This is a genomic window from Cellulomonas sp. ES6 (genome assembly GCF_030053835.1).
Lineage (GTDB): Bacteria > Actinomycetota > Actinomycetes > Actinomycetales > Cellulomonadaceae > Cellulomonas.
The window spans coordinates 3,885,517-3,943,187 of the sequence record NZ_CP125655.1 but is presented as its reverse complement, the minus strand read 5'-3'; the positions used below and the strand labels follow the sequence as shown (position 1 = coordinate 3,943,187).

Here is a 57,671-nt window from a genome sequence, read left to right as displayed (position 1 = left end):
CGGGGTGCCGTGCGGGGACACGGTGCACGAGGTGTCGTTCGCGGACTCCTCGCTGCAGTACTGCCCGACGTGCCAGACCGGCGGCACGCCGCTGGCCGACCGGCGGATGTCCCGGCTGCTGCGCTGAGCGGTCCGGCGGCGCGGACGGGGCGCGAGGACCGGCGGCGAGCGGCTGCGCGCACCGGCCGCACCGGCCTTCACGGCTCGCGCACAGGATCCTGCCGCAGGCTGCACCTCGCGACCCACCGGTCCGCGCGCGACCTCCCTAGCCTCGGAGGATGACCGCTGCCAGCCGCCGGACCGCCCGGCACACCCGTGCCGTCGCCCGGTCCGTCCGCCACGCCCGGCCGCCCCGCGCCCGCGGGAGGGTCGCCCGGGTCGCCGGGGTGACCGCGGCGGCGGTCGCGCTCTCGGGCGCCTCGGGCGCCGCCGCGCTGTACGCCTCGGTGGACGCGGGGATCGAGCACGCGGACGTCGACCAGTTCCTCGCGGACGACCGGCCCGTCGAGGAGCCGCCGCCCGTCGACGGGTACGCCGGCCGGCCGCTGAACATCCTCGTCATGGGCACCGACAGCCGCGACGGCGAGAACGCGGCGCTGGCCGGCGAGGTCGAGGGCATGCGGTCGGACACGACGATCCTCGTGCACCTGTCCGCCGACCGGACGCGGGTCGACATGGTGTCGGTGCCCCGGGACTCGCTCGTCCGCATCCCGGCCTGCACGCTCGAGGACGGCAGCACGAGCAGCCCGCGCGAGTCCGCGATGTTCAACGACGCGTTCATGATCGGCGCGGGCAGCACCGGCAACCTCGCGGCGGCCGCGGCCTGCACCCGGCGCACGTTCGAGGAGAACTCGGGCGTCCGCACCGACGAGAGCATCGTCGTGAAGATGGACGGCGTCCGCGACGTCGTCGACGCCCTCGGCGGCGTCCCGATGGACCTGCCGGAGGCGATGGACTCCCCCAAGGCCGGCCTGCACGTGCCCGCGGGGCCGCAGACGTTCGACGGCACCACGACCCTCGCCTTCCTCCGGGCCCGCACGGGCTCCGGCAACGGGCTGGAGCTGGGCTCCGACCTGGCGCGCATCGAGCGGCAGCAGCAGCTCATCGACGCCCTCGCCGCCCAGGTCCAGTCCACCGACCTGCTCACCGACCCGGGCACGCTCATGCCGGTGCTGACCGCGGTGAGCCGGTCGCTGTCCGTGAGCGACGGGCTCGGCCTGCGGTCGCTCGCCGGCATCGCGCTGACGCTCCGCGACGTCGACCCGGCGACGCTGACGCCGGTGACCGTGCCCGTCGCGGAGGCGCCGACGGACCGCGACCGCGTGGTGTGGACGTCGCAGGCCGACGACATCTGGCAGCGGCTGAACGCGGACCAGCCGCTGCCGGGCGCGCCGGACGGCACCGACCCGGCGGGCGCGGCGGTCACCGCGACGCCCTGAGCCCGGCCCGTCGACGCCCCGGTCCCTCAGAACAGGACCGTCGCGTACGTGCCGACCTGCCGGAAGCCGACGGCCCGGTACGCCGCCAGGGCCCGCTCGTTGTAGTGGTTCGCGTAGAGGGACACGGTCGGCGCCACCGCCCGGCGGGTCAGCGAGACCACGGCGGCCATGCCGCCCTCGGAGAGCCGCTCGCCGCGCCGCGCCGGGTCGACCCACACGCCCTGCACCTGCGCGACCCCGCCCGCGACGGCGCCGAGCTCGGCCTTGAAGACGACCTGGGGCCCGGTCGCCCCGGGCTCGATCCTCACGAACGACCGGCCCTCGCGGACCAGCGACCGCACGCGCGCCTCGTAGGCGCCGCCGGTGCCGGCGACCGGTGAGTAGCCGACTTCCTCGGTGAACATCCGCACGCACGCCGGCAGCACGAGGTCGTACTCGGAGGGCGTGGAGCGCCGCACCGCCGGGTCGGGGTCGACGTTCGGGGCGTGGTCGATGACCATCGACGGCTGGTCCGACCGGACCTCCCGCACGGCGCCCCACGACGGGGCCAGCCGGTCCCAGAGGCCGAGCACGGCCGCCGCGTCCCCGACGACCGAGGAGCAGCGCCGGCCCTGCGCGCGCCCGAACGCCGCGAAGCCGTCGAGCGCGTCCTCCCGCACGGCCGCGTCCGGGACGACGGGCACGAGGTTCGCGCCCGCCCAGCAGACGGCCGCGAGCCGCCCGCCGAGGTCGTAGCCCCACAGCTGCCCGCCGACGCGCCGCAACCCGTGCAGGGCGGCCTGCTCCAGCCGCGTCGTCGCGAGCACCGCGGCGACCGGGTCCTGCGCGCAGACCGCGAGCGCCGCGGGCACGTCGGCGTCGTCGAGCAGCCGGGGCTCCCCGGCGTGCGCGGGCCCGCCGCCGGCGGCCACGTCCTCCTCGACGCCGCGCACCACGCGTCAGCCCACCGTGACGACGGGCCCGCCGCTGCCGTCCTGCGCCGCGTCCATGCTCTCGGCGATCCGCATGGCCTCGTCGATGAGCGTCTCGACGATCGCGGACTCCGGCACGGTGCGCACGACCTCGCCGCGCACGAAGATCTGCCCCTTGCCGTTGCCGGACGCCACGCCGAGGTCGGCCTCGCGGGCCTCGCCGGGGCCGTTCACCACGCAGCCCATGACGGCGACGCGCAGCGGGACCTCCAGCCCCTCGAGCCCGGCCGTCACCCGCTCGGCGAGCGTGTACACGTCCACCTGCGCCCGCCCGCACGACGGGCAGGACACGATCTCCAGCTTGCGGGGCCGCAGGTTGAGCGACTGCAGGATCTGGATCCCGACCTTGACCTCCTCGACCGGCGGCGCGGACAGCGACACGCGGATGGTGTCGCCGATGCCCTTGCTCAGCAGCGCCCCGAACGCCGTCGCCGACTTGATCGTGCCCTGGAACGCGGGGCCGGCCTCGGTCACCCCGAGGTGCAGCGGCCAGTCGCCGCGCTCGGACAGCAGCTCGTAGGCGCGCACCATCACGACGGGGTCGTTGTGCTTCACCGAGATCTTGAAGTCGTGGAAGTCGTGCTCCTCGAACAGCGACGCCTCCCACACGGCCGACTCCACCAGGGCCTCCGGCGTCGCCCTCCCGTACTTCGCGAGCAGCCGCGGGTCCAGCGAACCGGCGTTCACGCCGATGCGCAGGGACACCCCGGCGTCCTGCGCCGCGCGGGCGATCTCCTTGACCTGGTCGTCGAACTTGCGGATGTTGCCCGGGTTGACGCGGACGGCGGCGCAGCCCGCGTCGATGGCCGCGAACACGTAGCGCGGCTGGAAGTGGATGTCGGCGACCACGGGGATCTGCGACTTGCGGGCGATCGCCGGCAGCGCGTCGGCGTCGTCCTGGCTCGGCACCGCGACCCGCACGATGTCGCAGCCCGCCGCGGTCAGCTCGGCGATCTGCTGCAGGGTGGCGTTGACGTCCGCGGTGAGCGTCGTCGTCATCGACTGGACGCTGACGGGCGCGTCGCCGCCGACCTCGACCTTGCCGACGCGGATCTTGCGGGTGGGCCGCCGCGGGGCCAGCACGGGAGCGGGTGCCTCCGGCATGCCCAGGCTGATGGGGGTGCTCACCGGCTCATCATCGCACCGCGGGCCGTGCGCGCACCCGTACCCGCGCCGGGCTCCGGCGGCCCGCGTCAGCCGAGCGACGCGGGGCTGACGACGTCGGCGTACGCCAGCAGCAGGCCCATGCCCCCGAGCAGGACGAACACCGCGAGCGCGACGGGCTGCAGCCGGGCGGCGTCCGCCGGGCGCGGGCGGGGCAGGTCGCGGACCCGGGCGACGGTCCGCTTGGCGCCCTCCCACAGGGCGGCGGCCACGTGCCCGCCGTCGAGCGGGACGAGCGGGATGAGGTTGAAGACGAACAGCGCGATGTTGAGGGACGCCAGCAGGCTGAGCATGGCGGACACCCGCTCGGCGACCCCGACGCCCGGGGCGTCGCTGGACGCCACCTCCCCGGCGAGCCGCGCGATGCCGACCGGCCCCAGCACGCCGCCGGAGTCCCGCTCCGCCCCGCCGAACGCGCTCTGCGCGATGCCCGCGAGGCTCACGGGCAGCGTGACGACGGCCTTGCCGGTCTGCCACACGGCGTCGGCGGTCAGCGTCACGACCTCGGACACCGGCTGGCGCTGCAGCTCCGTCGCCGGGCTGACGCCGAGGAACCCGACGCTGCGCGTCACCGGCTCGCCGTCGTCGCCCGTGACCACCCGGCCGTCGTCGCCGACCACGGGACGCTCGGCCACCACCGGGGTCACCGAGAGCGTCACCCGCTCGCCGTCGCGCTCGACGACGACCGGCACCGCCTCGTCGCCCGTGCCGCGGATGAGGCCGGACAGCTGGTCCCAGCTCGTCACGTCCACGCCGTCGTACGCGACCACGGTGTCACCGGGACGCAGGCCGGCCGCGGCGCCCGGCGCCGCCGGGTCGGACGGCGAGCACTCCGTGGCCGTCGAGTCCGCCGGCAGCACGCACTGGCTGACGGACGCCAGCGTGGTGCTCGCCCCGGACGTGCCGATGCCGATGAGCACGACGGCCAGCAGCACCACCGCGATGACGAGGTTCATCACCGGCCCGCCGAGCATCACGACGAGCTTCTTCGGCGTCGAGAGCCGGTAGAACGCGCGGTGGTCCTCCCCCGGCCGGATCTCCTCCGCGCTGGCCTCGCGGGCGTCGGCCGCCATCCGGCTGAAGAACCCGCGCACCGGCGGGTTCCCCACCGCCTCGGGCGTCGGGTACATGCCGATCAGCCGGACGTAGCCGCCCAGCGGGATCGCCTTGACGCCGTACTCCGTCTCGCCCCGGGTGCGGGACCACAGCGTGGGGCCGAAGCCGACCATGTACTGGCTGACCCGCACGCCGAACCGCTTGGCGGGCACCATGTGACCGACCTCGTGCAGGGCGATGGACACGAGGATGCCCACGACGAGCACGAGCACGCCGATCACGTAGGCCATGCGGCACGCTCCCGTTCAGCGGTGGTCGGTCGCCGGGTGGCGACGGTCGGACGACCCCATATCCTGCCCCCTGGACCTGGGCGCCGGCTGGACGTCGGCGGTGTCGGGCGCTGCGCCGACCGCCGTGCCGACCGCAGTGTCGTCCGACGCGACCCGGTCCCGCCCCGCGCGCTTGGCGCGGTACATGAGCTCGTCCACGCGCGCGATGGCCGCCGACGGCTCCTCGCCCGGGCGCAGGGCCGTGACGCCGAGGCTCGCCGTGACGTGGACGTCGGCCGCGCGCTGCACGGCCCCGGGGAGCAGACCGCGCAGCCGCTCGGCCATCTCGCGGGCGTCGCCGGGTCCCATGCCGGGGGCGACGACGACGAACTCCTCGCCGCCCAGCCGCGCGACGAGGTCGCCCGACCGGACCTGCTGCTCGAGGGTGTGGGCCACGGCGACGAGCACCCGGTCGCCCACCGCGTGCCCCAGGGTGTCGTTGACGAGCTTGAACCGGTCGAGGTCCAGGTAGACGAGCGCGACGTCCAGCCCGGACCCGACGACCCGCGCCTGGTACGCCAGCTCCTCCTCGAGCCGGCGGCGGTTCGCCGCTCCGGTCAGCGCGTCCCGGTAGGCCATCTCGCGCATGCTCGCCGCCTCCGCGCTGGCGTGCTCGGCGACGAGGAACGCGCGGGTCGCGTGCTCCTTGGTGCGGGACAGCACCCAGACCATCGCCGCGAGCACCGCCAGGTACATCGCGTACCGCAGCAGGTCGACGCCGTGCGCGCCGCGGCGTCCGTCGTCCGGTCCGACCGCGAGCGCCGCGAGACCCACCGCCGGCGTCGCGACCACCAGGACGCCGGCGTGCAGCACCGCGAACCGCGTCGGGTAGACGAGGAACCCGATGACCACGAACAGCGCGAGGCCCATGAACGTCGTGGGGAACAGCGCGTCCCACCCGCCGCTGCCCGCGCCGAGCCGGGACGCCAGGACGCCGAGCCACAGCACGTCGAAGGCCGACAGCACCAGGCGGGCGACGGGGATCGTCGTGCGCGGCCGCCGGAGCAGCACCCACCCGAAGGCGATCACCACGGCGAGCAGGACCGGGGACACCACCCGCAGCAGCGGGTCGTCCCACCGGGCCACGGCGACCGAGGCGATCGCGACCGCACCCGCGCCGAGGCACACCAGCAGCACGCGGCGGATCAGCCCGAGCGTCGGGTCGCCGGACCGGCGTGCCACGGGCAGGTCCCGCGGGGCGGGCGACGGTGCGGACATGGCGCTCTCCGGGGTCGTCAGGGTCGAGGCACGGTACCTCGCCCGCCCGCGCCACGCCGGTGCCACGGGACGGGTTCACCCGCGGATCACCCGGCGGCGGCCACCGCCGGCGTGCGCTCGTCCAGCCCCCAGGGCGATCCGTACCCCTGCGGCCCGGGTGCCGCCAGCAGCTCCAGGAACGGCACCGCGTCGAACGCCTCCGGCCCGAGCACCCCGGTCCCCGACCACGTGCCCTGCGCGAGCAGCTCCAGGGCGACGACGGGGTTGACCGCGGTCTGCCACACCACGCACTGCGCGCCGTACTCCGCCATCGACCAGGCGTTGTCCACGAGGTGGTGCAGGTAGACCTCGCGGGGCGCGCCGTCCTTGCCGGTCCCCGTGACGAGCAGCCCGGCGCACGTGGAGCCGGACATGCGGTCGCCCAGGGTCGCCGGGTCGGGCAGGACCGCCGCCACGACGTCGCGGGGGCTGACCTCGACGCCGCCGACCCGCACGGGCACGGTGGAGTCGAGGCCCAGGGTGTGCAGGGTCCGCAGCACGCCGATGAACTCCTCGCCGAGGCCGTACTTGAACGTGACGCGCTCGGCGTCCACCCACCGCGGCATGAGCAGCACCTCCTCGTGCTCCACGTGCACGCACTCCACCGGGCCGACCGGCGCCGGGAAGTCGAACACCTCCGGCTCGTGGAACGGCGGGACGGTGTGCCACCCCGCGTCGCGGTCCCCCGCGGCCCGGGCGCGCGCCGCGTCGTAGACCACCGGCGGGTTGAGGCACTCCTCGATGGTCGTCCAGATGGAGAACGACGGGGCGAACACCGGCTCGCCGTCCTCGCCTCGCACCACGAGGTTCGCGCCGTCGCGCACCCCGAGCTCCTCGATCCGGTCGAACAGGTGGTCGGCGGCGTACCGCGCGAAGACGTCGGACAGCCCCGGCTCGACGCCGATGCCCAGCAGCGCGAGGCGGCCCGCGGCCTCCCAGTCGGCGGCCCGGGCGAGCTGCCGGTCCCCCAGCTTCACGCCCACCTGCTCGTACGGGGCGTCGGGGTGCGGCGTCGACAGGGACATCGCCATGTCGAGGTAGTCCACCCCGGCCGCGAGCGCCGCGTCGAACACCGGCATCACGAAGCGCGGGTCGACGGCGTTGAGGACGTGCGTGGCGCGGTGCTCCCGCAGCAGGGCCGCGACGGCCGCGGGGTCCGAGGCGTCGACCTGCGCGGCGACGAACCGCCCGCCGACGACGTCCCGCCCGGCCGCGGCGGCGACCGTGCGGGCCGCCCGCCCGGGGTCACGGTCCGCGACCACCAGGAGCTCGAAGAACTGGCGCCGGGCGGCGATCCGGGCGACCGCGTCGCCCACCCCGCCGCTGCCGACCACGACGACCCGCATGGGGAACCTCTCCGTCAGGGCGCCGTGGACAGGCGCCGTCGCTGCCGCCCGGCCCTGCCGGCCCGGACGACCTGGGACCCGATCACCACGAGGAGCGACAGGGCGAACATGGACGACCCGATGACGTTGGCCTGCGGCGGGATGCCGCGCGTCGCCGAGACGTAGACGAACTTCGGGAACGTGGTGAAGCTGCCGGAGTTGAAGTTCGTGATGATGAAGTCGTCGAAGCTGAGGCTGAACGCGAGCAGCGCCGCGGCGGCGATGCCCGGCAGCAGCAGCGGGAACGTCACGCGCCAGAACGCCTGCCAGGGCGTCGCGAACAGGTCCGCCGCGGCCTCCTCGAGGCGCGGGTCCAGCGAGGCCACCCGCGCCTTGACCGCCACGACGACGAACGAGATGCAGAACATCACGTGCGCGGCGACCACCGTCCAGAACCCGAGCTGCACCCGCAGCGACAGGAACTGCGCGAGCAGCGCGGCCCCGAGCACGACCTCGGGCGTCGACATCGGCAGGAAGATGAGCAGGTTCGCCAGCGCGCGGCCCCGGAACCGGTAGCGCACGAGCGCGATCGCGACGAGCGTGCCGAGCGCCGTGGCGACGAGCGTCGAGAGCAGCCCGACCTGGATCGAGTTCGCGAACGCCTCGCAGACCTGCGGGGCGCCGCACGGGTTGCGCCAGTTGTCCAGCGTGAAGCCGCGCCACACGAGGTTGGTCTTGCCGGCGTCGTTGAAGGAGAACGCCACGGTGTAGGCCACCGGCACGAGCAGGTAGAGGAACGCCAGCCCCGCGAACACCGGGACGAGCGCGCCGCCGACCCGCCACCGGCGCGGGCGCGGCCCCGGGCGCGCGCTCACACCAGCTCCTCGGTGCCGGCGCGGCGGACGTACAGCCCGACGAGCACGAGGATCGCGGCCATGAGGACCACCGACAGCGCGGCGGCCGTCGGGTAGTCGAGCACCTTGAAGAACCGGGCGTCGATGACCTGCCCGATCATGGCGGTGTCGGTGCTGTTGCCGAGCAGGGACGAGTTCACGTAGTCCCCCGCGGCCGGGATGAACGTCAGCAGGGTCCCCGACACCACGCCCGGCAGCGACAGGGGCAGCGTCACGGTGCGGAACGTGGTCACCGGCCGGGCGTACAGGTCGTCCCCCGCCTCCAGCAGCCGGGGGTCCAGCCGCTCCAGGCTGGCGTAGATCGGCAGCGCCATGAACGGCAGGAAGTTGTAGGTGAGGCCCGCGACCACCGCGAACGCCGTCGCGGTCAGCCGGCCGTCCGGCGGCAGCAGGTGCAGCCACCGCAGCGCCTGCACCACGAACGAGTCGTCGGCGAGGATCTGCTTCCACGCGATGGTGCGCAGGATGAAGCTCGTGAAGAACGGGGCGACCACCAGCACGAGCAGGACGCCCTGCAGCAGCGTCCGGCCGCGGGCGCGCACCGCGATCGCGTACGCCAGCGGGTAGCCGATGACGAGCGCGGCCAGGGTCGCGACCAGCGCGAACGCGAACGACCGCACGAGCTGCGGCCAGAACTGCGCGAGCGCGTCGGTGTAGTTCTGCCAGTGCAGCGCCGGCTGGAACTGGCCGACGTCGCCGCCGGGCACCGGCACGTAGAGCGACGTGGCGAGCAGCGCGCCGACGGGGACGACGAAGAACAGCACGAGGTACGCGGTGCCCGGCAGCATGAGGCCGAGCGCGCCGGACCGGGAGCGCCGGCGACCCGCCCCGGACGCGGACGGTCCGGCGGTCCCCGCGGGCGCGGTCCCGGAGTCGGCGAGGGCGGCGGCGATGCTCATGCGACCGCCTCGGCGACGGGCGCCGCGCCGGTGGTGGCGTCGCCCCCGGAGGCCGCCCCGGCCCCGTCCAGGCCGAAGGTGTGGTCCACCGCCCACGCGAGCCGCACCGGGTCGCCGACGGCGAGCGTCGCACCGGCGGCCAGGTTCTGGGCGAAGACCCCGAACAACCCCGCGCCCGGGACGTCCACGAGGTACTGGGTGCTCACCCCCGCGAACGCCACGTCCGTCACGGTCCCCGGGCCGAGCACGTTGGACCCCGGCGCGGGCTCATGCCCGGGCGCCAGCAGCCGGACCTTCTCCGGCCGCACCCCGACGAGCACCTGCCCGGACGTGCGCACCGCGCGCGCCGCCGGCACCCGCAGCCGCGCCCCGGCGACGTCGACGCCCAGCGAGCCGTCCGCCCCCGGTCCCTCCCGCACCTCGCCCGCGACGAGGTTCGACTGCCCGAGGAAGTTCGCCACGAACGCCGTCCGCGGCAGCTCGTACAGGTCCGCCGGGCTGCCGAGCTGCTCGATGCGCCCGTGGTTCATCACCGCGACCGTGTCGGCCATCGTCATGGCCTCCTCCTGGTCGTGCGTGACGTGCACGAACGTGAGGCCCACCTCGGTCTGGATCCGCTTGAGCTCGGTCTGCATCTGCCGGCGGAGCTTGAGGTCGAGGGCGCCGAGGGGCTCGTCGAGCAGCAGCAGCGCCGGGTTGTTGACCAGGGCGCGGGCGAGCGCGACCCGCTGCTGCTGCCCCCCGGACAGCTGCGCCGGGCGCCGGTCGCCGAGGTGCCCGAGCTGCACCAGGTCCAGGCCCTCGCGCGCCCGGGCGACCGCGTCGCGCACCCGGCGGCGGCGCAGGCCGAACGCGACGTTCTCCAGCACGGACAGGTGCGGGAACAGGGCGTACGACTGGAACACGGTGTTGACGGGCCGCTGGTGCGCCGCCGTCCCGGTGACCTCGCGGCCCCCGATCGAGATCGCCCCGGTCGTGGGCTGCTCCAGGCCCGCCACCATCCGCAGGGTCGTCGTCTTGCCGCAGCCGGACGGACCGAGCAGCGCGAAGAACGACCCCGAGGGCACCGTCAGCGTGAGGTCGTCCACCGCGGTGAACGACCCGAACGACTTCGTGACGTCCCAGATCTCCAGGGCGGCGCCCGCGCGGGTCGCGGGGCCGGCGGCGTGCGCGCTCACGCGCCGATCACGTCCAGGAACGCGCCGTTGTAGGTCGTCTCCTCCTCGGGCGTGAGCGTCCGGAACACGTGCGCGGTGGCGAGCGTGGCCTCGTCCGGGAAGATCATCGGGTTCTCGGCGAGCTCCGGGTCGATCGCCTCCATGGCCTCGCGGGCGCCCTGCACGGGGGTGATGTAGTTGACCCACGCGGCGACCTGGGCGGCGACCTCCGGGTCGTAGTAGTAGTTCATGAGCTCCTCGGCGTTCGCCTTGTGCGTCGCACCGACGGGGACCATGAGGTTGTCGCTCCAGAGCGTGCCGCCGGCCTCCGGGATCGCGAACGCGAAGCGGTCGTCGTTCTCGTAGTTCAGCGCGGTGATGTCGCCGGACCACCCGATGACCGCGACCGCGTCGCCGCTGACCAGGTCCTGCGCGTAGGAGTTGCCCCGGACCTGCCGGATGTGGCCGGAGTCGATCTTGTCCCGCAGCACCGCGAGCGCCGCGTCGAACTCCTCCTCGCCCCAGTCGCCCGACGGGTCCACGCCCTGGTCGAGCATGATGAGCCCGATGGTGTCGCGCATCTCCGAGAGCACCTCGACCTTGCCGGCGAGCTCCGGCGCCCACAGGTCCGAGACCGACGTCATGCCGCCGGGCACCTGGTCCTTCGCCCACGCCAGCCCGCCGAACCCGGACTGCCACGTGAGGGAGTGGCGCCGGCCGGGATCGAAGTCCACCTCGGCGAGGTCCGGCAGGATGTTGTCCGCGTTCGGCATCGCCGAGCGGTCGAGCTCCTGGGTGTAGCCCATCCGGATCAGGCGCGCGGCCATCCAGTCCGTGAGCGTCACGATGTCGTAGCCGATGTCCTGGCCGTTGGCGAGCTGCCCGGAGACCTTGCCGTAGAACGAGTCGTTGTCGTCGACGTCCTCGGCGTACGTGACGTCGATGCCGGTCTGCGCGGTGAACGCGTCAAGGGTCGGGTAGCCGGTGCCCGCGTCGTCCTGGTCGAGGTACAGCGTCCAGTTGGCCCAGCGCACCAGCTTCTCGGTCTGCGACAGGTCGGTGGCGGCCGTCGCGGAGGTGCCGCCCGAGGGGGTGCCGCCGGTGCCGCAGGCCGCGAGCAGCAGGCCCGCACCGACGCCGCCGAGCGTGCCGGCGAGGAACTGGCGGCGGCTGGCGCCCGCCGGCGGGACGGCGGGGAGCGCGGCGGCGCCGGCTCCCGGGGCGCGGCGCCGGCCGCCGACCGCGGCGAGGACGGCACGCACGCGGGGGTCGGCGGGGAGGGCTCGTCGAGGGGACATCGGACTCCTCTGGGTCGGGGGGGCGGGGGCTCGGGCCGGTGGTCCGGCGGGGCCGCGCTACTCGATGGCGCTCATGACGTGCTTGATGCGGGTGTAGTCCTCGAAGCCGTACATCGAGAGGTCCTTGCCGTAGCCGGACTGCTTGAAGCCGCCGTGCGGCATCTCGGCCACGAACGGGATGTGGGTGTTGATCCACACGACGCCGGCGTCGAGGTCGCGGGACATCCGCATCGCGCGGGCGTGGTCCGTCGTCCACACCGAGCCGGACAGGCCGTAGCGGACGCCGTTGGCGAGGGCCAGCGCCTCCGCCTCGTCGGTGAACGTCTGCACCGTGATGACCGGCCCGAAGATCTCGTCCCGCGCGGCCTCGTCGTCCGGCCGCAGGCCCGCGACCACGGTGGCCTCGTGGAAGTAGCCGCGGTCGCCCTGCCGGTGGCCGCCGGCGACGACCTGCGCGTGGTCCGGCAGCCGGTCGAGGAACCCCGTCACGCGGTCGAGCTGCGCGGCGCTGTTCACGGGCCCGAACGCCACGCCCGGGTCGTCCGGCATGCCGGTGCGCTGCGCCCGCGCCTGCTCGGCCAGCGCGGCGAGGAAGTCGTCGTGCACGGTCGCCTGCACCAGCACCCGCGTGGCGGCGGTGCAGTCCTGCCCGGCGTTGAAGTAGCCGGCGGCCGCGATGCCCTCCGCCGCCGCGGCCAGGTCCGCGTCGGCGAAGACCACGACCGGCGCCTTGCCGCCGAGCTCCAGGTGCACCCGCTTGACGTCCCGGGCCGCCGCGCCGGCGACCTCGGTGCCCGCCCGCACGGAGCCCGTGATCGCCACCATGTCCGGGCGCGGGTGCGCGACCAGCGCGCGGCCGGTGTCGCGGTCGCCGCACACCACGTTGAGCACGCCGGGCGGCAGGAACTCCGCGGCCACCTCGGCCAGCAGCAGCGTGGACGCGGGCGTCGTGTCGGACGGCTTGAGCACCACCGTGTTCCCGGCGGCCAGGGCGGGGGCGATCTTCCAGACCGCCATCATCAGCGGGTAGTTCCAGGGCGTGACCTGGCCGACCACCCCGACGGGCTCGCGCCGCACGAACGACGTGTGGCCCGCGAGGTACTCGCCCGCGGACGCCCCCTCGAGGATGCGCGCCGCCCCGGCGAAGAACCGGAGCTGGTCCGCGCACGGCGGCACCTCCTCCGTCGCGGTCAGGTGCAGCGGCTTGCCGGTGTCCCGTGACTCCACGGCGACGAACTCGTCCGCCCGCGCCTCGAGCGCGTCCGCGATCCGCAGCAGCGCGCGCTGCCGCTCGGCCGGCGTGGTGCGGCGCCACGTGGTGAACGCCGACGCGGCGGCCGTCACGGCGGCGTCCACGTCGGCGGGGCCGGACACCGGGGCCTGCGCGTAGACCTCGCCGGTGCTCGGGTCGAGCACGTCGGCCACCCGGCCGTCGGCCGCGGGCACCGGGGCGCCGTCCACGAAGTTCTGCAGCACGAGCGGCGTGGCGTTCGGCACGGTCACAGGCCCTCCCCCTCCGGTCCGACCCGTCGGCGCACCGGGCGCCGCGGTCGGGGGAACGCTAGGCGCGGGAGCACCCGCGCCGCAGGACACGTTTGCGAAAATCTGCGTTAAGGATGTGTTTCGGCGACCGGATCCGTGGTGGCGACGCGCCCGGACGACGGAATCCCTTGCGCGAGGCGGCAGTGCCGGGCGACCATCGAGGGCGTGACACCCCGCGCCGAGACCACCCCCGCCCTGGACGACACGTCCAAGGCGATCATCGAGCAGCTCCAGGAGGACGGCCGTCGCTCCTACGCGACGATCGCCAAGGCCGTGGGGCTGTCCGAGGCCGCGGTGCGCCAGCGCGTGCAGCGCCTCACGGACTCGGGGGTCGTCCAGATCGTCGCCGTCACCGACCCCGTGCAGGTCGGCTTCGCCCGCCAGGCCATGATCGGCATCCGCGCCGAGGGCGACCTCGAGGCGCTCGCCGACGCGCTCGCCGCCCTCCCCGAGGTCGACTACGTGGTCATCACCGCGGGCGGCTTCGACGTGCTCGTCGAGGTCGTCTGCACCGGGGACGACCACCTGCTCGCCGTGCTCAACGACCGCATCCGCACGCTGCCCGGCGTGCGGGCCACCGAGACGTTCGTCTACCTCAAGCTGCGCAAGCAGCAATACGACTGGGGAACCCGATGACCGAGACCCTCACCACCGTCACCCCGCGCGGCACCGACCGGCACGCCGCCGCCCGCGACCACCTGTGGGGCCACTTCACGCGGCAGAGCGCGTGGGAGCAGCACGTCCCCACGATCGTGCGCGGCGAGGGGCACCACATCTGGGACGACCGCGGGCGCCGGTACCTCGACGGGCTCGCGGGCCTGTTCGTGGTGCAGGTCGGGCACGGCCGCGCCGAGCTCGCCGAGCGGGCCCGGCAGCAGGCCGAGCAGCTCGCGTTCTTCCCGCTGTGGTCGTACGCGCACCCGCAGGCGATCGACCTGGCCGAGCGCCTCGCGGACGCCGCGCCGGGCGACCTGAACCGGGTGTTCTTCACCACCGGCGGCGGCGAGGCCGTCGAGACCGCGTGGAAGCTGGCCAAGCAGTACTGGAAGCTCGTGGGCCGGCCCGGCAAGCACAAGGTGATCTCCCGGGCCGTCGCCTACCACGGGACCACGCAGGGCGCCCTGTCCATCACCGGCATCCCCGGGCTGAAGGCGCCCTTCGAGCCCCTCGTGCCGTCCACGACGCGCGTCCCGAACACCAACCAGTACCGCGCGCCGGAGCACCTGCGGGACGACCCGGAGGCGTTCGGGCGCTGGGCGGCGGACCGCATCGCGGAGGCCATCGAGTTCGAGGGCCCCGAGACCGTCGCCGCGGTGTTCCTCGAGCCCGTGCAGAACGCCGGCGGCTGCTTCCCGCCCCCGCCCGGGTACTTCCAGCGGGTCCGGGAGATCTGCGACCGCTACGACGTGCTGCTCGTCTCCGACGAGGTCATCTGCGCGTTCGGCCGCATCGGCGAGCTGTTCGCGTGCCGGGACCTCGGGTACGTGCCGGACATGATCACCTGCGCCAAGGGCCTGACGTCCGGCTACTCCCCGATCGGCGCGACGCTCGTCTCCGACCGGGTCTACGAGCCGTTCCGCACCGGCGACGCGACGTTCTACCACGGCTACACGTTCGGCGGGCACCCGGTCTCCGCGGCCGTCGCGATGGCGAACCTCGACATCTTCGAGCGCGAGGGCCTCACGCAGCGGGTGCACGAGAACGCGCCGCTGTTCCGGGCCGAGCTCGAGGGGCTGCTGGACCTGCCGATCGTGGGCGACGTGCGCGGCGCCGGGTACTTCTACGGCATCGAGCTCGTCAAGGACAAGGGCACCCGGGAGACGTTCGACGACGCCGAGTCCGAGCACCTGCTGCGCGACTTCCTGTCCCCCGCCCTGTTCGAGGCCGGCCTGTACTGCCGGGCCGACGACCGCGGGGACCCGGTGATCCAGCTCGCGCCCCCACTGACCTGCGGGCCCGCGGAGTTCGCCGAGATCGGCCAGATCCTGCGCGGGGTGCTCGGCGAGGCGTGGGCGCGGCTGTGACGCGGGCCGGGGGCGGGCCGGTGCTCGCCTGGACGGCGGGCCGGGACCTGGCCGGGCTGTCGCTGTGGTTCGACCAGGTGGCGGCCGACGGGCCGCTGGAGCCGCGGGACCCGCTCGACGGGGACACCACGGCCGACGTCGTCGTGGTCGGCGCCGGCCTGACCGGCCTGTGGACCGCGTACTACCTGCTGGAGGCCGACCCCGCGCTGGACGTGCTGGTGGTCGAGCAGGCGGTGGCCGGCTACGGCGCGAGCGGCCGCAACGGCGGCTGGTGCTCGGCGCTGTTCCCGGTGTCCGCCGAGGCGCTCGCCCGCCGGCACGGGGAGGAGGCCGCGCGGTCGATGCGCGCGGCCATGCGGGACACGGTCGTCGAGGTGGGGGGCGTGGCGGCCGCCGAGGAGATCGCCTGCGACTTCGCGTACGGCGGCACGGTCACGCTGGCCCGCACGCCGGCGCAGCTCGCGCGTCTGACGGCCGAGGCCGCCGACGCCGGCCGCTGGGGCGACGAGCTGGACCTGCTCGGCCCCGCCGAGGTCGCCGAGCACGTCCGCGCCGACGACGTGCTCGGCGGCACGTGGACGCCGGACTGCGCGCGGGTGCAGCCCGCGCGGCTCGTGCGCGGGCTCGCGGACGTCGTCACCGCCGGGGGCGCGCGCCTCGCCGAGGGGACGCGCGCGCTGCGGATCTCGCCCCGGGCGGTCGTCACCGACCAGGGCACCGTCCGGGCCCGCCACGTCGTGCGCGCCGTCGAGGCGTGGACCGCGACGCTGCCCGGCACCCGCCGAGCGCTCGCGCCGCTGTACTCGCTGATGGTCGCCACCGAGCCCCTGCCGGCCAGCGCGTGGGACCTCATCGGCCTGGAGCGCGGGCAGACGTTCACCGACGGGCGCCACCTGCTCGTCTACGGGCAGCGCACCGCCGACGACCGGCTGGCGTTCGGCGGCCGCGGGGCGCCGTACCACTGGGGCTCGGCCGTCGACCCGGCGTTCGACCAGGACCCGCGCGTCGCCCGACGGCTGCGCGACGCCCTGGTGGACCTGTTCCCCGCCGTGCGGGGAGCCCGGATCACGCACGCCTGGGGCGGGCCTCTCGGGGTGCCGCGTGACTGGCACGCGTCCGTGGGGCTCGGGGACGACGGCATCGCCTGGGCCGGCGGCTACGTCGGCGACGGCGTCGCCACCGCGAACCTCGCGGGCCGCACCCTGGCGGACCTGCTCACCGGCACGGACTCGGCCCTGACGCGGCTGCCGTGGGTGGGCCACCGCTCCCCGGAGTGGGAGCCGGAGCCGGCGCGCTGGGCGGGGATCACCGCCGGGCTGCGCGGGGCGGCGCTGGCGGACGCGGAGGAGCGCCTCACCGGCCGGCCGAGCCGCCTGGCGCGGGCGCTCGCCCCGCTGCTGGGGGGCTGAGCGCCGTCCGTCAGGCGGTCGCCGCGATGCGCTCCCGCGCCCGGGCGCGCGCCCACTCCTCCGCCGCGTGCACGTCGGCCACGGAGCCGGCCGGCGAGCCCTCGTAGGCGGCGAGCACCTCCTCGACCGTCCCCACCACCCCGAGGAACGGCAGCCGGCCGTCGAGGAACGCCGCGACGGCCTCCTCGTTCGCCGCGTTGTACACCGCCGGGTGCGTGCCCGACGCCCCGACCGCGGCCCGGGCGAGCGCCACCGCGCCGAACACGTCCTCGTCGAGCGGCTCGAAGGTCCACGACCCCGCCCGGGTCCAGTCGCACGGGACGGCGGCGTCCGGCACGCGGTCCGGCCACGACAGGCCGAGGGCGATCGGCAGCCGCATGTCGGGCGGCGACGCCTGCGCGATCGTCGACCCGTCGGCGAACTCCACCATCGAGTGCACGACGGACTGCGGGTGCACCACCACCTGGATGTCCGCCACCGGGACGTCGAACAGCAGGTGCGCCTCGATCAGCTCCAGCCCCTTGTTGACCATCGTCGCGGAGTTGACCGTCACCACCGGGCCCATCGACCAGGTGGGGTGCGCCAGGGCCTCCGCCGGCGTCACGTCCGCGAGCCGGTCGCGGGACCGGCCGCGGAACGGTCCCCCGGAGGCCGTCAGCACCAGGCGCCGCACCTCGGACCGGGCGCCGCCCCGCAGGCACTGCGCGATCGCCGAGTGCTCCGAGTCGACCGGCACGACCTGCCCGGGGCGCCGCACCGCGGCGCGCACCAGCGGCCCACCGGCCACCAGGGACTCCTTGTTCGCCAGCGCCAGCGTGCTGCCCGCCTCGAGGGCGGCGAGCGTCGGGCCGAGGCCCACGGAGCCCGTGATGCCGTTGAGCACGACGTCCGCGCCGCGGGCCGCGAGCTGCGTCGCCGCGTCCGGGCCGGTCAGCACCTCGACGCCCATCTGGCGCAGCCCGGCGTCGGCGGACGCGCGGACGAGCTCGGCGAACACCGTGCCCGCGGCGTCGGGGTCCGCCACCGCGACGGTCTGGGCGCCGAGCGCCACCGCCTGCCGGGCCAGCGCCGCGGGGTCCGCCCCGCCCGCGCTGAGACCCGTCACCCGGAACCGGTCGGGGTTCCGGGTGATGACGTCGACGGCCTGGGTGCCGATCGAACCGGTGGAGCCGAGCAGGACGACGGTGCGCGCGTTCATCCGCACCATCCTGCCCGAGGCGGGGCTACTCCGCGGCGAGCAGCACGTCCACGGCGCGCTCGAAGAACGCGTCCACGGGTCCCTCGGCGTACGCCTTGGCGCCCTTGGCCCGCCGGAACACCGCCGAGCGGACCTCCTGCGCCGCCAACGGCGTGTTGGTGTCGAAGTACGCGACCAGCCGGTGGCACAGCGCGTCGACGTCCTCGGCGAGGTACCCGGCCTGCCGGCCCTTCGGCGGGGAGAACCGCTCGCCGTCGGGCCGGGTCAGCCGGCCGTACAGCGTGCGCGCCTGCTCGGCGAGCTGCTCCAGCCACGCCTGCCGGCCGCGCTCCGCGATGAAGTCCGCGCGGGCGCGGGCGACGAACGCCGCCTCCAGCCGGTCGAGCGCGGCGTCGACGGCCGTGGTGGAGTAGCCGTGGCGCACCAGGTCGAAGGCGACGGTGCGCACGTCCTTGCTCGACAGCGCCCCGGACGGCCCCTGCTCGTAGACGCTGCGTGCGTGCGTGAAGAAGTCGTCGACCTCCTCCGGGTGGTACCCGGTGCGCACGCCCGTCACCCGCCGGAACATGGTGCCGCCGCTCATCAGTCCTCCTCAGCCGCCAGCTGGCCGCACGCACCGTCGATGTCGGACCCGCGGGTGTCGCGGACGGTGGTGGGGATGCCGTGTGCGCGCAAGCGTGCCACGAACTCCTGCTCGACGGCAGGATCGCTCGCCGTCCACTTGGAGCCGGGCGTCGGGTTCAGCGGGATCGGGTTGCAGTGCACCCAGCCCCGCCCCCGCCGGTTCAGCTCCGTGCCGAGCAGGTCCGCGCGCCACGCCTGGTCGTTGATGTCGCGCATGAGCGCGTACTCGATCGACACCCGCCGGCCCGTCGCGTGGAAGTACTCGTAGGCGGCGTCGATCGTCTCCTTGACGCTCCACCGGGTGTTGATCGGCACGAGCTCGTTGCGCAGCTCGTCGTCCGGCGCGTGCAGGGACAGGGCCAGCGTCACCGGGATGCCCTCGCCCGCGAGCTTGCGCATGGCCGGGACGAGGCCGACCGTCGAGACCGTGATGTTGCGGGCCGACATGCCCAGGCCCTGCGGGACCGGCGCGGTCAGCCGGCGCACCGTCTCCATCACCGTCTTGTAGTTCGCGAGCGGCTCGCCCATGCCCATGAACACGACGTTCGACAGGCGCGTCGGGCCGCCCGGCACCTCGCCGGCCTGGAGCGAGGCCGCCGCGGAACGCACCTGCTCGACGACCTCGGCCGTCGACAGGTTGCGGGTCAGGCCGAGCTGACCGGTCGCGCAGAACGGGCACGCCATGCCGCAGCCGGCCTGGCTCGACACGCACAGCGTGGAGCGGTGCGCGTACCGCATGAGCACCGACTCGACCTTCGCCCCGTCGAACAGGTGCCACAGCGTCTTGACGGTCGTGCCGCCGTCGGCCTGCATCGTGCGCGCCGCCGTCAGCAGGGGCGGGAACAGGGCCTCCACCAGCTTGTCGCGGCTCGCGGCGGGCAGGTCGGTCATGGCGGCCGGGTCGGCCGTGAGGTGGCTGAAGTAGTGCGTCGCGAGCTGCTTGGCGCGCAGCGGCTTCTCGCCGAGCTCCGTGACGGCGGCGACCCGCTCCTCGGGCGTGAGGTCCACGAAGTGCTTCGGCGGTTTGCCGCGGGCGCCGCGCGTCGGCGCGGACAGGTTGAGTGCGACGGGTGTGGCGTTCATGGGTCCCCCCGGATCAGGCCGCGACGGGCTGGAGCGCCTCGAGCAGCAGGTACACGACGGGCGCGGCGAGCAGCATGGAGTCGATGCGGTCGAGCACGCCGCCGTGGCCCGGCAGCAGCGTCCCCATGTCCTTGAGCTCGAGGTCCCGCTTGATCATCGACTCGCCCAGGTCCCCGAGCGTGGCCACGGCGACGGTGGCCAGGCCCAGCAGCGCGCCCACGGCCGGGTCCCCGTCGAACATGAGGTGCACGCCCAGCACGCCGACGACGCACGCCAGCACCACCGAGCCGAGCAGGCCCTCCCAGGTCTTCTTCGGGCTCACCGACGGCGCCAGCGGGTGCCGCCCGATCAGCACGCCGACCACGTACCCGCCGGTGTCGTTCGCGACGCACAGCAGGATGAACAGCGCGACCCGCATCGGCCCGTCGTCCGCCGCGAGCATGAGCACCACGAACCCCGCCATCAGCGGCAGGTACGCCGCGGCGAACACGCCCGCCGTCGCGTCCCGCACCGCCGGCGCGCCGCTGCCGTCCAGCACCCGCCAGACCACCAGCCCGCCGACCGTCAGCACGAACGCGACGAACAGCGCCTCCATGCCCGCGACGTACGCGGAGACGAGGATGCCGACGTCCCCCACCAGCAGCGGGAGCACCGGGATGTGGACGCCCCGGCGCGCGAACGCCTGCGCCAGCTCCCACAGCCCCGCCCCGACGGCGAGCACCGCGACGACGCCGAACACCTCCTTGCGGAGGAACAGCGACGCCGCGACGGCGACCAGCAGGCCGAGTCCGACGGCGGTGGCGACGGGCAGGTCCCGCCCGGCACGCGAGGTGCCGGGAGCGGGGGCGACGGCGGGTGGAGCGGACATCAGACCTCGAGCAGCTCCGACTCCTTGGAGGACAGGAGCTGGTCGACCAGGTCGACGTGGCGCCGCGTCACGGCCTCCAGCTCCTTCTCGGCGCGGACGACCTCGTCCTCGCCGGCCTCGCCGTCCTTGACCAGGCGGTCCAGCTCGTCCTTCGCCCGGCGGCGGATGTTGCGCACCGACACGCGGGAGTCCTCGGCCTTCGACTTCGCCAGCTTCACGAACTCCTTGCGGCGCTCCTGCGTGAGGGCGGGCAGGGTCACGCGGATGACGTTGCCGTCGTTCGTCGGGTTGACGCCGAGGTCCGAGTCGCGCAGCGCCTTCTCGATCCCCTGCATCGACGACTTGTCGAACGGGGAGATGAGGATGGTGCGGGCCTCGGTCACGTTGAACGACGCGAGCTGCTGCAGCGGCGTCGGGCTCCCGTAGTAGTCGACGGTGATCTTGTTGAACATCGCCGCGTTCGCGCGCCCCGTGCGGATCGCGGCGAAGTCCTCCTTCGCGACCTCGACGGCCTTGTCCATCTTCTCCTCGGCCTCGAGGAGGATCTCGTCGATCACGGTTGCTCCTTCGGTTCAGGTCCTGCTGGCGGTGCGGGCGTGCGGGAGGCGTGCGGCCGGGCGGGCGCGCCGGCGGGGTCAGTCCTCGGTGACCAGCGTCCCGATCTTCTCACCCCGGAGCACGCGGGTGACGTTGCCCGGCGCCTCCAGCCCGAAGACGCGCATGCGCACGCCGTTGTCGCGGCACATCGACAGGGCGGTGGAGTCCATGACCCCGAGCTCCTGGACGATCGCCTCGGTGTAGGTCAGGTGGTCGAGCCGCACGGCGTCGGGGTCCGTGCGCGGGTCGGCGCTGTACACGCCGTCGACGCCGTTCTTGCCCATGAGGACCTCGTCGCAGTGCGTCTCGAGCGCACGCTGCACCGACACCGTGTCCGTCGAGAAGTACGGCATGCCGGCACCGGCGCCGAAGATGACCACGCGGCCCTTCTCCAGGTGCCGGATGGCGCGCAGCGGGATGTACGGCTCGGCGACCTGACCCATCGTGATGGCGGTCTGCACGCGCGTGTCCACGCCGGCCTGCTCGAGGAAGTCCTGCAGGGCCAGGCAGTTCATCACCGTGCCCAGCATGCCCATGTAGTCCGCGCGCGCCCGGTCCAGGCCGTTCTGGGCCAGCTCCGCGCCGCGGAAGAAGTTGCCGCCGCCGACGACGATCGCTACCTGCACGCCCTCGCGGACGGCCTCGGCGATCTCGGCCGCGATGCGCCGGACCACGCCGGCGTCCAGGCCGACGAGCCCGCCGCCGAAGGCCTCCCCCGACAGCTTGAGCAGCACCCGCCGGGCGTCGGTCTCGTTGGTCACGGGGAACCTCCAGTGTCTTCGACCGCGGTCGACGGGTGCGTCGGGTGGTGCTCGCGCCGGTGGCCCCGGCCCTGCCGGGCCGGGGCCACCGGGTGGTGCGTCGTCAGGCGCCGACGCGGAACCGCACGAAGCCGGTCACCGTGCCGCCGACCTCGGCGAGCACCTGGGCGACGGACTTCTTCGCGTCCTTCGCGAACGCCTGGTCCAGCAGGACGACGTCCTTGAAGTAGCCGTTGAGGCGGCCCTCGACGATCTTCGGCAGCGCGGCCTCGGGCTTGCCCTCGTTGCGGGCGGTCTCCTCGGCGATGCGACGCTCGTTCTCGACCGTCTCGGCCGGGACCTCGTCGCGGGTCAGGTACGACGGCGAGAACGCGGCGATGTGCGTCGCGATGTCGCGCGCCACCTCGGCGCCCTTGGCGTCGGTCGCGACGAGCACGCCGACCTGCGGGGGGAGGTCCTTGTTCACCTTGTGCAGGTAGACGGTGACCTTCTCGCCGGCGACGCGGGCGACGCGGCGGACCACGACCTTCTCGCCGAGCACGGCCGCCGTCTCGTCGACGACGTCCTGCAGGGCCTTGCCCTCGGCGTCCGCCGCGAGCAGGGCGTCCGCGTCGCGGGCGCCCGAGGCGACGGCGGTCGCGAGGACCTTCTCCGCCAGGGTGATGAAGGTGGCGTTCTTCGCGACGAAGTCCGTCTCGGAGTTCACCTCGACGATGACGCCGACCTCGTCCTCGCCGTCACCGGCGGTGACGACCTCGGCGGCCACCAGGCCGTCGGAGGCCGAGCGGCCCTCGCGCTTGCTGACGCCCTTCAGGCCCTTGACGCGGATGATCTCGAGCGCCTTGTCGGCGTCGCCCTCCGCCTCCTCCAGGGCCTTCTTGACGTCCATCATGCCCGCGCCGGTCTTCTCGCGGAGCGCCTTGATGTCGGCCATCGAGTAGTTGGCCATGTGTTTCCCGTCCTTCTCGTCAGTACGTGTCGTCGGGCAGCCGGGTCACTCGGACTCGGCGTCGCCCTCGGACTCGGCGGCGGCGGTCTCGGTCGCGGCGGCCTCGGCGGCGGCCTCGACGGCCGGAGCGGCGTCCTGGCCCGGCGTGGCGGCACCCTCGGCGGCACCGGCCTCGCCCGCGGGGGCCTCGTCGGCGGTCGCCTGCGTGGCGGCCAGCGACTCCTCGGCGCCCGCGAGGAGCTCGCGCTCCCACTCGGCCAGCGGCTCGGCGTCGGCCGGGGCGGCCTCGGCGCCGCCACCCTGACGGGCGGAGTGGCGCTGCAGGGTGCCCTCGGCGGCGGCGTCCGCGATCACGCGGGTGAGCAGCTGCACGGCGCGGATGGCGTCGTCGTTGCCCGGGATCGGGTAGTCGACGACGTCCGGGTCGCAGTTGGTGTCGAGGATCGCGACGATCGGGATGCCCAGCTTGCGGGCCTCGTCGACGGCCAGGTGCTCCTTGTTGGTGTCGACGATCCACACGGCGGACGGGGTCCGGGCCATGTCGCGGATGCCGCCCAGCGTCTTCGCGAGCTTGTCCTTCTCGCGACGCATGATGAGCAGCTCCTTCTTCGTGTACGCGCTGCCCGCGACGTCGTCGAAGTCGATGAGCTCGAGCTCCTTGAGGCGCTGCAGGCGCTTGTTCACCGTCTGGAAGTTGGTGAGCATGCCACCCAGCCAGCGCTGGTTCACGTACGGCATGCCGACGCGGGCGGCCTGCTCCGCGACCGGCTCCTGCGCCTGCTTCTTCGTGCCGACGAACAGGATGGTGCCGCCGTGCGCGACGGTCTCCTTGACGAAGTCGTACGCGCGGTCGATGTAGGACAGCGACTGCTGCAGGTCGACGATGTAGATGCCGTTGCGCTCGGTGAAGATGAAGCGCTTCATCTTGGGGTTCCAGCGGCGGGTCTGGTGCCCGAAGTGGACACCGCTCTCGAGCAGCTGGCGCATGGTCACGACGGCCATGACAGGTCCTTCCGACGCGCCCACGTCGGGGGCGCGCACACTGATCGCGGGCCAGCCGCGTGGCCGACCCGCTCGTCCGGTTGTCGACGCCTCCCGGGCGGGCGGCGTCCCTGGCGCCACGCCCACGCCGACGCCGGGACGAACCCGGACCGCTGCCGGCGTCGGCCCGCCGCACCCACCCGGGACCGTCGGACGGTCCGGGTGCGAGCGCCGGTGATGACGCGCGATGTCGACCGGCACGCACCGGTCGCAGGAGGCAGTCTACCGGACGGTGCGAGCCGCCGGGACCGGTCCCGGGACGCTCACCGACGGTACCCGCCCGGCAGCGGGGCCCCGCTCCTCCCCAGCGCCGCGGCGCGCGGCGCGTCCCCAGACGGGAGCCCGCGGCCGCGCCCGCCCGGCGGCCCGCGCGGCACCGTGCCGTCATGCCGATGCGCCTCCCGCCCCCCGGACCACCCGCCGCCCTGCTGGCGCTGCTCGTCGCCGTCGCCACGCTCGCGGCGACGGCGGTCGCCTCCCTCGCAGCGGCGCCCGGCGCGACGCCGCACACCCCGGCCGGGTGGTCGCCCCCGGTGGACCCGTTCGTCGTGCTCGAGGCGTTCGACGCGCCGCCGCAGCCGTGGGCCGCCGGGCACCGGGGCGTCGACCTGCGCGCCCCCGCCGGGACGCCGGTGCGCGCCCCGCGGGCGGGGACCGTCACGCACGCCGGCGTCGTCGTGGACCGGCCGGTCGTGACGGTCCGCCACGACGACGGCCTGCGGAGCTCGGTCGAGCCCGTCGCGCCCCTCGTCGGGGCCGGGACGCGGGTCTCCGCCGGGGACGTGCTCGGGACCGTCGCCGACGGCGCCCGGTCGCACTGCGCTCCCGCGACCTGCCTGCACTGGGGGGTCCGGGACGGCGAGACCTACCTGGACCCCGAGGCCCTGCTCACCGGCGGCCCGGTCGTCCTGCTCGCCGGCGCGCCCCGGCGGCCCGGCTCAGCCGCGGTCGGCCTCCGTGAGGCGGGCCCGCAGGCGCAGCATCGCCGCGGTGTGCATCTGGGAGATGCGCGACTCGGTCACGCCGAGCACCCGCCCGATCTCCGCGAGCGTCATGCCCTCGTAGTAGTACAGGACCAGCACGAGCTTCTCCCGCTCGCCGAGCTGGTCGATGGCGCGGGCCAGCAGGAACCTCGTCTCCTGCGCCTCGAACGAGTTCTCGGGGTCGGGCGTGCTGTCGTCACCGAGCGTGTCCAGCAGCGACAGCCGGTCGCCCCGCTCCTCGCCCGCGCCCAGCAGCTCGTCGAGCGCCGCGACGTTGACCGTCGAGAGCTGGGTGAACAGCGCCCGCAGGTCCCGGATGTCCATGCCGAGGCGGGCCGCCACCTCGCTCTCGGTGGGGACGCGGTGCAGCTCGCTCTCCAGCTCCGCGTACGCGCGGTCGACCGCGCGTGCCTTCGTCCGGACCGAGCGCGGGATCCAGTCCATCGCGCGCAGCTCGTCGATGATCGCTCCGCGGATCCGGGCGCCGGCGTACGTCTCGAACTTCACCGACCGGCCCGGCTCGTACTTCTCGATCGCGTCGATGAGGCCGAACATGCCGTAGGAGACCAGGTCCGCGTGCTCCACCATGGCCGGCAGCCGCATCCCGACGCGACCCGCCACCGCGGTCACGAGCGGCGCGTAGTGCAGGATGAGCCGCTCCCGCACGAGCCGGTCACCGCCCGCCTTGAACAGCAGCCAGTCCTCCGCCACGGGGTCGACCGCCGGGGCGCCGAGCTCCTCGGACGTCTCCAGGTCCTCCACGGCTGCGAGGTGCAGCACGGCGGTGCCGGCACCGGCGTCCAGGACCTCGCTCCCGAGCACGTCGACGGCGTCCACGTCGGCGCGAGCGAGCAGGAGCTCGCTCTCCGCGTCGAGGTCCTGCTCCAGCGCGTGCTGACGGGGGATGACACCCAGCGGCGCCCAGGCAGGGCGGTCGGGCACCGCCACGGGGGCGGTGACCTCAGCAGGGACTGACATGCCTGTCTCCATCTCGGATGTCATGCGCGGGGGTGAGCCTGCTCGTAGGACGCGCGGAGGCGGTCCGCGGTCACGTGGGTGTAGCGCTGCGTGGTCGCGAGGCTGGCGTGCCCCAGCACCTCCTGGACGCTCCGGAGGTCCGAACCGCCCTCCAGGAGGTGGGTCGCGACGGAGTGCCGGAGCGCGTGCGGCGCCACGTCGTCGACCTCCGCGAGGCGCGACACGGCGTGCACGGCCTGCCGGAGCTGACGCTGGTCGGCCCGGCCGCCGCGGCGTCCGAGCAGCAGCGCCGCGCCGGAGCCGTCCGTGGCGAGCGCCGGGCGGCCCCGGGTGAGCCACGCCTCGGTGGCCTCCACCGCGAGCTCGCCGACGGGGACGACCCGCTGGCGGTCCCCCTTGCCGGTCACCCGCAGCGTCCGTCCGCCCAGGTCCAGGTCGTCGACGTCCGCGCCGCACAGCTCGCCCACCCGGGCACCGGTCGCGTACATCAGCTCCAGCGCCGCCCAGTCCCGCAGGTGCACGGGGTCGCCGTCGTCGGCACGCCGGCGCGCCGTGTCGAGCAGCGTCGCCGCGGCGCCCTGGTCCAGGACCGTCGGCAGGTGCGCGGCGGGGCGGGCGCTCGCCAGCCGCAGCGCCGGGTCGGCGTCCACGCGCCCCGTCCGGGCGGCCCAGGCGAAGAACGTGCGTGCGGCCGACCCGCGCCGGGCCAGGGTCGCCCGGCTGCGACGGCTCGCGGCCATCGAGGCGAGCCACCCGCGGAGCACCGCGATGTCGACGCCCGTCAGGCCGCCGGCACCGTGCCGCCGGGCGTAGCCGTCGAGGTCGGCCAGATCGCCCAGGTAGGCCCGCACCGTGTTCTCGGACAGGCCGCGCTGCGCCCGCAGGTGCACGGCGAAGGCGTCGGTCGCGGAGTCGTCGCTCCGCGCCTCCACCACCCCGGCCCCCGTCTGCACGGGACTACGGTCGCCTGTCACACCTCCGGGCGACAAGCGGTCTGTGGCGCGATTCACCCACCCTTGTACGAATCACGGTCAAATGTCCGATTCTGCTGTCCGATTCCGCTCTGTCGCCGGGGTGCGCGCGGTCCGCGACTTCACCCGACGCTCCCCCTGACGGACGCAGGACACCCGAGACGTCACCCGCTGGTGTGAAGCGCTTTCCGACATCTCTTGCGGACCGCGGCTCCGGATGCCGGGGCGGTTCGCGGTCTCGCGACGTCGTTCCCGCCTCGTCCTCTCCGGGACACCTTCGTATCTCGTCCCTCATGGCGCAGCCGAGGTGCCCCCAGCGACCTCCGCCGGGCCGGCGACGTCGAACGACCAGCACATCTCCCCTCTCCCGGACGCCGCCGCGGCCCTGCCCTCAGCGCCCCCGTGACGCTCGCACCCGCCGCCACCCCGCCGGGCTCCGCTCCACGACGCGCCGCAGCTCCAGCAGACCGAGGGCGGACTGGACGTCCCGGACGGCGAGCCCCGCCCGGCGGGCGATCTCCGGGACGTCCGCCGACCCGCGCGTCATCGCGTCCAGCACGCGCGACTCCACGCTGTCCGCCCGGTCCGCCGCTGCTCGTTCCGCTGGCGCGGCGGTGCCCCGGCTCGCCCCCGCCGCCGGCGAGGACCGCGCACCGTGCGTGTGCTCGACCGCCGGATGCCGGGTCGGCGCCTCCCCGACCGCCGCGCGTCCAGGCGGCCCTTCCCCGTGCCTCCCGCGTCCGCCCGGCCCGTCGTCAAGCGCCCCGCGCCCGCCCGGCCCGTTCTCGAGCGTCCCGCGCCCGCCCGGCCCGTCGTCGAGCGTCCCGCGCCCGCCCTGCCCCCCGTCGAGCGCCCCGCGTCGACCCTCCCGGTGTGGCGAACCCTGCGCGCCCGGGGCGACTGCCCGTGGGACGCCCCCGGTCGACTCGGCAGCCGGCCGCATCCCTGGTCCCGGCGCCGGAGCGGGAGGTCGCGTGGACGGTGGCGGACCGACGAGCTCGAGAACGTCGTCGACGCCCGTGATGCAGACGGCGCCGCCGTCGCGCAGCAGCCGGTGGCACCCGGCCGACGCCATGGACGTGACGGGGCCCGGAACCGCGCCGACGGGTCGCAGGAGCTCCGCCGCCCGGGAGGCGGTACTCAGGGCGCCGGACCGCCAGGCGGCCTCCACGACCACCGTCGCGCGCGTGCACGCCGCGATCAGGCGGTTCCGCTGGAGGAACCGGGACCGGGTCGGCGTGCTGCCCGGCGGGCTCTCGGCGACGAGCGCTCCCCCGCCGGCCACCAGCGCCTCGAGGACGTCGAGGTTGGCGACCGGTGACGGCCGGTCGATGCCTCCCGCGAGGAAGGCCACGGAGACACCCCCGGCCGCGAGCGCGGCGCGGTGCGCGGCGACGTCGATGCCGAACGCCCCGCCGGACACGACGGTCACGTCGCGCGCGGCGAGTCCACCGGCGAGGTCCGAGGCGACGCGGCGGCCGTACACCGTGGCGGCGCGCGCTCCCACGACCGCGACCGCTCGCCCGAGCAGCGCGGCCGGGTCCGCGGGGCCACGGACCCACAGCGCGAGCGGAGCCGCGGTACCGAGGTCGTCGAGGCCGGCCGGCCAGTCCGGGTGCCCGGGGTGCAGCACGACCGCGCCGACGGCGTCCGCCCGGTCGAGAGCCCGCAGCGGGTCGAGGTCGGCGAGCCGCGGCGCCCAGCGTTCCAGCGCCCGGCCGACCACTCGGAGCCACCGCTCGTCCCGCGCGTCCGGGGCGGTGGCGCCGGGCGCACGCGCGGTGTCCGTGCCCGGCAGCCCGTCCGTGCCCCGCGTTCCGTCCGTGCCCGCCGCACCCGGCGACCGGCCTGCGGCGGCGCGCCCGCCAGCCCGCCCGCGCCCGTCGTGCCCGTCGCGCCCGCCGCGCCCGCCGCGCCCGCCGCGCTCGCCGTGTCGGCGACCTGCGCGGTGGCCCGCTCCGGGGCCTCGCGCACCAGTGCCCGGAGCAGCCGCACGCCCTCCGTCGGCCCGACGCCGACCGCCCAGGCCGCCCAGCCGAGAGCGACGCCGGCGCCGAGGGCACCGACCACCGCTCCGGCGGTCGCGTCACCGGGCTCCGCGACGATGCTCCAGGCGACGCGTGCGACCAGCTCCTCCTGCCCGGCCGCCCCGGGGGAACGGCCTGTGCGGCGGGTGCGGGCGCCACGCGATCGGGCGCGGAGGCGTCCCCGGGGGCCCCGGCGTGCGGCGCGTCGTCCCGGGTCATGCGCCGGCCTGCCCGCGGGTGCGCAGGGCCATGGCGATCCCGATCTCCGAGCGGGTGGGCGCGTCGAGCCCCGCGAGATCCGCGAGCGTCCACGCGACGCGCAGCACGCGGTCCGCGCCCCGGAGGGTCAGCCAGCCCGCGTCGACGGCGTCGTCCACGTCGGTGAGCAGCCTCCTGCCCGCCCGGAGCCTGTCGCGCAGCTCCCGCCCCGGGACCTCGGCGTTGACGCGCCACGGGGTCCCCGCCCACCTGTCCACCTGCGCCGTCCTCGCGGCGGCGACGCGGGCGGCGACGGTGGCCGTGCTCTCCCGGGCTCGGCGAGCTGCGCCCGGGCGACCGGGGGCACCTCGACCTGCACGTCCACGCGGTCGAGGAGCGGCCCGGAGATGCGCCCGAAGTAGCGCCGCCGCTCCAGCGACGTGCAGTCGCAGCCGAGACCGGACCCGGTCGCACGGCCGCAGGGGCACGGGTTGGCGGCGAGCACGAGCTGGAAGCGGGCCGGGTACCGGGCGGCGCCGCCCGAGCGGTGGATGACCAGCTCCCCGTGCTCGAGGGGTTGGCGCAGCGTCTGGAGCACGGCGGCGGGGAACTCCGGCGCCTCGTCCATGAACAGGACCCCGCGGTGCGCCCGCGACGCCGCACCCGGCCGGGGCGTGCCCGAGCCACCACCGATGATGCTGGCCGGCGTCGCCGTGTGGTGCGGGTCCTCGAACGGAGGGCGGCGCAGCAGCCCGCCGGAGGGGTCGAACGTCCCGGCGACCGAGTGCACGGCGGTCACCTCGACGGCGTCCGCCTCGCCGAGGTCGGGCAGCAGGCCGGGCAAGCGGGAGGCGAGCATCGTCTTGCCCGCCCCGGGTGGCCCGACCAGCAGCAGGTGGTGGGCGCCGGCGGCGGCGACCTCGACCGCGGTGCGCGCCTCCGGCTGGCCGAGGACGTCCGCGAGGTCGCCGACGGGCTCCCGCCTGCCGGCCGCTCCGCGGTCGGGCGCCACCGCTGCCACCTCGGGCACCTGGACCGCGCCACCGTGCCGCCGCACGACCTCCGCCAGGCTCCGGCACCCCGTGACCCTGGCGCCCGGCACGAGCGCGGCCTCGGCGGCGTCGGCGACGGGCACGACGACGTCCGGGTGGCCGGCCGCGACCGCCGCCGCCACGGCGGGCAGGACGCCCCGGACCGGCCGGAGCCGTCCGTCGAGACCCAGCTCGCCCAGGTGGACGGCGCGGTCCGCGGCGGCCGCGTCCACCAGCCCGGCGGCGGCGAGCACCGAGACGGCCACGGCCAGGTCGAACCCCGGGCCGGACTTCGGCAACGCGGCCGGGGAGAGGTTCACGGTGATCCGGCGGTTCGGCCACGTCAGTCCCGTGGAGCCGACGGCCGCGCGCACCCGGTCCCGCGCCTCGGTCAGCGAGGTGTCCGGCAGCCCCACGAGCGCGAACGCCGGCAGCGCCGACGCCAGGTGCGCCTCGACGTCGACCACGTGTCCGCGGAGGCCCACGAGTGCCACCGCGCGGGTGCGGCCGAGCACCATCAGCAGATCCCCGCACGTGCTCGAGGCGCGGCGGCTCGGCGTGCCGCAGCTCGACGGCCACCACGTCCAGCCGCACCCCACGGGCGCGGACGTCGTGCGTCGCGAGCCAGTGCGCGAGCAGTCGCCGCAGCCTCCGGACCTTCGCGGGCGTCACCGCCTCGGCGGGCGTCCCGAACGTCCGCGAGGTCCGGGTCTTGACCTCCACGCCGACGACCTCGTCCGCGTCCCGGTCGAGCACGACGAGGTCGAGCTCGCCTCCCGGCCCGAACCAGTTCCGGTCCAGGACCTCGAACCCCTCGGCCCGCAGGGCGTCCGCCGCCAGTCCCTCACCGAGCCGGCCCGTCTGGTTCCTCGTGCGCATCGGCGTCACCTCCGGGCACGAGCGTGGCCCGCGAGCAGCCCTGCGTCCGGCCGCGACGGACGGCCGTGGGGACCACGCGACGCCGGTCCCCCTGTGGAGGACTAGTCGCCCGCGTGACGCCCGGGGAGGCCCGCGCGGGCCGGGTCAGCGCGTGAAGCCGGACCCGCCGCCGAGGTCGAGGTCCGCCTTGACGAGCTCCTCGACGTTGACGTCCTTGAACGTCACCACGCGCACCGACTTCACGAACCGCGCCGAGCGGTAGACGTCCCACACCCAGGCGTCGGCGAGGGTCACCTCGAAGTAGACCTCGCCGGCCGCGGACCGCACCTGCAGGTCGACGTGGTTGGCGAGGTAGAACCGGCGCTCGGTCTCCACGACGTACGAGAACAGCCCGACCGCGTCCCGGTACTCGCGGTAGAGCGCGAGCTCCATGTCGGTCTCGTAGTTCTCCAGGTCCTCCGCACTCACCGGCCCATCATCCCCCATCCGGGCGCGGGTGCTCGCACGGGGACGGCCCCGGGGCTCATCCGGCGACGTCGAGCCGCGGGTCGAGCAGCGCACCGAGGGGAAGCGCGCCGCCGGCCGTGGCGCCCGCCGCGCGGACGTCCTCCCCGCGACGGCCAGGCCCGCGGCCTCCCGCTGCGGCAGCCGCCAGGACGTGCGGTGGTGCGGCGTCGGGCCCAGCCGGCGCAGCGCCGCCAGGTGCTCGGGTGCCGAGTAGCCCTTGTTCTCCGCCCAGCCGTACTCCGGGTGGTCCTCGGCGAGTCGCACCATGATCGCGTCGCGCTCGGTCTTGGCGAGGATGCTCGCGGCGGCCACGGCGGCGCACCGCAGGTCCGCCTTGACCATGGTGCGCACCGGGGGCACCGCGTCGAGCACCGGCGGCGGCCCGAGCAGCGTGTCCTGGGCGGGCGTCGTCACGTAGTCGTGGTTGCCGTCGAGCAGCAGCGTGGCGGGCGGGACGGTGAGGGCGGCGATCGCGCGGTGCGCGGCCAGCCGCAGCGCGGCGATGATCCCGTACCGGTCGATCTCGGAGGGCTCGGCGTGGCCGACCGACCAGCACGCGGCCCAGCGGCGGATCAGCGGCGCGAGACGCTCCCGGGCCTCCGGCGTGAGGAGCTTGCTGTCGCGCACGCCCTGCGGGGCGGAGCGGGTCTCCGCCGTGACGACGACGACGCCGACCGTCACCGGGCCGCTCAGGCTGCCGCGCCCGACCTCGTCGACGCACGCGCGCGGCACGCCGTCGCGCAGGATCTGCCGCTCGACGCGCAACGTGGGCGCGCCGCCCCGCCCCGCCGCACCCGACCGCGCACCGGCCGCACGCGCGCCGGCCCGCCGCGCCGGGACGGTGCCCGCCCGCGCGCGCGCCGCACCCGCACGGGCCTCGGTGACACCACCCGTCCCCCGCGCACCGCCCGCCCCGCGGTCGCCGGGCCCGAGGTCGCCGGACCCGAGGTCGCCGGACCCGAGGTCGTCGGGGCTCACGGAGGTGCTCACGACGCGTCCGGCACGGCCTCGAAGACGTCGCCGGGGTTCCGCAGCATGCCGATGCGGTCGAGCGGCCAGAGCGTCACGAAGGCGGTGCCGACGACGTCGGACACGGGCACGGCGCCTCCCCGGGGTCGCCGAGGTGCCAGCGCGAGTCCGCCGAGTGCTGGCGGTTGTCGCCCATGACCCACAGCGAGCCCTCGGGGACGGTCACGTCGAAGGCGATCTCGCTGGGGCTGGCGCGGGGGCGAGGTAGGCGGACTCGTCGACCGCGACGCCGTTGACGGTGACCGGCGAGCCGTCGCCCGCGGAGGCCACGCGGTCGCCGGGCAGGCCGATGACGCGCTTGATGAGGTGGTCCTCGGACTGCTGCGGCATGAGGCCGATGACGATGAGCACGTCCTGCAGGGCGTTGGTGTCCGGGACGTCCTGGTCGGTCAGCCAGCCGCCGGGGTCGGCGAACACCACGATGTCGCCGCGGTGCAGGTCGAACGGGCCGGGCGCGAGCTTGTTCACCAGCACCCGGTCGCCCTCGAGCAGCGTGTCGTGCATGGACGCGCTGGGGATGAAGAACGCCTGCACCAGGAACGTCTTGACCACCCACGACAGCACCACCGCGCTGACCAGGATGATCGCCGTCTCCCGCAGGAACGACGCGACCGGCCCGCGGCTGCGCCCCGCAGGTGCCGCGGCCCGGTGCTCGGCGTGGCCGGCGCGGGCCTCGTGCTGATCCGTCACCGGGTCACTCTCCCACGTCGCGCGGGCCTCGACCGACCTCGCTCGCAGTCCGCACGGAATCTCCCCGGTCGCGGCGGGGACGACGACGGGCGGCAACCCCGTGGGGGTGCCGCCCGTCGTGTGCTGCGGGGTCTCAGGCCTTCTTGGCCGGGACCGACTCGCGCTTCTCCTTGATCTTGGCCTTCTTGCCGCGGAGGTTGCGCAGGTAGTAGAGCTTCGCGCGACGCACGTCACCGCGGGTGACGACCTCGACGGACTCCAGCGTCGGGGAGTGCACCGGGAAGGTGCGCTCGACGCCCACGCCGAACGAGACCTTGCGGACCGTGAAGGTCTCCCGCACGCCGTCGCCCTGGCGGGCGATCACGACGCCCTGGAACACCTGGACGCGGGAGCGGTTGCCCTCCACGACCTTGACGTTGACCTTCAGGGTGTCACCGGGGCGGAAGTCCGGGACGTCGGTGCGGAGGGAGGCCGCATCGAGCTGGTCGAGGATGTGGGACATCGTTGGTCGCTTTCCCGCCGTGCCACAGGTCACGCGCGTCGTCGTCGGCGCCCTGCGGCGCCGGGATGGCAGTGAGCGGTGTGCGGCCGATCGCTCGGCGGGCCGTGGGTCGTCTCCCCTGTGGCAGAGACGCGGCCGTCGCGCACCGACCGACCAGTGTGCCACACCCGCCTGGGACGGGAGAAACCGACCGGTGCCGCGCGCCCGGGGACGCGCCGACCCGGCTCAGCCCTGCGTCACGCCCTCGTCGCCGACCTGCCAGCCGAGCCCGGTGAGCACCTCGCGGTCGCCCCGGTCGAGGGCGGCCGGGTCGACGCGCTCCAGCAGGTCCGGCCGCCGCTCGGCGGTGCGCTCGAGGGCCTGGTCGCGCCGCCAGCGCTCGACGCGCCCGTGGTGCCCGGACAGCAGCACCTCCGGGACGTCGAGCTCCCGCCACGTCGGGGGCTTCGTGTAGACGGGGTACTCCAGCAGCCCGGCGCTGCCGTGGGACTCCTCGACGAGCGAGGCGGGGTTGCCCACCACGCCGGGCAGCAGCCGCACCACGGCCTCGACGAGCACGAGCGCGGCCGCCTCGCCGCCGTTGAGCACGTAGTCCCCGAGCGAGTACTCGCTGACGCGGACGCCGGGCCGGCTCGCGTAGTGCGCAGCGACCCGGGCGTCGATGCCCTCGTAGCGCCCGCACGCGACGACGAGGTGCTCGTCGGACGCCCACCGCTCGGCGTGCCGCTGGGTGAAGGGTGCCCCGGACGGCGTCGGGAGCAGCAGGTGCGTGCCCTCGTCCACGAGGTCGTCGAGCGCCGCCCCCAGACGTCGGGCTTCATGACCATGCCGGCCCCGCCGCCGAACGGCGTGTCGTCCACGGTGCGGTGCCGGTCGGTGGTCCAGTCGCGCAGGTCGTGCACCCGCAGGTCCACCAGCCCGGCCGCCCGGGCCTTGCCGACCAGGGACAGCCCGAGCGGGCTCAGGTAGTCCGGGAAGATCGAGACGATGTCGATGCGCACGTCAGTCGTCGTCCCCCGCGCCGGTGCCCGAGGTCTCGTCGCTGACCACGAGGTTCGCCGCGTCGGAGGCCAGCAGCCCGCCGGGCGGGTCCAGCACGACGCGGCCGCCCGGGACGTCCACGACGGGCACGATCGCCCGGACGAACGGCACCAGGGTCCGCGCGCCGCCGGTCTCCCGGAGCACCAGCGCGTCGTGGGCGGGCAGGTGCTCCAGCCCGACGACCTCCCCCAGCACCCGGCCGTCGACGTGCTCGGCGCGCAGCCCCGCGAGCTCGTGCGGGTACCACGCGTCCTCGTCGTCGTCCTCGTCGGCCACGTCCACCAGCAGGTCGACGCCGCGCAGCGCCTCTGCGGCCGTCCGGTCCCCCGCCTCGGCGAACGTCACGTACCAGCGACCCTGCTGGACCCGGGTGCCCGCGATGGTCAGCGGACCGCGCGCCGGCGGGTCGGTGGGCAGCACGGTCCCGGCGGCGAGGCGCGACTCCGGCTCGTCGGTGCGCAGGTCGAGGGCGACCTCGCCGCGCAGTCCGTGGGCGCGGCCGATGCGGGCGACCGTCAGCAGCATGGGGTTCCTCTCGGGCGTCCGGGTCTCGGACCAGGGTAGGGCGCGGCGGAGCGGGACGGTGGGGGCGGTGCGGGCACGGCACAGGCCCGGCCCCTGGTGGGACCGGGCCTGTGCCGGTGTCTCACCGCGCCGCGCGGGGCGGCACGGGCGCGCGGCTCACCGCCGGGCGACGTCCACGACGTCCACGCGCACGGGTCCGTCGGCGGACAGCGCGCCGACGACGGTCCGCAGGGCGCGGGCGGTCCGGCCGCCGCGGCCGATGACCCGCCCGAGGTCGTCCGGGTGGACCCGGACCTCGAGCAGGTCGCCGCGGCGGAGCGTGCGGGCGTCCACCTGCACGTCGTCCGGGTGGTCGACGATGCCCCGGACCAGGTGCTCCAGCGCGTCGGCGAGCATCAGGCCTGCTCGTCCTCGGCAGGCGCCTCGTCGGCGGCCGGGGCCTCGGTGGCGGCGGCCTTCTTCTCGGACGCCTTGGCCTTGGCCTTCTCGGCGTCGGCGGCGACCGCGTCGACCTTGGCCTGGACGTCGGCCGGGGCGGCCTTGGTCCGCAGCGTGCCCTCGGCGCCCGGCAGGCCCTTGAACTTCTGCCAGTCACCGGTGACCTTGAGGAGCGCGAGGACCTGCTCGCTCGGCTGCGCGCCGACGCCGAGCCAGTACTGCGCACGCTCCGAGGAGATCTCGATGAGCGAGGGCTCCTCGGTGGGGTGGTACTTGCCGATCTCCTCGATGACGCGGCCGTCACGCTTGGTGCGGGAGTCCGCGACGACGACGCGGTAGTACGGCGCCCGGATCTTGCCGAGGCGCTTCAGGCGGATCTTGGTGGCCACTGTGTGGTCTCTCCTGGGTGTCTACGGGGCGGTCGTCGCGTCCTGCACGTGGGGCATGCGGGACGGGTCCGACCTGGAGGACACGGCATCGCGCGGGTAGAGGGGCCGGGCGCGCCGAGTACAGCAGGTCATTGTGCCAGACGCGGGGCACGGTCCCCAACCGTCCCCGACCTTCCCCGACCGTCGCACCCACCGGGACGCGGCGGGCGTCACGCCACGCGCACGCCCCGCAGCACGACGGCGCGCGGGTCGCGCAGCACCCGCACGTCCCGGCGGGGGTCGGCGTCGTACACCACGAGGTCGGCGCTCTCCCCCTCCGCGAGCCCCGGGACGCCGAGCCACGCGCGGGTGCGCCACGACGCGGCGGCCACGACGTCGTGCGCCGGCAGCCCCGCGGCCACCAGCTCGGCCGCCTCGTCGGCGATGCGGCCGTGCGCGATGGTGCCGCCCGCGTCGGTGCCGACGAGCACCGGGACGCCCGCGTCGTGCAGGTCGCGCACGTGGGCGTACCGGCGGGCGTGCATGCGCCGCATCCGCGCGGCGTACACGGGGTACCGGCCGGCGCGCTCGGCGATGGCCCCGAACTGCGCGACCTGCAGCAGCGTCGCCGTGACCGGGACGCCGGCGGCGGCGATCCGGTCGATGTGCCGGTCGGTCGCCCCGGTGGCGTGCTCCAGGCAGTCGACGCCCGCGTCCAGCAGGTCGTCGAGCGCCTCCTGCGCGAACGTGTGCGCCGTGACCCGAGCGCCCGCCGCGTGGGCGACCCGCACGGCCTCGGCCAGCACGTCGGCGGGCCACAGCGGCCGCAGGTCCCCGTCGGCCCCGAGGTCCCGGTCGATCCAGTCCGCGACGAGCTTCACCCAGCCGTCGCCGCGCGCGGCCTCCTCGGCCACGGCGGCGGGCAGCACGTCCGGCGACGCGAGCTCGCGGCCGTAGTGGCGCAGGTAGCGCCTCGGCAGCGCGAGGTGCCGCCCGGCCCGCAGCAGACGCGGCAGGTCCGGCCGGTCGTGCACCCACGCGGTGTCGGCGGGCGACCCGGCGTCGCGGACCAGCAGCACGCCGGAGTCCCGGTCGGCGAGGGCCTGCGCCTGCGCGGTCGCGCGGTCGACGGCGCCCTCGGCGGCGAGGCCGATGTGGCAGTGCACGTCGACCAGCCCGGGCACGACCCAGCCGTCGACCCGCGTCGCCGCGGCACCCGGCGGGCGCTCGAACGTCAGCCGCCCGCCGACGACCCACGCCTCGCCCACGACCCGGTCGTCGTCGACGACGACCGGCCCGGTCAGGTGCAGCACGTCGGCCACGGCGCCTCCCCCGCGGAGCCCCGGAGGTCCCCGGTCAGCGCCCGAGGAACTTCTGCAGGTCCTCGATGCTCGACGGGTCGAACGCGTCCTGCTGCTGCGGGGCCGGCCCGCCGATGCCGAACGCCGAGCCCTTCGCCGCCGGCGCCGCGGGCGCGATCCCCGCCGCGCGGTCGGCGGCCGCCCGCTCCTGCGCCGCGCGCTTCGCCGGGTTGCCGGACTTGCCCTTGACCTTCTTCGACGGCGCCGTGCGGCCGCGGCCCTTGCGGCCCGTCCCGGGCAGGTTGCCCATGCCGGGCACCGGCATGCCGCCGCCGCGGGCCATCTGCTGCATCATCTTCTGCGCCGCGGCGAACCGCTCCAGCAGGCCGTTGACGTCCGACACCTGCATGCCGGAACCCGCGGCGATGCGGGCGCGCCGGGAGCCGTTGATGATCTTCGGGTTGTCACGCTCCGCCGGGGTCATCGAGCGGATCATCGCCTCGACCCGGTCGACCTCGCGCTCGTCGAAGCTCTCGATGGCCTCGCGCATCTGCCCCATCCCGGGGAGCATGCCGAGCATCTTCTTCATCGAGCCCATGTTCTTGAGCTGCTGCATCTGCTGCAGGAAGTCCGCGAGCGTGAAGCCCTCGCCGGAGGCGAGCTTGCCGGCCATCTGCTCGGCCTGCTCGGCGTCGAACGCGCGCTCGGCCTGCTCGATGAGGGTGAGCACGTCGCCCATGTCGAGGATGCGCGACGCCATGCGGTCGGGGTGGAACACCTCGAAGTCGGTGAGCTTCTCGCCCGTCGACGCGAACAGGATCGGCCGGCCGGTGACGGACGCGACCGACAGGGCGGCGCCACCGCGGGCGTCTCCGTCGAGCTTCGACAGCACGACGCCGGTGAACCCGACCCCGTCGGCGAACGCGGTGGCCGTCGCGACGGCGTCCTGGCCGATCATCGCGTCGATGACGAACAGGATCTCGTCCGGGTCGACGGCGTCGCGGATGTCGGCGGCCTGCCGCATGAGCTCCGCGTCCACGCCGAGGCGGCCGGCGGTGTCGACGATCAGCACGTCGTGCTGGCGGGCCTTCGCGGTCGCGAGGCCCTCGCGCGCCACGGCCACCGGGTCGGCGCCCACGACGACGTCCTGCTCGGAGCCCTGGTTGCCGGGGTGCGGCGCGAAGACCGGCACGCCGGCGCGCTCCCCCACCACCTGCAGCTGCGTGACCGCGTTCGGGCGCTGCAGGTCGGCGGCGACCAGCATCGGGGTGTGACCCTGGCCCTTGAGGTGCAGGGCGAGCTTGCCGGCGAGCGTCGTCTTGCCCGCGCCCTGGAGGCCGGCGAGCAGGATGACCGTCGGCGGGTTCTTGGCGAGCGTCAGCGGCCGGTTCGCGCCGCCGAGGATCGTCACCAGCTCGTCGTTGACGATCTTGACGACCTGCTGGGCGGGGTTCAGCGCGCCCGACACCTCGGCCGACAGCGCCCGCTCGCGCACGGCTCCGGTGAACTGCCGGACGACGGGGACGGCGACGTCCGCGTCGAGCAGCGCCCGGCGGATCTCGCGCACGGTGGCGTCGATGTCCGCCTCGGACAGCCGCCCCTTGGAGCGCAGGTTCTTGAAGGTCGACGTCAGTCGGTCGGACAGGGTGGCGAACACCGCGCGATCCTCACGCTCTCTCGGCGGTCAGGGACGTCCCAGCGTACCCGCCAGCCGGGTGGTCGCCCGCGCCACGAGGTCGTCCACGAGCTGCGCCCGCCACGCGGTCCAGGCCGTGGGGCCGGCCGACGACGCGTCCGCCTCCGTCAGCGCGCGCAGCAGCGCCAGCAGGTCCGGCCGGTGGTCCACGGCGGCCAGGAGCACCTCGACGGTGGCCGGGTCGTCGGGGTCCGCGCCGGTCGCCAGGTCGGCGAGCGTGAGGTGGTGCCGCACCAGCAGCTCGACGTCGGCCACGTCCGCCGCCGGGAAGCCCATGCGCTGCACGACCGGCCCGACCAGCCGCGCGCCCTCGACGGAGTGGTCCGCGGCGCCGGCGCGCTTGCCGATGTCGTGCAGCAGCGCGGCGACCAGCAGCACGTCCGGGCGGTCGACGGTGCGGCGCAGCCCGGCCGCGCGGGCGGCGGCCTCCACGAGGTGACGGTCGACCGTGTGGCGGTGGATCGGCGAGCGCTGCGGGCGGTTGCGGACGCCCGCCCACTCCGGGATCCACGTGGTCACGACCCCGGCCAGGTCCAGCGCCTCCCACACGGGCACCTGCGCGGGCCCGGTGGCGAGGAGCTGCACGAGCAGGGTGCGTGCGGCCTTCGGCCACGGGGTCGGCAGCGGCGGCGTCCGCTCCAGGCTCGCGACGGTGATCGGCGACAGCGTCAGCCCCGTCCGGGCGGCGGTCGCGGCCGCGCGCAGCGACAGCAGCGGGTCGTCCGCGGGCCGGGCGTCCGCGGCCAGCACCAGCTCGCCGTCGTGCTCCACCAGGCCCTCGGCCACGGCGCGCAGGCGCGGCGGCGTGCGACGTCCCCGCACGAGCACCGGTCGGCGCGCGGGCCGGGCGAGCGCCTGCCGGGCGTTGCGGGCGGTCGTGTCCAGGGCGTACGAGATGACCCGGCCGGCCTCGGCGAGGCTCGCGAGCAGGTCGTCCCGGTCCCCCACGCCCAGCAGCTCGGCGACCTCGTCCTGGTCGGCGAGCAGCAGCCGGTTGGTGTGCCGGCGCGTGACGGTCTGCACCGCGTCGCGGACGTCGAGCAGGTGCGCGTGCGCGCGGTCGACGGCGCCGTGCGGCCGGTCGGTGAGCCACGTCGCGGCGAGCGCGGAGAGCACCACCGCGTCCCGGATGCCCCCGCGGGCCTCCTTGAGGTCGGGCTCGATGAGGTAGGCGAGCTCGCCGTGCCGCTCGGCGCGCTGCCGCGTCGAGGCCAGCAGCTCGGGCAGCCGGCGGCGGGCCGCGGACCGCCAGTCGGCCAGCAGCGCGGACTGCGCCCGGTGCACGATGCCCGGGTCGCCGGCCACGGGGCGCAGGTCCAGCAGGCCGACCGCCGCCGGGAGGTCGCGGGAGGCCACCTGCCGGCACTGCGCGAGGGACCGCACCGAGTGGTCCAGGTCGAGGCCCGCGTCCCACACGGGGTACCAGAGCCGGTCGGCGAGGCCGGCGAGCTCCTCCGCGGAGTGGCCCCGGCCGTCGTGCACGAGCAGCAGGTCGAGGTCGCTCGCCGGGCTCGCGTCGCCGCGGCCGACGGACCCCACGGCGCCGAGGCCGATGCCGGGCGTCTCGCGACCCTCGGTCGCGGTGTCCCACAGCTCCGCCAGGCGCCGCAGCACCAGGTCGGACACGGCGCGGCGCCGCGCCCCGCCGTCGGCGTCCGGGCCGGACAGCCGCTCGGCGAGCACGAGCCGCTCAGAGCGGAGGTCCCGCACCCCCGGGAGCTCCGGGGAGTGCGGGACCTCGGTCGGGTCGGCCATCCGTCAGCCGGTCCGGCCGGCCGTCGTCGTGCCGGTCGTCACAGGGCGTCGACCCCGTGCTCGCCGGTGCGGACGCGGGCGACGTCCTCGACGGGGACCACCCAGACCTTGCCGTCGCCGATCTTGCCGGTCTGCGCGGCCTTGACGATCACCTCGGTGACGCCCGGGGCGTCCTCGTCGGCGACCAGCACGTCGATCTTGACCTTCGGCACCAGGTCGACGGTGTACTCCGCGCCCCGGTAGACCTCCGTGTGGCCGCGCTGGCGGCCGTACCCGGACGCCTCGCTCACCGTCAGGCCGCGGACACCGGCCGCCTCCAGGGCCGACTTCACGTCGTCGAGCCGATGCGGCTGGATGACCGCGGACACGAGCTTGGTCATGCCTTCACCTCCGTCACGACGCGGGCTCCGCCCAGCGTCTCGTATGCGGTCTCACCGTGCACGGCCAGGTCGATGCCGCCCACCTCGGCCTCCTCGCTGACCCGCCAGCCCATGGTGGCCTTCAGGATGAGCCCGATGACCAGGGTCACCAGACCCGAGAACACCAGGGCGAGCAGCGCGATGACCGTCTGCACGACCAGCTGCTTGGCGCCGCCGCCGAAGAACAGGCCGGTGTCGGCCGCCAGGAAGCCGATGCCGATGGTGCCGACGAGGCCGCCGACCAGGTGGACGCCGACGACGTCGAGCGAGTCGTCGTAGCCGAAGCGGTACTTGAGGCCGACCGCGAGGGCGCACAGCACACCAGCGACGACGCCGAGGATGATCGACGTCACCGGGCGCAGCGTGCCCGCGGCCGGGGTGATCGCGACGAGGCCGGCGACGACACCGGACGCGGCACCCAGGGAGGTGGCGTGCCCGTCGCGGAACTTCTCCGTGACCAGCCAGCCGATGACGGCGGCCGCGGTGGCGGCGGTCGTGTTGACCCAGGCGAGACCCGCGTTGCCGTCGGCGGTGAACGCGGAGCCGGCGTTGAAGCCGAACCAGCCGAACCACAGCAGCGCAGCGCCGAGCATGACGAACGGCAGGTTGTGCGGGCGCATCGGCTCCTTGCCGAAGCCCTTGCGCTTGCCGATGATCAGCGCGAGCACGAGGCCCGCGATACCGGCGTTGATGTGCACGACGGTGCCACCGGCGAAGTCGATCGGGGCGACCGTGGCCGCGCCGTCCGTGGTGCCGAACAGCAGCGCCGCGACGCTGTTCTCCGCGCCGGAGAGCTGGCCGCCGCCCCACACCATGTGGGCGAGCGGGAAGTAGCTGACGGTCGCCCAGAGCGCGGTGAACGCGACCCAGGTGCCGAACTTCACGCGGTCGGCGATCGCGCCGCTGATGAGCGCGACCGTGATGATCGCGAACGTCACCTGGAACGCGACGCCGACGACCACCGGCACGCCGTAGGCGTCGAGCAGGAACTCGCCGCTGTCGTCCCAGATCGTGCCCGCCAGCCCGAACTGGTCGAACGGGTTGCCGAACAGGCCGCCGACGTCCGAGCCGTAGGACATCGACCAGCCCCAGAAGACGTACACGACGACCACCACGGCGATGCTGATGAACGACATCATCATCATGTTGAGCACGGACTTGCCGCGCACCATGCCCCCGTAGAAGAACGCCAGTCCCGGCGTCATGAGCAGCACCAGGGACGCTGACATCAGCATCCAGGCTGTCGCTCCGGTGTCCAGATCCATGTGGAACGCCTCTCCCCTCGCCAGCCGAGCGGCCGGATCGGGGTCCAGCGTCCTGAACAGGAGTTTCGACGCGACGCCGCTCGCGTTACGGGCGTGTGACGAGGCCCCGGGCGGCGTCAACATTGTGTTACGCCGGGCTGTTCGTCTCAGTCGGCGGTCGCTCCCCGGGCGACGGGCGGCTCAGCCGAGGATGCCGTCCACGAACTCCTCCGCGTCGAACGGCGCCAGGTCGTCCGGGCCCTCGCCGAGGCCGACGAGCTTGACCGGCACGCCGAGCTCGCGCTGCACCGCGACGACGATGCCGCCCTTGGCGGTGCCGTCGAGCTTGGTCAGGACGATGCCCGTGACCCCGGCGACCTCCGCGAAGACGCGGGCCTGGTTCATGCCGTTCTGGCCGGTCGTCGCGTCGAGCACCAGCAGCACCTCGGACAGCGGCGCGGTGCGCGTCACGACCCGGGTGATCTTGCCGAGCTCGTCCATGAGGCCGGCCTTGTTCTGCAGGCGGCCGGCCGTGTCGACCAGCACGACGTCGGCGCCGTCGCGCACCCCGTCGCGGACGGCCTCGAACGCGACCGACGCCGGGTCGGCGCCGTCGCGGTCGGCGCGCACGGTCCGGACGCCCACGCGGGAGCCCCACGTCTCGAGCTGGTCGGCGGCGGCGGCGCGGAACGTGTCGGCCGCGCCCAGCAGGACCGAACGGCCCTCGGCGACGAGCACGCGGGCGAGCTTGCCGACCGTCGTCGTCTTGCCCGTGCCGTTCACGCCGACCACGAGGACCACGGCGGGCAGCGTCGTGCCGTCCTCGCCGGTCCGCGGGGAGGTCGCCAGCGAGCGGTCGAGGCCCGGGTCGACGAGGGCGAGCAGCTCCGCGCGCAGCAGCGCGCGCACCTGGGCCGGGTCCTTGAGGCCCTGCACGCGCGCCTGCGTGCGCAGGGCGTCCACGAGGTCCGCCGACGGGCCGGCACCGACGTCCGCCAGGAGCAGGGTCTCCTCGAGCTCGTCCCAGTCGTCCTCGCCGAGGTGGTCGCGGGACAGCACCTGGAGCATGCGCGCGCCGAGCGGCGAGCCGGAGCGGGCGAGGCGGTCGCGCAGCCGGGCGAGCCGGCCGGCGGCCGGGGCCGGCACCTCGATCGCGGGCGGCGCCGCGGCGTCCTCGGGGGCGGGCGCCGTGGGGGCGGGCGCCGTGGGGGCGGGCGCCTCCGCCCCGGGTTCCGCCGTGCCGGCCGGGGCGGCGGGACGGTCCTCGACGGCCGTCGGGCCGGCGGCGTCCTGCGTCCCCCCGGGCCGTCGGCGGCGGGTCAGCACGGCGGCGCCGCCGCCGAGGACGGCGAGCGCCGGCACGCCGACGAGGAGCAGGGTCAGGAGGTCGTTCGAGTCCACCGGGACAGTGTGTCAGCCCGTGTCAGCCGTCGTCGCCGTCGCGCGGCCGCGGCGGGACGGCCGGCGGGCGCTCGTCGGCGGCGACGCGGGCGGGCGTGTGCCCCGAGCGCCGCGCGGCGGCGGGGACGTGCACCGGGCGAGGCAGCCGCGGGTGCCGGTCGTGCGGGCGGGGCACCGCGGGGCGGTCCGTCGGGCGGTCCGGGTCGTGGCCGTGCTCGCGGGTGCCCGAGCGGCCGGGCAGCAGCCGGCCGGCCCGCTCGCCCGTGCGCTCCAGCATGTCCGCCAGCTCGTCCAGCTGGAGGTAGCCGTCGTCGGGCTGGGACGCCTCGGCGAACATCTGCTCGAACGGCACGTCCACCGGCTCGGCGTCGTCCCGGTCGACCGGCTCGGCGTCCTTGTCCCGTCGCAGGCCGCCGCGCAGGTCCTGCCAGAACGTGCGCAGCCCCTCGCGGCCCCCCTCGGCGGCGTTCGCCGCCACGATCACGCCCACCGCGGCCAGCAGCGCCAGCCCGATCCCCCATGCGTACGCGCTCATGGGATCAATTGTCCGACGGCTTCCTGGGAACTGCCCGGGCACCCGCCGGATCCGGGGCGAACCGGCACGAGATCTTCACGCCGGCCTGCGCCTCACGCGGGTGCGGCGGCCTCGTCCCGCAGCCGCTGGCTGATGACGGTGGTCACCCCGTCGCCGCGCATCGTCACGCCGTAGAGCGCGTCGGCGATCTCCATGGTGCGCTTCTGGTGCGTGACGACGATGAGCTGGGAGTCCTCCTGCAGCTCGCGGAAGATCTCCAGGAGCCGGCCGAGGTTCGCGTCGTCCAGCGCGGCCTCCACCTCGTCCATGACGTAGAACGGGCTCGGGCGGGCCTTGAAGATCGACACCAGCAGCGCGACGGCCGTCAGGGACCGCTCGCCGCCGGACAGCAGCGACAGCCGCTTGACCTTCTTGCCCGCCGGACGCGCCTCCACCTCGATGCCGGTGGTGAGCATGTCGCCGGGGTCGGTCAGGACCAGGCGGCCCTCGCCGCCGGGGAACAGCCGCGGGAAGACCCGGTCGAACTGCGCGGCGGTGTCCCGGTACGCCTCGGCGAACACCTGCTCCACGCGCTCGTCGATCTCCTGGACGATCTCCAGCAGGTCCGCGCGCGACTTCCTCAGGTCGGCGAGCTGCTCCACGAGGAACTTGTGCCGCTCCTCGAGCGCCGCGAACTCCTCCAGCGCCAGCGGGTTGACCCGGCCGAGCTGGGCGAGCGCGCGCTCGGCCGCCCGCAGCCGCTTCTCCTGCTCCGCCCGGACGTACGGCACCTCGGTGGGCGCGTCGGGGTCGGCGTCGGCCGGGGCCGGCACGGGGACGGCCCGGTGCGGGCCGAACTCCTCGACGAGCACGGCCGGGTCGGTGCCGAGCTCCTCGACGGCCCGGGCCTGGAGCTGCTCGATGCGCAGCCGCTGCTCGGCGCGCGCGACCTCGTCGCGGTGGGCGGCGTCCGTGAGCTGGGCGACCTCGCGCTGGCGCTCGTCGACCTGCGTCCGCACGGCGACCAGGGCCGTGTCCCGCTCGGCGCGGGCGGCCTCCGCGGCGGCGCGCTCGTCGGCCGCACGGGCCAGGGCGTGCTCGACGGCGCGCAGCGCCTGGCCGGCGCCCTGGGCCACCGCCGTGGCGACCGCGGCGTGGCGGGCGCGCGTCCGCTCGCGCTCGGCGGCGCGCTCGCGGGCGGCGCGCTCCGTGCGGGCGGCCCGGTCCAGCGACTCCGCGCGGCCCGCGAGCGCACGGGCGCGCTCCTCCGACGTCCGCAGGGTCAGCCGGGCCTCCGTCTCCCGGCCCCGGGCGGCCGAGGCGGCCTCGGCCGCGGCGTCCCGCTGCACCGTGCGCTCCTCGATCGCCGCGTCGGTGTCGGCGGGCTCGGCCTCGGCGGCCGCGAGCCGCTCGGTGAGCCCGGCCAGCTCCGCGGCGCCCTCGGCGAGCGCCTGCTCGGCCGCGGCGAGCGACGCCTGGACCCGCTCCGCCTCGGCGCGGGCCGCCCGGGCGGTCGCACCGAGGTGCCCGAGCTGCTCGGCGACCGCCGCGAGCGCCGCGTCGGACTCGTTCAGCCGCTCCAGCGTGTCCTGGTGGGCCGCGCGCGCCGACTCCTGGGCCTCGCGCGCCCCGACCAGCGCGAACCGGGCCTGCTCGGCGCGGGCGGCGGCGTCCTGGACGCCCTGGCGCGCCGCGTCCAGCGCGGCCTGGAGGTGCAACGCGCTCGGCGCGGTCGCGGAGCCGCCGGACGCCCGGTGCGCGGCCAGCACGTCGCCGCCGCGCGTCGCGACCACCAGGTCGGGCCGGTCGCGCAGCACCCCCCGTGCGGCGACGAGGTCGTCGACCACCACGACGTCGCTGAGCAGCCGGCGCACCGCGGGCAGCACGGCGGGCGGCGCCTGGACGAGGTCCAGGGCCCACGCGGCACCGGACGGCGCCGCGCCCTGCCCCGCGGCGGCGGTCCCGGCGTCGCCCGCCGCCACGACGAGCCCCGCACGCCCGGCGTCCTGCTCACGCAGGTACCGGATGGCGTCGACGGCGGCCTCCACGGACTCGACCGCGACGGCGTCGGCCGACGCGCCGAGCGCCGCGACGATCGCGTCCTCGTCGCCCGCGGCGACCGCGATGAGCGCGGCGAGCGACCCGACGACGCCCGGCAGGCCGTCGGAGGCGAGCAGCGCCCCGGCCCCGTCCTTGCGGGTCAGGGACAGCTCGAGCGTCTCGATGCGCGACTCCAGCGCCGCGCGCTCGCGCTCGGCCTCGTCCAGCGCCTGCTCCAGCTCGGCGACCCGCGCGGCGGTCGTCTCGACGGCGTCCGCCGCGGCCTCGTGGGCGGCGTCCAGGCCCTCCTCGCCCTCCTCGACGCCGGCGACCTGCGTCTCCAGGGCGGCGAACTCGACGGTCGCCTCGTGCCCGCGCCGCTCCGCCTCCGCGAGCGTCGCGCGCAGCCGCCCGATCTCCGCCTCGGTGGCCTCCAGGCGGCTGCGCCGGGCGCCCACCTGGCCGGCGAGCCGGGCGAGCCCCTCGCGGCGGTCGGCGGCGCCCCGCAGCACGGTGGCCAGGGCCCTCTCGGCGGTGGCGGCGTCCTCCTCCGCCTGCTGCCGGGCGGCCTGCGCGGCCTCCAGCGCCGCGCGCGCCGCGTCGACCTCCGCGGTGAGCTCCGCCTCGGCGGCTCGCACCCGCTCGGCCTGGCGCTCGAGGTCCTCCGGGTCCTGCCCGCGGGCCGGCTCCGGCGTCGCGCTGCCGAGCAGCCGCGCCCGGTCCGCGGCGAGGGAGCCCGTGCCGCGCAGCCGCTCCTGCAGCGCGGACAGCCGGTACCAGAGGTCCGACGCCTCACCCAGGGCGGGGGCGGCCTCGGCGGCCTCGCGCTCGAGGGCCGCGAGCCGGGCGCGCGCGGCGTCCAGCGCGGCCTCCGCCTCGGCCCGCCGGGCCCGCAGCGCCGTGTCGTCGGCGATCTCCTGCTCGAGGGTCGCAGTGAGCTGCGCCAGGTCGTCGGCGAGCAGCCGCGCCCGGGCGTCGCGCAGGTCCGCCTGGACCGTCTGCGCCTTGCGCGCGACCTCCGCCTGCCGGCCGAGCGGCCCGAGCTGGCGCCGCAGCTCCCCGGTCAGGTCGGTGAGTCGGGTGAGGTTGGCCTGCATCGCGTCGAGCTTGCGGAGCGCCTTCTCCTTGCGCTTGCGGTGCTTGAGGACGCCCGCGGCCTCCTCGATGAAGCCGCGCCGCTCCTCCGGCGTCGCACGCAGCACCGCGTCGAGCTGGCCCTGCCCGACGATGACGTGCATCTCCCGGCCCAGGCCCGAGTCGGACAGCAGGTCCTGGATGTCGAGCAGCCGGCACGGCCGCCCGTTGATCGCGTACTCCGAGCCGCCGTTGCGGAACAGCGTCCGCGAGATCGTCACCTCGGTGTACTCGATCGGCAGCGCGCCGTCGGTGTTGTCGATGGTCAGCGACACCTCGGCGCGTCCCAGGGGCGGGCGGCCGGAGGTGCCGGCGAAGATGACGTCCTCCATCTTGCCGCCGCGCAGCGACTTGGCGCCCTGCTCCCCCATCACCCACGCGAGCGCGTCGACGACGTTCGACTTGCCGGACCCGTTCGGGCCCACGACGCAGGTCACCCCGGGCTCGAGGTGCAGCGTCGTCGCCGAGGCGAACGACTTGAACCCCCGCAGGGTGAGCGTCTTCAGGTGCACGGGCGGCAGCCTAGTGGCGGCACCGGCCCGGGACCCGGAGGCACCGGGCCGGTCCGCGGGCTCAGCGGGCCAGGGCGGGGAACCACAGCCCGATCTCGCGGGCGGCCGACTCCGGGGAGTCCGAGCCGTGCACGAGGTTCTGCGTCACCTTCAGGCCCCACTCGCGGCCGAGGTCGCCGCGGATCGTGCCCGGGGCGGCGGCCGTCGGGTCGGTGGCACCGGCCAGGGAACGGAACCCCTCGATGACGCGGTGGCCCTCGGCGACGACCGCCAGGACCGGACCGGACTTCATGAACTCCACGAGCGGGCCGAAGAACGGCTTGCCCTCGTGCTCGGCGTAGTGGGCGTGCAGCAGGTCGTCGTCGGCGGTGCGGAGCTCGACGGCCACGAGGGTGTAGCCCTTGGCCTCGATGCGGCGGAGCACCTCGCCCGTCAGCCCCCGGCTCACGCCGTCGGGCTTGACCAGGACGAGGGTGCGCTGGATGTCGCTCATGGGCGTCACCCTAACCGGCGGCGCCGGTCTGCTCGGGGTGGGCCGCGTCGTACGCCGCGCGCTCCCGGTCGATGCGCGCGCCGAGCCGCAGCGACACCGCCCAGAGCACCGCGAACAGCACGCCGAGGGCGAACATCAGCGGCACCACGAACCCGCACGCGAGCACCAGCACCTGCGCCACCGACCCGGCGACGTACCCGCCCGGGACGGTCACGAGGCGCGACAGCACGACGAGGACCACGAACACCAGCCCGGCGACCGGCCACAGCACCCCCGGCGGGGTGCCCAGGACCCCCGCCGCCGCGAGGCCGTGCGCCGTGAGCGCCGCGAACAGCACCAGCACGCCCTCCAGGACCAGGATGGTCGAGGCGAACTGGGGCTTGGCGGGACGCTTCGGGCGCGCGGGCCGCGCGGCGTGCGGGGAGGTCACCTCGGCAGGCTACCGGGGGCCGTCGGAGGACCCGGGGCCGCCGGCTCCCGCGGAGCCCGACGGGCCGCCCGCCGACGCCGCCGCGCGCTCCGCCTCCGGCTCCGTCGCGCGCCGCGCGGGCGCCGCCGTGGCCTCGCCGCGCGCGACCATCCCGGCCACGTCGGACAGCCGCACCTCGCGCAGGAACAGCGTCAGCACGAAGCCGAGGGCGAGCAGCGGCACGAGGTACCAGAACGCCGGCGCGAGCGCCTCGGTGTACGCGGTGACGACGCCGTCGCGGAGCGCGTCGGGGAGCTGCGCGACGAGCGCGGGGGTCAGCGAGTCGGCACCGCCCGCCGCGTCGGCACCGCCCGCCGGCACGCCCGCGAACACGTCCTCGAGGCGGGTCGAGAGCCGCGTGGTGAAGATCGTGCTGAACAGCGCCGTGCCGACGGCCGCGCCGATCTCCCGGAAGAAGTTGTTGGCGCTGGTGGCGGTGCCGATCTCGTGCGGGTCGACGGAGTTCTGCACGGCCAGGACGATCGTCTGCATCACGAGGCCGAGCCCGGCGCCCAGGACGAAGATCATCACGCCGAACAGCACCATCGACATGTCGCCGGTGATCGTGGTGAGCCACGCCAGGCCGACCGTGGTCACCGCCATGCCGGCGATCGGGAACGCCCGGTAGCGCCCGGTGCGGGTGATCGCCACGCCCGAGCCGATGGCGGTGAGCATGACGCCGACCGTCATCGGGAGCATGAGCAGGCCGGACTCCGTGACGCCCGAGCCGGTGGACATCTGCAGGAACGTCGGCAGGAACGCCAGCGACGCGAACATGCCCATGCCGATGACCAGGCCGATGCCGGTGGCGAGCGCGAAGGTCCGGTTGCGGAACAGCCGCAGCGGCAGGAGCGGCTCCTGCGCCCGCAGCTCGACGCCGACGAACAGGGCGATCGCGACGAGCGTGCCGACGAGCAGGCCGACGAGCCGGGCGTCGGACCAGTCGTAGCCGCCCTCACCGGTCAGCGACGTCCACGACGTGACCAGGACGATCCCGGACGTGGCGAGCGTCAGCAGCACGATGCCGGCGACGTCCAGGCGCCGCCCGGAGCGGTGGGAGGGCAGCGTCAGCGTGAACCAGGCCGTGACGAACGCCGCGATGCCGACCGGGATGTTGATCCAGAAGCACCACCGCCAGTCGGCGTGGTCCGTGAACAGCCCGCCGAGCAGGGGCCCGGCCACCGCGGCGACGCCGAACATCGCGCCCATCGGCCCCATGTACTTGCCGCGCTCCTTGGCCGGGACGATGTCCGCGATGATCGCCTGCGACAGGATGATCAGGCCGCCGCCGCCGAGTCCCTGGACGCCGCGCCACGCGACGAGCTCCCCGAACGACTGGGCGAAGCCGGCGCCCGCCGAGGCGAGCGTGAACAGGCCGATCGCGACGAGGAACGGCCAGCGCCGGCCCCACAGGTCGCCGAACTTGCCGTACAGCGGCATGACGATCGCGATCGCCAGGATGTAGATCGTCACGACCCAGCCCTGGTGCTCGACGCCGTTCAGCTCGCCGACGATGGTGGGCATCGCCGTGCCGACGATGGACTGGTCGAGCGAGGACAGCAGCATGCTGGCCAGCAGGGCGCCGAAGATCAGCCAGATCCGGCGCTGGGTCAGCTCGACCAGCGGTTCGTCGCGGGCGGGGGCGGTGGTCGCCATGGGGGGTCCTCTCGTGGGCGCGCCGTGGCGCGCCGCCGACCGGCTGCGGCCGGTGCGGCGCCGTCGTCGGCGGGGTGGTGCTGGGGTGGGCGGGGCGGAGCGCGGGTGACGGACGGGGACGGCCGGGGCGGGGTCGCCCCGGGACGCGTCAGCCCGGGGGTGCGGCCGCCGGGCCGGCGGTCGCGGCGATCGCGGCGAGGTCCGCGACGACGGACGGCAGGTGGTCGTGCACGTCGCCCCGGCGGCCGGCGGCGTCCCACCGGACGAAGGTCGCGTGCGAGAGCACCATGAGCAGCGCGCCGACCAGCAGGACGACGGCCTCGTCCGCCCCGTCGCCGAGGCGGCGGCGGACGAGCTGCTCGATCTCGTCGTGCAGGCCGCGGACGTGCGCGTAGGCCCGCACGAGCAGGTCGGGGTGGCCGCGCGCGACCTCGAACGCCCGCTCCATGCGCTCCTTGCCGAGCGGCGGGTGGTCGAGGACGTGCGCGACGAGCGCCTGCACGTCGGGCAGCAGGTCACCGGTGGGCCCGCCGCCGGCGAACCTCGCGGCGGCGGCCGGGTCGATCCGCCAGTGGGCGAGGCCGAGCACGGCGTCGTCCTTCGACTCGAAGTAGTTGAAGAACGTGCGGACCGAGACCCCGACCTCCGCGCAGACGGCCTCGACCGTCACCTGGTCGAGGCCGTGCTCCGCGGCCAGGCGGTGCGTGGCGTCGACGAGCGCCTCGAGGCGGGCGCGCTTCTTGCGGGCGCGCAGCCCCTCGGGCTCGACAGCTTCTTGCATGGCATGCATTCTTGCACGCTCTGCACGGTTGCGTCAGGCAGCGGACCGGGTGAAGCGGCTCACACCTCGCCGAAGCCCTCCTCGACGGCGCCGACGAACGCGTCGACCGCGACGCGGGCCTGCGGACCGGTCGCGGAGACCTCCAGGGTGCGGCCCTGCGTCGCGCCGAGCTGCATGAGCTCCAGCACGCTCGCGGCGTTCACCCCGTCCACCCGCACCGTCGCGTCGAAGCCGGCCATCATCCGGGCGAGCACCGCGGCCGGCCGGGCGTGCAGGCCCATCGGGTTGCGCACGACCACCTGCGCGGTGATCGGGTTCTCCTCCCCCGGCGTGCCGGACCCGGCGGGCGGCGCGGGCGCCGGTCCCCCGGCGTCGACGGGCCCTCCGGTGCCGACCGGCGGCACCTGCCCGGCACCGGCCGCGTGCGGGAAGCCCGCCCCCGCGGCCACCGCCGCGCCGAGCACCTCGCCGACGGGTGCGCCGCCGGCCGCGGTGACCGCGGCCGCGACCGCCGCCTCCACCATCGGGGCGTCCGCGAGGTGCACCCGCGCGGCGACGTCCTCGTCCAGGAACTCGAGCACGGACTCCGTCGTCAGCACCGCCGACCCGAGGTCCGTGAGCACGACGGCCGAGCGCCCGTCCGCGGTCGCCTCGGTGAGCGCGTCCTGCACCAGGTCGAAGCTGGTGCCGAGGCCCCCGGCCCCGTCCCCGCCGGCCGCCACGATGAGCACGTCGGGCGCCATCTGCCCGGCGAGCTCCCGCAGACCGGCCGCGAGCCGCTCGGAGTGCGAGACCAGGACCAGGGCGACGGGGGCGCTCATGCCGCCTCCGCCGCCGTGGCCGCGGCGGCCTCGAGGATCAGCGCGCTCGACGTCGCCCCCGGGTCCTGGTGCCCCGCGGAGCGCTCGCCGAGGTACGACGCGCGGCCCTTCGTCGCGACCAGCGGGATGGTCGCGACCGCGCCGGCCCGCGCCGCCTCGGCCGCCGCCGCGAGGACCGCCGCCGGCGAGGCCCCCGCGTCCGCGGCCTGCACGGCGGCCTCGACCGCGGGCGTCCAGGCGTCGACCATCGTCTTCTCGCCGGTGGTGGCCTTGCCCCGGACGACGATGCCCTCGAGCCCCGCCTCCAGCATCGCCACGACCGCGTGCGCGTCCAGCTCCGGGAGCCCGGTGACCTTCGCCGCCCGCAGGTACGCCGTGCCGTAGAGCGGGCCCGCCGCCCCGCCCACCGTCGACATCAGGGTGGTCGCGACGAGCTTGAGCACCGCCCCCACGTCACCCGGTGGCGCCTCCAGGGCGTCGAGCTTGGCCAGCACGGCGGTGAATCCCCGGCTGAGGTTCTCGCCGTGGTCGCCGTCACCGATCTGCCGGTCGAGCTCGATGAGCTCCTCCCGGTTCTCGGCGACCACCTGCGCCGTCCGGCGCACCCAGGCCTCCGCCCACGTCGCACCCAGGGATCCCGTCATGCTCCGCTCCCACCTCCGCCGTCGTGCCGGCGGCCACGCGTCCCGGAGGACGGCGGGCCCGATGCCCCCAGCAGCCGTCTCGCGGCTACCAGTGCAGCGCGGCCGTGCGCACCGGCGCGTCCCACAGCGCGGTGAGCTCGTCGTCCAGCCGGAGCACAGTGACCGAGGCGCCCTGCATCTCCAGTGATGTCACATAGTTGCCCACGAGCGACCGGGTCACCTCGACCCCGCGGCCCTCGAGCAGCCTGCGTGCCTGACGATAGACGACGTAGAGCTCGGACAGCGGCGTGCCACCCATCCCGTTGACGAACAGCAGCACGCGCTCGCCGGAGGCCAGGCCCAGGTCGTCGGCGACGGGCGTCAGCAGCATCTCGGTGATCTCGTCCGCGCCGGCCAGCGGGATGCGGCGCCGGCCCGGCTCGCCGTGGATGCCGATGCCGATCTCGATCTCGTCCTCGGGCAGGTCGAAGGACGGCTTGCCGGCGTGGGGGACGGTGCACGCGGTGAGCGCGACGCCCATCGACCGGACGTTGGCGACGACCTTCTCGGCCACCGCGACGACCGCGTCCAGGTCGTCGCCGCGCGCCGCGGCCGCGCCGGCGATCTTCTCGACGGCGACGGTGCCCGCGACGCCGCGGCGGCCCGCGGTGTACAGCGAGTCCTCGACGGCCACGTCGTCGTTCACCACGACGGTGCGGACCGTGACGTCGTCCGCGTCGGCGAGCTCGGCCGCGGTCTCGAAGTTGAGGACGTCGCCGGTGTAGTTCTTGACGATCGCCAGCACGCCCGCACCGCCGTCGGCCGCGGCGAACGCGGGGGCGATCTGGTCGGGCGTGGGCGAGGTGAACATGGCGCCCGGCACCGCGGCGTCGAGCATGCCGTCGCCGACGAAGCCCGCGTGCAGCGGCTCGTGCCCGCTGCCGCCGCCCGAGACGAGGCCGACCTTGCCGCTGACCACGCCTCCCGCGCGGGAGACGAAGAGCGGGTCCGTGTGCACCTGCACGACGTCCGCGTGCGCCAGCCCGAATCCCTCGACGGACTCGGCGACGACGTTCTGCGGGTCGTTGATGAGCTTCTTCACGTCGGTGGTTCCCTTCCGCGCGGCCGGTCGCGGCGCCGTCGTCGCGACAGCACTCACACTCGCCGCGCAGGTGGCGGGCGTCAAGGGGCAGGCGTGCGGCCGGGGTGCACGTTCGTGCACCCCGGCGCCGGCCCCCGTCAGGCCCGGCCGAAGAGCGTCCGCGCCTCCGCGACCAGCATGATCGAGCCGGTCACCAGCACCGCGGCGCCGCGCTCGACGTCCCGCTCCGCGAGGTCGGCGGCGAGCGTCACCGCGTCGTCCAGCCGCTCCCGCACGTGCACGCGGTCCTCGCCGAAGACGTCCCGGGCGATCTCGGCGAGGTCGTCGACCTCCATCGCGCGCGGCGTCGAGGCCCGGGTCACCACCACGTGGTCGAGCGCCGGCTCCAGCACCGCGAGGATGTTCTCGGGGTCCTTGTCCGCCATCACCCCGACGACGCCCACGACGCTCTGGAACGCGAACGCCTCCTCGACCGCCGCCACCAGCGCCTCGGCGCCCGCCGGGTTGTGCGCGCCGTCCACCAGCACGGTCGGGCTCGACCGCACCAGCTCCAGCCGGCCCGGGGAGTCCATGTCCGCGAACGCGACCTCCACCACGGCCGCGTCCAGCGCGCCGCCGCCCGCCATCAGCGCCTCCGTCGCGGCGAGCGCCGCGAGCGCGTTGTGCGCCTGGTGCTCGCCGTGCAGCGGCAGGAACACGTCGGTGTAGACGCCGCCCGTGCCGCGCAGCGTGAGCAGCTGGCCGCCGACGGCGACCTGGCGCTCGACCACGTCGATGTCGACGCCCTCGCGCACCACGCGCGCCCCGCGCTCGGCGGCCGCGTGGAGGATCACGCCCTCCGCGTCCTCCTCCTGGCGCGACAGCACCAGCGTGGCGCCGTCCTTGACGATCCCGGCCTTCTCCCCCGCGATCTCCACGAGGGTGTGGCCGAGCCAGCGCTCGTGGTCGTGCGCCACCGGGGTGATGACCGCGACCTCGCCGTCGGCGACGTTCGTGGCGTCCCAGCGGCCGCCCATCCCGACCTCGACGACGGCGACGTCCACGGGGGCGTCCGCGAACGCGGCGAACGCCATGACGGTGAACACCTCGAAGAACGACAGCCGCGGCCGCCCCTCCGCCTGCTCCCGCACGTCGACCATGTGCACGTACGGCGCGACGTCCTGCCACACCTCGACGAACCGCTCGTCGGAGATCGGCTCGCCGTCGATCGCGATGCGCTCGGTGACCCGGCTCAGGTGCGGGCTGGTGAACCGCCCCGTCCGCAGCCCGTGCTCGCGCACCAGGCGCTCGACCATGCGGGCCGTCGACGTCTTGCCGTTGGTGCCCGTGAGGTGCACGACCCGGTACGCGCGCTGCGGGTCGCCCAGCAGCTCGCAGACCGCCCGCACCCGCTCGAGCGTCGGGTCGATGTCGTGCTCGGGGGCCCGCTCGAGGATCCCCGCGTACACCTCGTCCGCGGCACGGCGGGCGGCCGCCGCGGCCTCGTCCCGCAGGTGGTCGGCCCCGCCCCGGCCCTTCCCGGCGGCCATCAGGCGTCCACCCGCTCGACGCCGACGGTGAGCTCGGCGCCGTCCGCGGGCTCCAGGACCACCGCCGTCGCGAGCGTCTCGGACGCGATGAACGCCTGGTGCGCCTCGACGGCCGCGCGGTGCTCCGCGGGGACGCCCAGCGTCAGCCGGATCCGGTCGGTCACCACCAGGTCCGCCGCCTTGCGGGCGTCCTGCACGGCGCGCACCACGTCGCGGGCGTAGCCCTCGGCGAGCAGCGCGTCGTCCAGCGCGAGGTCCAGCACCACGAACCCGCCCGACGGCAGCACCCCCGCGGCCAGCGTGGGCGCCTCCCCCTCGGCGGTGGTGACGTCGATCGTCGTGGTGAGCTCGTACTCGGAGTCCAGCACCGGCACGTCGCCCTCGTCGGTGCGGACCACCACGCGGCCCTCCGCGTCGGTGGACCAGTCCCCGGCCTTGGCGGCCCGGATGACCGCCTGGACCCCGCGGCCCAGGCGCGGACCGGCGGCGCGGGCGTTCACCGCGAGGTTGCGGCGCACCGCCACCCCGCCGGCGGCGGCCTCCTCGACCGTCGACAGCACGACGTCCTTGACGTTGAGCTCCGCGGCCAGCAGGTCCCGGAACGGCGCGAGGGCCTGCGGGTCCGGGGTCGCGACGCGCAGCTCCCGCAGCGGCTGGCGGACGCGCAGCGCGTTCGCCTTGCGCAGCGCGAGCGCCGCCGAGACGGCCTCCCGCACCCCGTCGACGGCCGCGACGAGGTCGTCGTCCGCCGCCAGCGCGGCGTCGTCCGCCCCACCGTCGCCCAGCACCGGCCAGTCCGTGAGGTGCACGGAACGCTCACCGGTCAGGCCGCGCCAGACCTCCTCCGACAGCAGCGGCGCGAGCGGCGCCATCACCCGGGTCAGGGTCTCCAGCGCCGTCCACAGCGTGTCGAACGCCGCGGCGTCCTCCCCCCAGAACCGGTCGCGCTGCGTGCGGACGTACCAGTTGGTCAGCAGGTCCAGGTGCACGCGCACCGTCTCGCAGGCGCCCGGCACGTCGTACGCGTCGAGCTGCGCGGTCACCTCCTCGACCAGCCGCCGCGTCCGCGCCAGCAGGTACCGGTCCATCGTCGACAGCCGGCCCTCGGCGTGGTCCTGCGCCGTGACGCGCCGCGCGGTGAGGCCGTCGCCGGCCGCGTTGGCGTACAGCGCGAAGAAGTACCACGTGCTCCACAGCGGCAGCAGCACCTGGCGGACCTCCGAGCGGATGCCCTCCTCGGTGACGACGAGGTTGCCGCCCCGCAGGATCGGCGACGCCATGAGGAACCACCGCATCGCGTCCGACCCGTCGCGGTCGAACACCTCGTTCACGTCCGGGTAGTTGCGCAGCGACTTGCTCATCTTGCGGCCGTCGGAGCCCAGCACGATGCCGTGCGACACCGACGTGCGGAACGCCGGGCGGTCGAACAGCGCGGTGGCCAGCACGTGCAGCAGGTAGAACCAGCCGCGGGTCTGCCCGATGTACTCCGTGATGAAGTCGCCCGGGTAGTGGTGCTCGAACCACTCGGTGTTCTCGAACGGGTAGTGCACCTGGGCGTACGGCATCGACCCGGAGTCGAACCACACGTCCAGCACGTCCGGGATGCGGCGCATCGTCGAGCGCCCGGTCGGGTCGTCCGGGTTCGGGCGCGTCAGCTCGTCGATGAACGGCCGGTGCAGGTCCGGCTCCCCGGCGTCGTTCAGCGGCAGCCGGCCGAAGTCCGCCTCCAGCTCCGCGAACGAGCCGTACACGTCGATCCGCGGGTACTGGGGGTCGTCGCTCACCCACACCGGGATCGGGGTGCCCCAGTAGCGGTTGCGGGACACCGACCAGTCACGCGCACCGGCCAGCCAGTTGCCGAACTGGCCGTCCTTGATGTGCTCCGGCACCCAGGAGATGTCCTGGTTCAGCTCGACCATCCGGTCACGGAACGCCGTCACCTTGACGAACCACGACGACACCGCCTTGTAGATCAGCGGGTGCCGGCAGCGCCAGCAGTGCGGGTAGGAGTGCACGTACGACGCCTGGCGCAGCAGCCGGCCGTCCGCGCGCAGCCGCTGCGTGATCGGCTTGTTCGCCTCGAACACCTGCAGGCCCTGGAAGTCCGGG

At 75.4% G+C, this 57,671-nt stretch carries 50 protein-coding genes and 5 pseudogenes (2 of these 55 only partly in view); 6 read left to right on the top strand and 49 right to left on the bottom strand.

Annotated features, from left to right (window positions below; translation table 11 throughout):
- Positions 1–127: the 3' portion of an Fpg/Nei family DNA glycosylase gene (locus tag P9841_RS18210; RefSeq protein WP_283319975.1), read on the top strand. Its footprint begins 767 nt before the window's first position; 127 of the gene's 894 nt are visible here — the last part of the coding sequence; its start codon lies beyond the left edge, outside the window; it ends in the stop codon at positions 125–127.
- 151 nt (positions 128–278) lie between these two features.
- Complete coding sequence (locus P9841_RS18205) at positions 279–1,439, top strand: LCP family protein (RefSeq protein ID WP_283319974.1); 1,161 nt, start codon at positions 279–281, stop codon at positions 1,437–1,439.
- A 26-nt stretch (positions 1,440–1,465) separates the two neighbouring features.
- On the opposite strand, the gene P9841_RS18200 is transcribed toward P9841_RS18205, so the two are convergent.
- The 10 genes from P9841_RS18200 to P9841_RS18155 all read right to left on the bottom strand — a co-directional run bounded on the left by P9841_RS18200 (position 1,466) and on the right by P9841_RS18155 (position 13,312).
- Complete coding sequence (locus P9841_RS18200; RefSeq protein WP_502848935.1) at positions 1,466–2,371, bottom strand: GNAT family N-acetyltransferase; 906 nt, start codon at positions 2,369–2,371, stop codon at positions 1,466–1,468.
- A gap of 6 nt (positions 2,372–2,377) precedes the next feature.
- A complete protein-coding gene (gene ispG, locus P9841_RS18195; RefSeq protein WP_283322010.1) occupies positions 2,378–3,514 on the bottom strand; it encodes a flavodoxin-dependent (E)-4-hydroxy-3-methylbut-2-enyl-diphosphate synthase in 1,137 nt (378 codons plus the stop codon).
- Between the two features lie 89 nt (positions 3,515–3,603).
- Positions 3,604–4,920: a M50 family metallopeptidase gene (locus P9841_RS18190; RefSeq protein WP_283319973.1), complete on the bottom strand. Its 1,317-nt coding sequence runs from the start codon at positions 4,918–4,920 to the stop codon at positions 3,604–3,606.
- Between the two features lie 15 nt (positions 4,921–4,935).
- Complete coding sequence (locus P9841_RS18185) at positions 4,936–6,177, bottom strand: GGDEF domain-containing protein (protein ID WP_283319972.1); 1,242 nt, start codon at positions 6,175–6,177, stop codon at positions 4,936–4,938.
- 86 nt (positions 6,178–6,263) lie between these two features.
- A complete protein-coding gene (locus P9841_RS18180; RefSeq protein ID WP_283319971.1) occupies positions 6,264–7,562 on the bottom strand; it encodes a saccharopine dehydrogenase family protein in 1,299 nt (432 codons plus the stop codon).
- Between the two features lie 14 nt (positions 7,563–7,576).
- Positions 7,577–8,416 (bottom strand): ABC transporter permease, encoded by an 840-nt coding sequence (locus tag P9841_RS18175; protein ID WP_283319970.1) that lies wholly within the window; start codon positions 8,414–8,416, stop codon positions 7,577–7,579.
- Entirely contained in the window at positions 8,413–9,354 is a 942-nt protein-coding gene (locus P9841_RS18170; protein ID WP_283319969.1) for an ABC transporter permease, read from the bottom strand. Before P9841_RS18170 ends, P9841_RS18175 begins: the two co-directional genes overlap by 4 nt.
- Positions 9,351–10,532, bottom strand: coding sequence for an ABC transporter ATP-binding protein (locus P9841_RS18165; protein ID WP_283319968.1), 1,182 nt, complete (start codon positions 10,530–10,532; stop codon positions 9,351–9,353). Before P9841_RS18165 ends, P9841_RS18170 begins: the two co-directional genes overlap by 4 nt.
- Positions 10,529–11,809: a polyamine ABC transporter substrate-binding protein gene (locus tag P9841_RS18160; protein ID WP_283319967.1), complete on the bottom strand. Its 1,281-nt coding sequence runs from the start codon at positions 11,807–11,809 to the stop codon at positions 10,529–10,531. Before P9841_RS18160 ends, P9841_RS18165 begins: the two co-directional genes overlap by 4 nt.
- 57 nt (positions 11,810–11,866) lie before the next feature.
- Positions 11,867–13,312, bottom strand: coding sequence for an aminobutyraldehyde dehydrogenase (locus P9841_RS18155; protein ID WP_502848060.1), 1,446 nt, complete (start codon positions 13,310–13,312; stop codon positions 11,867–11,869).
- 204 nt (positions 13,313–13,516) lie between these two features.
- Between P9841_RS18155 and P9841_RS18150 the strand changes: the two genes are divergently transcribed.
- From P9841_RS18150 to P9841_RS18140, 3 genes are read left to right on the top strand one after another with little or no spacing between them, the layout of a single operon-like run.
- On the top strand, positions 13,517–13,987 hold the full coding sequence (locus tag P9841_RS18150) for an Lrp/AsnC family transcriptional regulator (protein WP_343302375.1): 471 nt from the start codon (positions 13,517–13,519) through the stop codon (positions 13,985–13,987).
- On the top strand, positions 13,984–15,375 hold the full coding sequence (locus P9841_RS18145; protein WP_283319966.1) for an aspartate aminotransferase family protein: 1,392 nt from the start codon (positions 13,984–13,986) through the stop codon (positions 15,373–15,375). The genes P9841_RS18150 and P9841_RS18145 overlap by 4 nt, the downstream gene beginning before the upstream one ends.
- Entirely contained in the window at positions 15,360–16,784 is a 1,425-nt protein-coding gene (locus tag P9841_RS18140) for an NAD(P)/FAD-dependent oxidoreductase (RefSeq protein WP_283319965.1), read from the top strand. Before P9841_RS18145 ends, P9841_RS18140 begins: the two co-directional genes overlap by 16 nt.
- 10 nt (positions 16,785–16,794) lie before the next feature.
- Here P9841_RS18140 and dxr read toward each other — a convergent pair whose 3' ends face one another.
- The 8 genes from dxr to rpsB all read right to left on the bottom strand — a co-directional run bounded on the left by dxr (position 16,795) and on the right by rpsB (position 23,866).
- Entirely contained in the window at positions 16,795–17,982 is a 1,188-nt protein-coding gene (gene dxr, locus P9841_RS18135; RefSeq protein ID WP_283319964.1) for a 1-deoxy-D-xylulose-5-phosphate reductoisomerase, read from the bottom strand.
- Between the two features lie 25 nt (positions 17,983–18,007).
- Positions 18,008–18,565: a DivIVA domain-containing protein gene (locus P9841_RS18130; protein WP_283319963.1), complete on the bottom strand. Its 558-nt coding sequence runs from the start codon at positions 18,563–18,565 to the stop codon at positions 18,008–18,010.
- Positions 18,565–19,689 (bottom strand): 23S rRNA (adenine(2503)-C(2))-methyltransferase RlmN, encoded by a 1,125-nt coding sequence (gene rlmN, locus P9841_RS18125; protein WP_283319962.1) that lies wholly within the window; start codon positions 19,687–19,689, stop codon positions 18,565–18,567. The genes P9841_RS18130 and rlmN overlap by 1 nt, the downstream gene beginning before the upstream one ends.
- 13 nt (positions 19,690–19,702) lie before the next feature.
- Positions 19,703–20,557: a phosphatidate cytidylyltransferase gene (locus tag P9841_RS18120; protein ID WP_283319961.1), complete on the bottom strand. Its 855-nt coding sequence runs from the start codon at positions 20,555–20,557 to the stop codon at positions 19,703–19,705.
- A complete protein-coding gene (gene frr, locus P9841_RS18115) occupies positions 20,557–21,114 on the bottom strand; it encodes a ribosome recycling factor (RefSeq protein WP_283319960.1) in 558 nt (185 codons plus the stop codon). Before frr ends, P9841_RS18120 begins: the two co-directional genes overlap by 1 nt.
- A gap of 78 nt (positions 21,115–21,192) precedes the next feature.
- Positions 21,193–21,915: a UMP kinase gene (pyrH, locus tag P9841_RS18110; RefSeq protein ID WP_283319959.1), complete on the bottom strand. Its 723-nt coding sequence runs from the start codon at positions 21,913–21,915 to the stop codon at positions 21,193–21,195.
- 103 nt (positions 21,916–22,018) lie between these two features.
- Positions 22,019–22,864 carry a translation elongation factor Ts gene (gene tsf, locus P9841_RS18105; RefSeq protein ID WP_283319958.1) on the bottom strand — a complete coding sequence of 282 codons (846 nt, stop codon included), beginning with the start codon at positions 22,862–22,864 and terminating at the stop codon, positions 22,019–22,021.
- A 45-nt stretch (positions 22,865–22,909) separates the two neighbouring features.
- The gene (gene rpsB / locus P9841_RS18100) at positions 22,910–23,866 is read right to left on the bottom strand and encodes a 30S ribosomal protein S2 (protein ID WP_283319957.1); all 957 of its coding nucleotides are present in this window, start codon (positions 23,864–23,866) and stop codon (positions 22,910–22,912) included.
- A gap of 425 nt (positions 23,867–24,291) precedes the next feature.
- Here rpsB and P9841_RS18095 point away from each other — a divergent pair.
- A pseudogene (locus tag P9841_RS18095) lies at positions 24,292–24,771 on the top strand (M23 family metallopeptidase); the annotation flags it as partial.
- Positions 24,772–24,843: 72 nt separating this feature from the next.
- On the opposite strand, the gene whiG reads toward P9841_RS18095, so the two are convergent.
- The 31 genes and pseudogenes from whiG to ileS all read right to left on the bottom strand — a co-directional run.
- A complete protein-coding gene (gene whiG, locus P9841_RS18090; RefSeq protein WP_283319956.1) occupies positions 24,844–25,866 on the bottom strand; it encodes an RNA polymerase sigma factor WhiG in 1,023 nt (340 codons plus the stop codon).
- Between the two features lie 20 nt (positions 25,867–25,886).
- Positions 25,887–26,819, bottom strand: coding sequence for a tyrosine recombinase XerC (locus tag P9841_RS18085; RefSeq protein WP_283319955.1), 933 nt, complete (start codon positions 26,817–26,819; stop codon positions 25,887–25,889).
- Positions 26,820–27,228: 409 nt separating this feature from the next.
- Complete coding sequence (gene dprA / locus P9841_RS19050) at positions 27,229–28,563, bottom strand: DNA-processing protein DprA (RefSeq protein WP_349306912.1); 1,335 nt, start codon at positions 28,561–28,563, stop codon at positions 27,229–27,231.
- A 516-nt stretch (positions 28,564–29,079) separates the two neighbouring features.
- A pseudogene (locus tag P9841_RS18070) lies at positions 29,080–30,611 on the bottom strand (YifB family Mg chelatase-like AAA ATPase).
- A gap of 19 nt (positions 30,612–30,630) precedes the next feature.
- Positions 30,631–30,972: pseudogene (locus P9841_RS18065) on the bottom strand (YraN family protein); the annotation flags it as partial.
- Between the two features lie 144 nt (positions 30,973–31,116).
- Positions 31,117–31,440 (bottom strand): DUF2469 domain-containing protein, encoded by a 324-nt coding sequence (locus tag P9841_RS18060; RefSeq protein WP_222169755.1) that lies wholly within the window; start codon positions 31,438–31,440, stop codon positions 31,117–31,119.
- 183 nt (positions 31,441–31,623) lie between these two features.
- Positions 31,624–32,211, bottom strand: a pseudogene (rnhB, locus tag P9841_RS18055) (ribonuclease HII); the annotation flags it as partial.
- Positions 32,212–32,542: 331 nt separating this feature from the next.
- Positions 32,543–32,644, bottom strand: a complete 102-nt coding sequence (locus P9841_RS19045; RefSeq protein WP_349306964.1) for a hypothetical protein — start codon at positions 32,642–32,644, stop codon at positions 32,543–32,545.
- Positions 32,645–32,670: 26 nt separating this feature from the next.
- On the bottom strand, positions 32,671–33,198 hold the full coding sequence (gene lepB / locus P9841_RS18050) for a signal peptidase I (protein WP_349306911.1): 528 nt from the start codon (positions 33,196–33,198) through the stop codon (positions 32,671–32,673).
- 133 nt (positions 33,199–33,331) lie between these two features.
- Entirely contained in the window at positions 33,332–33,700 is a 369-nt protein-coding gene (gene rplS, locus P9841_RS18045) for a 50S ribosomal protein L19 (RefSeq protein WP_283319954.1), read from the bottom strand.
- Between the two features lie 225 nt (positions 33,701–33,925).
- Positions 33,926–34,701, bottom strand: a pseudogene (gene trmD, locus P9841_RS18040) (tRNA (guanosine(37)-N1)-methyltransferase TrmD).
- 1 nt (position 34,702) lies between these two features.
- Positions 34,703–35,266: a ribosome maturation factor RimM gene (gene rimM / locus P9841_RS18035; protein ID WP_283319953.1), complete on the bottom strand. Its 564-nt coding sequence runs from the start codon at positions 35,264–35,266 to the stop codon at positions 34,703–34,705.
- 156 nt (positions 35,267–35,422) lie between these two features.
- Complete coding sequence (locus P9841_RS18030) at positions 35,423–35,662, bottom strand: RNA-binding protein (RefSeq protein WP_222169759.1); 240 nt, start codon at positions 35,660–35,662, stop codon at positions 35,423–35,425.
- Positions 35,662–36,093: a 30S ribosomal protein S16 gene (gene rpsP / locus P9841_RS18025; RefSeq protein ID WP_283319952.1), complete on the bottom strand. Its 432-nt coding sequence runs from the start codon at positions 36,091–36,093 to the stop codon at positions 35,662–35,664. The genes P9841_RS18030 and rpsP overlap by 1 nt, the downstream gene beginning before the upstream one ends.
- A gap of 209 nt (positions 36,094–36,302) precedes the next feature.
- The gene (locus tag P9841_RS18020; RefSeq protein WP_283319951.1) at positions 36,303–37,394 is read right to left on the bottom strand and encodes an amidohydrolase family protein; all 1,092 of its coding nucleotides are present in this window, start codon (positions 37,392–37,394) and stop codon (positions 36,303–36,305) included.
- Positions 37,395–37,428: 34 nt separating this feature from the next.
- A complete protein-coding gene (gene ffh / locus P9841_RS18015; RefSeq protein ID WP_283319950.1) occupies positions 37,429–39,030 on the bottom strand; it encodes a signal recognition particle protein in 1,602 nt (533 codons plus the stop codon).
- Positions 39,031–39,057: 27 nt separating this feature from the next.
- On the bottom strand, positions 39,058–40,824 hold the full coding sequence (locus P9841_RS18010) for a [protein-PII] uridylyltransferase (RefSeq protein ID WP_283319949.1): 1,767 nt from the start codon (positions 40,822–40,824) through the stop codon (positions 39,058–39,060).
- Between the two features lie 38 nt (positions 40,825–40,862).
- Complete coding sequence (locus tag P9841_RS18005) at positions 40,863–41,204, bottom strand: P-II family nitrogen regulator (protein ID WP_222169764.1); 342 nt, start codon at positions 41,202–41,204, stop codon at positions 40,863–40,865.
- The gene (locus P9841_RS18000) at positions 41,201–42,508 is read right to left on the bottom strand and encodes an ammonium transporter (RefSeq protein WP_283319948.1); all 1,308 of its coding nucleotides are present in this window, start codon (positions 42,506–42,508) and stop codon (positions 41,201–41,203) included. The genes P9841_RS18005 and P9841_RS18000 overlap by 4 nt, the downstream gene beginning before the upstream one ends.
- Before the next feature lie 180 nt (positions 42,509–42,688).
- A complete protein-coding gene (ftsY, locus tag P9841_RS17995; RefSeq protein ID WP_283319947.1) occupies positions 42,689–43,888 on the bottom strand; it encodes a signal recognition particle-docking protein FtsY in 1,200 nt (399 codons plus the stop codon).
- Positions 43,889–43,910: 22 nt separating this feature from the next.
- A complete protein-coding gene (locus tag P9841_RS17990) occupies positions 43,911–44,423 on the bottom strand; it encodes a hypothetical protein (RefSeq protein WP_283319946.1) in 513 nt (170 codons plus the stop codon).
- Between the two features lie 92 nt (positions 44,424–44,515).
- Positions 44,516–48,088, bottom strand: a complete 3,573-nt coding sequence (gene smc / locus P9841_RS17985; RefSeq protein WP_283319945.1) for a chromosome segregation protein SMC — start codon at positions 48,086–48,088, stop codon at positions 44,516–44,518.
- A gap of 61 nt (positions 48,089–48,149) precedes the next feature.
- The gene (ndk, locus tag P9841_RS17980) at positions 48,150–48,581 is read right to left on the bottom strand and encodes a nucleoside-diphosphate kinase (protein WP_283319944.1); all 432 of its coding nucleotides are present in this window, start codon (positions 48,579–48,581) and stop codon (positions 48,150–48,152) included.
- Positions 48,582–48,591: 10 nt separating this feature from the next.
- Positions 48,592–49,011, bottom strand: coding sequence for a DUF4233 domain-containing protein (locus tag P9841_RS17975; protein ID WP_283319943.1), 420 nt, complete (start codon positions 49,009–49,011; stop codon positions 48,592–48,594).
- Positions 49,012–49,020: 9 nt separating this feature from the next.
- Complete coding sequence (locus P9841_RS17970) at positions 49,021–50,706, bottom strand: MDR family MFS transporter (RefSeq protein ID WP_283319942.1); 1,686 nt, start codon at positions 50,704–50,706, stop codon at positions 49,021–49,023.
- 148 nt (positions 50,707–50,854) lie between these two features.
- Positions 50,855–51,487 (bottom strand): TetR/AcrR family transcriptional regulator, encoded by a 633-nt coding sequence (locus P9841_RS17965; protein ID WP_283319941.1) that lies wholly within the window; start codon positions 51,485–51,487, stop codon positions 50,855–50,857.
- A gap of 59 nt (positions 51,488–51,546) precedes the next feature.
- A complete protein-coding gene (gene dhaM, locus P9841_RS17960; protein ID WP_283319940.1) occupies positions 51,547–52,308 on the bottom strand; it encodes a dihydroxyacetone kinase phosphoryl donor subunit DhaM in 762 nt (253 codons plus the stop codon).
- The gene (gene dhaL, locus P9841_RS17955; protein WP_283319939.1) at positions 52,305–52,952 is read right to left on the bottom strand and encodes a dihydroxyacetone kinase subunit DhaL; all 648 of its coding nucleotides are present in this window, start codon (positions 52,950–52,952) and stop codon (positions 52,305–52,307) included. Before dhaL ends, dhaM begins: the two co-directional genes overlap by 4 nt.
- 85 nt (positions 52,953–53,037) lie before the next feature.
- The gene (gene dhaK / locus P9841_RS17950; RefSeq protein WP_283319938.1) at positions 53,038–54,033 is read right to left on the bottom strand and encodes a dihydroxyacetone kinase subunit DhaK; all 996 of its coding nucleotides are present in this window, start codon (positions 54,031–54,033) and stop codon (positions 53,038–53,040) included.
- Positions 54,034–54,170: 137 nt separating this feature from the next.
- Positions 54,171–55,562, bottom strand: a complete 1,392-nt coding sequence (locus P9841_RS17945; protein WP_283319937.1) for a bifunctional folylpolyglutamate synthase/dihydrofolate synthase — start codon at positions 55,560–55,562, stop codon at positions 54,171–54,173.
- Positions 55,562–57,671, bottom strand: partial view of an isoleucine--tRNA ligase gene (ileS, locus tag P9841_RS17940; protein WP_283319936.1) — the 3' portion only. It continues 1,214 nt past the right edge of the window; 2,110 of the gene's 3,324 nt are visible here — the last part of the coding sequence; the start codon falls outside the window, past its right edge — the gene reads right to left on this strand; the stop codon is at positions 55,562–55,564. Before ileS ends, P9841_RS17945 begins: the two co-directional genes overlap by 1 nt.

Coding starts and splice junctions, on each gene's coding strand:
- P9841_RS18205 (WP_283319974.1), top strand. CDS start 279: ATGACCGCTGCCAGCCGCCGGACCGCCCGGCACACCCGTGCCGTCGCC.
- ispG (WP_283322010.1), bottom strand. CDS start 3,514: ATGCCGGAGGCACCCGCTCCCGTGCTGGCCCCGCGGCGGCCCACCCGC.
- P9841_RS18190 (WP_283319973.1), bottom strand. CDS start 4,920: ATGGCCTACGTGATCGGCGTGCTCGTGCTCGTCGTGGGCATCCTCGTG.
- P9841_RS18185 (WP_283319972.1), bottom strand. CDS start 6,177: ATGTCCGCACCGTCGCCCGCCCCGCGGGACCTGCCCGTGGCACGCCGG.
- P9841_RS18180 (WP_283319971.1), bottom strand. CDS start 7,562: ATGCGGGTCGTCGTGGTCGGCAGCGGCGGGGTGGGCGACGCGGTCGCC.
- P9841_RS18170 (WP_283319969.1), bottom strand. CDS start 9,354: ATGAGCATCGCCGCCGCCCTCGCCGACTCCGGGACCGCGCCCGCGGGG.
- P9841_RS18160 (WP_283319967.1), bottom strand. CDS start 11,809: ATGTCCCCTCGACGAGCCCTCCCCGCCGACCCCCGCGTGCGTGCCGTC.
- P9841_RS18145 (WP_283319966.1), top strand. CDS start 13,984: ATGACCGAGACCCTCACCACCGTCACCCCGCGCGGCACCGACCGGCAC.
- dxr (WP_283319964.1), bottom strand. CDS start 17,982: ATGAACGCGCGCACCGTCGTCCTGCTCGGCTCCACCGGTTCGATCGGC.
- P9841_RS18130 (WP_283319963.1), bottom strand. CDS start 18,565: ATGAGCGGCGGCACCATGTTCCGGCGGGTGACGGGCGTGCGCACCGGG.
- rlmN (WP_283319962.1), bottom strand. CDS start 19,689: ATGAACGCCACACCCGTCGCACTCAACCTGTCCGCGCCGACGCGCGGC.
- P9841_RS18120 (WP_283319961.1), bottom strand. CDS start 20,557: ATGTCCGCTCCACCCGCCGTCGCCCCCGCTCCCGGCACCTCGCGTGCC.
- tsf (WP_283319958.1), bottom strand. CDS start 22,864: ATGGCCAACTACTCGATGGCCGACATCAAGGCGCTCCGCGAGAAGACC.
- rpsB (WP_283319957.1), bottom strand. CDS start 23,866: ATGGCCGTCGTGACCATGCGCCAGCTGCTCGAGAGCGGTGTCCACTTC.
- whiG (WP_283319956.1), bottom strand. CDS start 25,866: ATGTCAGTCCCTGCTGAGGTCACCGCCCCCGTGGCGGTGCCCGACCGC.
- P9841_RS19045 (WP_349306964.1), bottom strand. CDS start 32,644: ATGGGCGACAACCGCCAGCACTCGGCGGACTCGCGCTGGCACCTCGGC.
- rplS (WP_283319954.1), bottom strand. CDS start 33,700: ATGTCCCACATCCTCGACCAGCTCGATGCGGCCTCCCTCCGCACCGAC.
- rimM (WP_283319953.1), bottom strand. CDS start 35,266: ATGCTGCTGACGGTCGCCCGCATCGGCCGCGCCCACGGACTGCGCGGC.
- P9841_RS18030 (WP_222169759.1), bottom strand. CDS start 35,662: ATGCTCGCCGACGCGCTGGAGCACCTGGTCCGGGGCATCGTCGACCAC.
- P9841_RS18010 (WP_283319949.1), bottom strand. CDS start 40,824: ATGGCCGACCCGACCGAGGTCCCGCACTCCCCGGAGCTCCCGGGGGTG.
- P9841_RS18005 (WP_222169764.1), bottom strand. CDS start 41,204: ATGACCAAGCTCGTGTCCGCGGTCATCCAGCCGCATCGGCTCGACGAC.
- P9841_RS18000 (WP_283319948.1), bottom strand. CDS start 42,508: ATGGATCTGGACACCGGAGCGACAGCCTGGATGCTGATGTCAGCGTCC.
- P9841_RS17990 (WP_283319946.1), bottom strand. CDS start 44,423: ATGAGCGCGTACGCATGGGGGATCGGGCTGGCGCTGCTGGCCGCGGTG.
- ndk (WP_283319944.1), bottom strand. CDS start 48,581: ATGAGCGACATCCAGCGCACCCTCGTCCTGGTCAAGCCCGACGGCGTG.
- P9841_RS17970 (WP_283319942.1), bottom strand. CDS start 50,706: ATGGCGACCACCGCCCCCGCCCGCGACGAACCGCTGGTCGAGCTGACC.
- P9841_RS17965 (WP_283319941.1), bottom strand. CDS start 51,487: ATGCAAGAAGCTGTCGAGCCCGAGGGGCTGCGCGCCCGCAAGAAGCGC.
- dhaM (WP_283319940.1), bottom strand. CDS start 52,308: ATGAGCGCCCCCGTCGCCCTGGTCCTGGTCTCGCACTCCGAGCGGCTC.
- dhaL (WP_283319939.1), bottom strand. CDS start 52,952: ATGACGGGATCCCTGGGTGCGACGTGGGCGGAGGCCTGGGTGCGCCGG.
- P9841_RS17945 (WP_283319937.1), bottom strand. CDS start 55,562: ATGGCCGCCGGGAAGGGCCGGGGCGGGGCCGACCACCTGCGGGACGAG.